This window comes from Acinetobacter sp. YH12255 (genome assembly GCF_013417355.1).
Classification (GTDB): domain Bacteria; phylum Pseudomonadota; class Gammaproteobacteria; order Pseudomonadales; family Moraxellaceae; genus Acinetobacter; species Acinetobacter pseudolwoffii.
Genome location: NZ_VPEC01000001.1, coordinates 56,781 through 114,451 on the forward strand (window position 1 = coordinate 56,781; position 57,671 = coordinate 114,451).

A 57,671-nucleotide genomic window follows, 5' to 3' on the forward strand; every position below is an offset into this window, starting at 1 on the left:
TGGATTTCGGTTTGGACGAAACACTTATTGCACTTCGTGATTCAGTGGCTGCATTTTGCGCCAAGGAAATTGCTCCAATTGCTCAACAAGTGGACCGTGACAATGAATTCCCTGCTCACCTTTGGAAAAAATTTGGCGAGATGGGCCTGCTCGGTCTGACGGTCAGTGAGGAATATGGCGGTTCAAATTTCGGTTATCTGGCACACATCATTGCCATGCAGGAAATTTCCCGCGCTTCAGCATCGATTGGTTTGTCCTATGGCGCACATTCTAACCTATGTGTAAACCAGATTAAGCGTAATGGCAGTGAAGAACAGAAACAGCGCTATCTGCCCAAACTGGTATCTGGTGATTATGTCGGTGCATTGGCCATGTCCGAACCCAATGCCGGATCCGATGTGGTCAGCATGAAACTCAAAGCTGAAGACAAAGGTGATCATTACCTGCTGAATGGTTCGAAAATGTGGATCACCAATGGCGGCGATGCCGATGTACTGGTGGTCTACGCAAAAACCGATTTACAAGCCGGTGCCAAAGGCATGACCGCTTTTCTGGTTGAAAAAAATATGCCGGGGTTTAGTCACGGTACGCACCTAGACAAACTCGGCATGCGTGGCTCAAACACTTATCCACTATTTTTTGACAATGTCGCAGTGCCAAAAGAAAACGTGCTCGGCGGTGTCGGCAATGGCACCAAAGTGCTGATGAGCGGTCTGGACTATGAACGTGCTGTTTTAAGTGCAGGCCCACTCGGCATTATGGATGCCTGTATGGATACCGTGATTCCGTATATTCATGATCGTAAACAGTTTGGTCAGGCGCTGGGTGAATTCCAGTTGATGCAGGGCAAAATTGCTGACATGTATTCCACCTGGCTGGCCTGTAAAGCCCTGGTCTATGCAGTTGGCGCAGAATGTGACAAGGCAGAGCATAGCCGTAGCCTGCGTAAAGATGCCGCCAGTGCGATTTTATATGCAGCTGAAAAAGCCACCTGGATGGCGGGCGAAACCATTCAAACCTTGGGTGGCAACGGTTATATCAACGAGTTTGCTGCGGGACGTCTATGGCGCGATGCCAAACTGTATGAAATTGGCGCAGGCACCTCAGAAATTCGCCGCATGCTGATTGGCCGCGAACTGTTTAATGAAACTGCCTAAAAAATAAATCACAAGAATAGACAAGGATGTTCGGCATGAATCAATTAAAGAGCAAAATTAATATTCGCAGCGACGAATTTAAAAACAACCAGACGGCGATGCAAAATCTGGTCGAAGACCTGAAACAGAAAGTCCAAAAAATTGCCTTGGGTGGGGGTGAAACTGCCCGTCAAAAACATTTGGATCGCGGTAAATTACTAGCCAGAGAACGTATTGATCATCTGATTGATCCTGGCACGGCATTTATTGAAATTGGACAACTGGCTGCCTATCAGGTCTATCAGGACGATGTGCCTGCTGCGGGCGTGGTCGCTGGCGTTGGTCAGGTCAATGGCGTGACCTGCATGATTATTGCCAATGATGCGACTGTTAAAGGTGGCACTTATTATCCATTGACCGTGAAAAAACATTTACGTGCTCAGGAAATTGCCGAGCAGAATCATTTGACCTGTATTTATCTGGTCGATTCTGGCGGTGCCTATTTGCCGCTACAAGATGAAGTCTTCCCGGATCGTGATCACTTCGGACGTATTTTCTATAATCAGGCGCGTATGTCGAGCCAAGGCATTGCCCAGATTGCTGTGGTGATGGGCAGTTGTACGGCGGGTGGTGCCTATGTGCCTGCCATGTCGGATGAAACTATTATTGTGCGCAATCAGGGAACCATTTTCCTCGGTGGCCCGCCACTGGTCAAAGCTGCAACCGGTGAAGTGGTTTCCAGTGAAGACCTTGGTGGTGGTGATGTGCATACCCGCCTCTCCGGTGTAGCCGATCATCTGGCTGAAAATGACCAGCATGCCCTGGAAATTGCCCGTAATATTGTGGCCAATTTAAATAAAAAACCAAATCCGTTGCCTGAGCAGGTGGAAGCACCTTTGTTTGATGCTTCAGAGTTGTACGGTATCGTGCCAACAGATTCGCGTAAACCTTTTGATGTCCGTGAAGTGATTGCCCGGATTGTCGATGGTTCGCGTTTTGATGAATTTAAGGCTCGATTTGGTACCACTCTGATTACCGGATTTGCCAGCCTATACGGTATGCCAGTCGGGATTATTGCCAATAACGGCATTCTGTTTTCCGAATCTGCACAAAAAGGTGCGCATTTTATTGAACTTTGCTGTCAGCGCAATATTCCGCTGCTGTTTATTCAGAATATCACTGGCTTTATGGTCGGTCGCCAGTATGAAAATGAAGGCATTGCCAAAAATGGCGCCAAACTGGTGATGGCTGTGGCCAATGCCAATGTGCCTAAACTGACCATGGTGATTGGCGGCTCATTTGGTGCCGGCAACTATGGTATGTGTGGCCGCGCGTATTCACCACGCTTTATGTGGACTTGGCCAAACTCACGTATTTCAGTGATGGGCGGTGAACAGGCCTCCAGCGTATTGTCGACCTTAAAACGTGATCAGATTGAAGCCAAAGGCGCTAACTGGTCTGCGGAAGAAGAAGACCAGTTTAAACAGCCAATTCGTGATCAGTACGAACGCCAAGGTCATCCTTATTATGCCTCTGCACGTTTATGGGATGACGGTGTCATTGACCCTGCCCAGTCTCGTGAAGTGTTAGGTCTTAGTTTAGCTGCGGCACTGAATGCGCCAATCCAGCCGACCAAGTTTGGCGTGTTCCGCATGTAAGAGGTGAAAAAAATGACATATCAATTTTTACAGCTCGAACAGCAAAATCAAGTGGCAACAGTCTGGATTAATCGCGCTGAACTGCACAATGCCTTTAATACTCAGGTCATTGAAGAATTGTATCGCTGCTTCCAGTCTTTAAATAGCCGTGATGATGTACGTGTGGTGATTCTGGCAGGGCGCGGCAAAAGCTTTTCGGCTGGTGCCGATCTGAACTGGATGAAGCAGGCCGGTCAGGCTTCTCAAGCAGACAACGAAGCAGATGCATTAAAACTGGCGAAAATGCTGCAAAGCCTAGCGACTTTAAAGCAGCCAACCATCGCCCGGGTGCATGGCATTGCTTTTGGCGGTGGTATGGGTCTGGCATCAGCTTGTGATATTTGCGTGGCCAGCACCGATGCCAAGTTTGCCACCTCTGAAGTACGCCTAGGTCTGGCACCTTCGACCATCAGCCCGTATGTGATTCGTGCGATTGGTGCGCGTCAGGCTTCACGTTATTTCCTGACCGCCGAGCGAATTTCTGCGGAACAGGCCAAAACCATTGGACTGGCGCATGAAGTCACTCCACCGGAACAGCTCGACAGCAAAATTGATGAAATTGTGGAAGCCCTGTTACTCGGTGGCCCTGCTGCACAAAATTCCTCAAAACAACTGATTCAACTGGTCGACCAACAGGTTTTGACCGAAGATTTACTTCTTAAAACAGCACAGCATATTGCCCATATTCGCCAGGGAGATGAGGCGAAAAATGGACTGAATGCATTTTTAAACAAACAAAGCCCGGCCTGGATCAAGACCACGGCATAACAACAAGAAGGATGCTACGATGTTTGAAAAGATTTTAATTGCCAACCGTGGTGAAATTGCCTGCCGTGTGATTCGTACAGCAAAAAAACTCGGTATTGCCACCGTTGCCGTATACTCCGATGCCGATGCACAGGCACAGCATGTCAAACTGGCGGATGAAGCGATCTATATTGGTGAATCGCCAGCAGCACAAAGCTATTTACAGATCGAACGTATTATTCAGGCGGCCAAAAACACCGGTGCGCAAGCAATTCACCCAGGTTATGGCTTTTTGTCGGAAAATGACCAGTTTGCCCTGGCCTGTCAGGACAATAATATTGTCTTTATTGGCCCGCCTGTCGATGCCATTTTGGCGATGGGTCTCAAAGCCACCTCTAAAGCGTTGATGGAAAAAGCTGGTGTGCCTTTAACCCCGGGCTATCACGGTAGCAATCAGGATGCCGACTTCCTGAAACAGCAGGCTGACAGCATCGGCTATCCGGTGCTAATCAAAGCCAGTGCTGGCGGTGGCGGTAAAGGCATGCGTCTGGTCGAGCGCAGTGAAGATTTTCTGAGTTCGCTGGCTTCATGTAAAAGCGAAGCGCGTTCCAGTTTTGGCAATGAAGATGTGCTAATTGAACGCTATGTGATTCAGCCACGTCATATTGAAGTACAGGTTTTTGGCGATACCCACGGCAATTATGTGCATTTATTTGAACGTGATTGCTCGGTACAACGTCGTCATCAAAAAGTCCTTGAAGAAGCGCCTGCACCAAAAATGCCAGAAGACAAACTTGAAGCGATGCGCCAGGCCGCGATTGATGCCGCACGTGCGGTCGATTATGTCGGTGCCGGTACGGTAGAGTTTATCGTCGAGCAAGATGGTACTGCCTATTTCATGGAAATGAATACCCGTTTGCAGGTTGAGCACCCGGTCACTGAAATGATTACCGGACAGGATCTGGTGGAATGGCAACTGCGCGTAGCTTTTGGTGAGCCTTTACCCAAACAGCAGCATGAATTACAGATCCACGGGCATGCACTGGAAGCACGTGTCTATGCCGAAGAACCAGAGAAAGGCTTTATTCCTGCGATTGGCCAGATCAGCTATTTACACTATCCAGAGCAAAATGACTGTGTACGTGTGGATAGTGGCATTGTCGAAGGTGATGAAATCAGCACCTATTATGATCCGATGATTGCCAAACTGATTGTCTGGGGCAAAAACCGCGAAGCTGCTTTAACGCAAATGCATCATGCCCTGGGCCATTTCCATGTGGATGGTTTGGGCAATAATATTGCATTCCTCGACCGTTTGGTGCTGTGTGATTCGTTTAAAAATGCCCATCTGGATACCGGCCTGATTCAACGTGAAGAAGAGTTCTTATTAAAACCTTCGACTGAGATCAATGCTGAACTGATCGTTAGTGCTGCATTCATCGAATTATTATCACGCCAAGCTCAAAACCCGGTTGCGAATAACTCAGTCTGGCAACAACACGCTTTCTGGCGCCTGAATCAGCAAAATGCATATACAGTGCAATTACAACGCAATGGCATTATGCTTAAAGTTCAGTTCAGTACGCAAGAGCAAGGTTTTATCGCCACTTATAATGGTCAGCAGATTCAGCTACAAGGTCAGTTGATTGATGCACATACTTTAGCTTTGCAACTGGCAGGTAAACAGCAAAAACTGGCCTTTAGCCAGACTGAACATGGCATTACCCTGTTCCAGAATGGTCAGACACATAAATTCGAGTCTATCCAGCCGGATTATGATCAGCATGATGATCAAGGGACAGAAAACAACCTCACTGCACCAATGCCAGGTGTGATCACGCAAGTACTGGTCGCTGCCAATGACAAGGTCAAAAAAGACGATGTCTTGATGACGCTGGAAGCGATGAAAATTGAATACTCGATTCGTGCACCACATGACGGCATCATCGCCAGTTCATATTTCCAGAAAGGTGATCAGGTCAAAGCCGGTGATGAACTGCTTGAGTTCCAGCCACTGACGGAGGATGTTGCATGACCGAATTTGTCAAAATTGTAGAAGTCGGGCCACGCGATGGCCTGCAAAATGAAAAAACGCCATTAACGCTGGATGATCGGAAAAATCTGATTCTGGATCTGATGAAAACCGGTTTACAGGCGATTGAAGTCGGTTCCTGTGTTTCAGCCAAATGGGTGCCACAAATGGCAGACAGCGATCAGCTGTTTGCCGGCTTGCCCAAAGACCCAAATATTCAGTTCAGTTTACTCACCCCAAACCTGAAGGGCTTTGAAGCAGCGCTGGCGGTGGGTTGCAAGGAAGTTGCGGTCTTTACCGCAGCGTCCGAAAGCTTTACCCGCAAAAATATCAATTGCTCGATTGATGAAAGCTTGGAGAAGTTTGCCGATGTGATGGCGGCCGCCAAAGCCAATGATATTCGGGTACGCGGTTATGTGTCCTGTATGGTGGACTGCCCTTATGAAGGTGCGATTGATCCGAAACAGGTGGTCAAAGTCACCCAACGTTTGCTGGATATGGGCTGCTATGAAGTGTCGTTGGGTGAAACCATTGGTACAGCCACACCGGATCGGGTGCAAAAAGTCTGGGATGCTTGCCTGGCTCAGATCGATACCAAGGTTTTGGCAGGTCATTTCCATAATACCTATGGCATGGCCATCGCCAATATTTACCAGTCGCTGTTACAAGGCATCCGGGTATTTGATTCATCCATTGCCGGTCTGGGTGGCTGTCCTTATGCCAAGGGTGCTTCAGGCAATGTTTCAACTGAAGACCTGTATTACCTGCTCTCGAATATGGGCTTTGAAACCGGTATTCAACTGGATGCCCTGATGCAGGCCAGCCGTAATATCAGTGAGGTGTTGCAGCGCAATAATCCCTCCAATTATGCCAATGCCTATTGGCAAAAAGCCTGTGCCTAACAATAGCAATACCCGGACACGATACAAGTCCTCAAGGATATACATCAGTAGTTTCCTGACCAAAAAGGAATCTGCAAGACAAGAATAAATCGAGGTAAAAAATGTCAAATAAAGTTTATGACAGTGCAGAGGCCGCTTTAGACGGCGTGGTTCAGAATGGACATACACTGGCAGTCGGAGGTTTTGGTTTATGCGGTATTCCGGAAGCATTGATTGCCGCATTGAAACAGACTGGTGCCAAAAATCTGACCTGTATTTCCAACAATGCCGGAGTCGATGGTTTTGGTTTGGGCGTTTTACTGGAAACCAAACAGATTCAAAAAATGATTTCATCTTATGTTGGTGAGAATAAAGAATTCGAACGTCAATACCTGAGTGGCGAACTGGAAGTCGAACTGACCCCACAAGGCACCTTGGCGGAGAAATTACGTGCTGGCGGTGCCGGTATTCCGGCTTTTTATACCGCCACCGGTGTCGGAACCGTGATTGCTGAAGGCAAGGATGTACGTGAGTTTAATGGCAAGTCTTATATTCTGGAAGAATCCTTGACTGCCGATATCGCCTTGGTCAAAGCCTATAAGGCCGATAAAGCAGGTAATCTGATTTTCCGTAAAACTGCACAAAACTTTAATCCGGTCTGCGCTATGGCTGGCAAAATCACCGTGGCTGAAGTAGAAGAAATTGTCGAAATTGGTGCGCTGGATCCCGATGACATTCATCTGCCCGGTATTTATGTGAATCGAATTGTCTTAAATACCCAACCGGAAAAACGTATTGAACAGATGACCTTAAAGGCGGAGGCTTGATCATGGCTTGGACACGTAATCAAATGGCGCAGCGCGCTGCACAAGAGCTGGAAGATGGTTTCTACGTTAACCTGGGGATTGGTTTACCAACGCTGGTTGCTAACTACATTCCAGAAAATATCAACGTCTGGCTGCAATCGGAAAATGGCTTGCTCGGTATTGGCGAATTTCCAACGGCTGAAACCGTCGATGCCGACCTGATTAATGCTGGTAAACAGACCGTGACTGCCCGTAAGGGCGCTTCTTTCTTTTCCAGTGCCGATTCCTTTGCCATGATCCGTGGCGGTCATGTCAATATCGCCATTTTAGGTGCCATGGAAGTGTCCGAAACTGGCGATCTGGCCAACTGGATGATTCCGGGCAAAAAAGTCAAAGGTATGGGCGGTGCCATGGATCTGGTCGCAGGGGTACAAAAAGTCGTGGTGTTGATGGAACACTGCGCCAAAGATGGCACGCCTAAAGTTGTTGCGCAATGTAGTCTGCCCCTTACCGGACAGGCTGTGGTCAACCGGATCATTACCGATTTAGGTGTGCTGGATGTCACTCCAGATGGTATTCAACTTGTTGAGCTGGCACCAGAGGTCAGTTTTGAGGAGATTCAGAAAGTCACGGGTGTGGCTTTACAAAAAATAGCAGCTTGATTTTCCCGACCCTTAAAATGAAAAATTTTAAGGGTTTCTTTTCGACCAAAGAAAACTCTAATTTTAAAAATGAATGCAGAATAAATGGATTTTAATCATGCAAACAGAACAAAATATCTTACAACGCTTCGCCCTGCGCGTCAGTGACTGGTCAGAAAAATGGTTTCCTGATTCTTATATTTTTGCCCTGCTCGGTGTCATCATTGTCGCAATTGCCGCTATCGGAATTGGCGCGCCGGCACAGGACGTTGCCATTTCCTTTGGTGACGGGTTCTGGAGCCTGATTCCCTTTACCTTGCAGATGTGCATGCTGATCGTGGTCGGTTATGTGGTTTCGGTTTCAAAACCAATGCAGCTTCTGATCCGAAAAATGGCACGTCTGCCCCATTCAGGGCGCGGTGCGATTGTATTGGTCGCGACAGTCAGCCTGCTCATTTCCCTGATTAACTGGGCCATGAGCACAGTTCTAACTGCATTACTCGTGATTGCACTGGCACAACGTAAAGAACTTAATATGGATTACCGCGCTGCAGCCGCAGCAGCGATTATCGGGATGGGAGCCACCTGGGCACTCGGCATCAGTTCCTCTGCTGCACAATTACAGGCCAATAAAAGCAGCCTGCCTGAACCGATTTACAATCTGACCGGTGTCATTCCATTTACCGAAACGATTTTCCTGCCGCAATCCATGATCATGACGGCGGTTCTAATCATTGCCTCGATTGCCATTGCCTACTGGTCAGCGCCGAAAGGCAGTCATATTAAAACCATTGAACATTTTCCGGTTCAGATTGAAGAAGGAAAACCGGAAGAATCTTCATCAAAACGTCCGGGCGACTGGCTGGAAAACTCACCTATTTTAAGTATTCTGATTGTAGTGCTAGGTGCTGTATGGATGTTTAACGAATTTTCCGAAAGCAATCCTATTCTGGCCATCTCCAGTTTAAATACCTATAACTTTATCTTCCTGATTTTGGGTGTCGCACTACATGGTACGCCACGGAATTTCCTCAATGCCGTTTCCAAGGCTGTGCCAGCAATTTCAGGTGTGCTGATCCAGTTTCCTTTATATGGCAGCATTGCCTTTATGATGACCAATGCGCTGAATTCTGCGGATCTGTCCCTATCACACTATATTGCCGAATTTTTCGTTTCGATTGCTTCACAGGAAACCTTTGCTATCGTGATGGGTCTCTATTCGGCAATCCTGGGTTTCTTCATTCCTTCCGGTGGAGGTAAATGGATTATTGAAGCCCCTTATGTAATGCAGGCTGCGCATGATCTGAAAGTGCATCTGGGCTGGTCAGTGCAGATTTATAATGCTGCCGAAGCCTTGCCTAATCTGATCAATCCTTTCTTTATGTTGCCGATGCTGGGCATCCTGAAGTTAAAGGCCAAAGATGTGATCGGTTTTACCGTGACCCAACTGGTTTTTCATATCCCGCTGGTGCTGTTTTTACTCTGGTTCCTCGGCCGAACTTTGACCTATAGTCCACCGGTCTTTTCTTAATTTAAGCCATATAAAAAGGACGAATCATTCGTCCTTTTTCATCTGGAAAATTATTTCAGCTGGCTTTCTTTTCTACAACACCCTCGCTATCCACTGCACGTATAGTACCTGTTTCAGTATTAACCACTTCAAAAGCTACGCGGCGGTTCTGAAACTGTCCGGCAGGTGTCGCATTCGGTTCAACAGGCTGGCCCTCTCCCACGCCTACAGCTTGCAATTGCGCAGGATCAACCCCCTTTTCAATCAGATAACCCACAATTGCTTGCGCGCGTTGCACAGACAGCACTTTATTCTCGGCCTCACTTCCTTGCGCATCGGTATGTCCTTTGACCTTGAGAATAACATGCGGTGCGCGCTGCAATAATGCGGCAGCCTGATCCAGTACCGATTTATTCACTTCCGGTACGGCAGTCGATGCAGTATCAAAATTAATAATCTGCAAATTCAGTGCAGTCGCAACATCTAAGGCCTGAACATGATCAGTTTCGATACTCGCCAATGCTTGTTCTGCATCGCTATTGGCAGCCTGAATCGCCTCACTCCTATTGACCGGCTGTTGAGTCACAACAGTGACATTTTTGGCCAGATTACGAATTTGTGTTGCCAGACGTTCTGCTTCTGCATTACTCGCTGCACGTATAGCAACCTGATTACCAATCCAGTCTAGTGAGACATTTGGCATGCCTTGAATCAGTTTCAAAACGGAAGGAATGCTATCCTGATCAATAAATTCCGAATGATAAACCTCACTGCTGAGCGCGCCACAACCAATATTATAATTAAAGATCTGTTTAATCTCGGTTTGCAAAATTTGCATATACTGGGGATTATTCAGCTGTAACTGACAACTGATAATTTCACCATTAGTGCCGGTACTCAACTGTAAAGAAGCGGGTTGGACTGCGGCAATTTCACGGGTCGTTTGGGGGTTTGCCGAATCCTCAGCATCATCCTGCATACAGCTACGAACAAAAAACAGGATTAAAGCTGCCAGAATCAGAAAAATAATAAACGGCCATAAAAAACCGGTTTTTTTCTGCTGCTGTACCACAACAGCATGTTCTGGTTCTAGTTCAGGCGCCTGATTCAAATGCTGCCCCGCCAATGGAGAAACACCTAATGCCGCTAAAATCGATCCGGCCCAAACAGGTAATGCACGCTGGATCGAGTCGGCGTGGGTTTCCAGCAAATGACTAATCGCTTCTGGACTTGAAGCACCGGCTTCGGTCTGTAAAAAATTGAGGGTCGGTACAATGGCCCGATTCAGGGTCTGCTCTATTTGATCTTGTGGCGCGCTCTGATCAAGTTGATCCAGAAACTGCTGCTTGAGTGCCGAATTTCCATTAAACAGTTCATGGATTTTTGGATTGAGTTGCTGGCTTAAACTTTCAATCCATGCAGGACGTGCACGCAATATACTTAAGAATATGGGATAGAACTGACTCAGTGCCTGATCTTTGGCAAATAGATGTTCGGTTTCACCTTGTAGCACAATCGCTGTAACATCGCTTTTTAAGCGTTCCATCAGATCTACATTCATATTGTCACCATTCTTTTGATTTTTCTAATGTTTAATATTCAATCAGTGTAACGATGCCAGTTTTTTGAAAATGTAAATAATTGTATGAATATCATAAAGTTTCACTGTTTTTGTTGAGTACTCATTTTACTGACACAGAATTCAAAAACAAAAAAAGCCAGCCGAAGCTGACTTTTATAAAAGCTGGATCTATTAAGCGAGGAACGTTTTTAAAACTTTAGCTCGCACTTTTTGATTGATCAGCGGTGTATTTTTACCTTGCGACACGATGCTTTCTTTGCTCAGCGTCCATTCCAGCTCTGGATCTACAAGTACCCAGCCCGCCTCGTCTGCCCAGCGATCTGCCATTTGTGCAACACGTGCCGGAGCCAAAGTCACTTTTTCTACCCATTCCAGTGGTGTAAACAAACCTTCATTGACCAGTTGAATTCCAAAAGGTACATAAGTATCAAAAGCGCTAAAGCCAGGCTGGGTTTCAGCAAATGGCGCCATTTTCGCAGAGCTGCTCAGCGGTTCATGATGGGTACAAATCGCATCAATCACCCCAGATTTTACTCCTTGGCGTAGCAATTCTTTGTCTTGTTCAGCACGCAATGGCGGACGTACATGTGCCAGCGAATTAAAACCGTCAATTAAGGCATCGGTCAGATGTAATTGGTGCATGGCCACATCACAGGTGACAGGCAAGCCTTTTTCTTTGGCAATCCGGATTAGCTCTACTGACGCACCACAAGATAATAAACCGAAATGCGCACGAACTTTGGTCACTTCAATCATTAACAGGTATTTGGCAATTGCCACGGTTTCAGCAAGTGCTGGAATCATCGGCAAGCCCTGACGTGAGGCAATAAAGCCTTCATGCACACAGCCATCTTTGGCAATTTGCGGCTCTTCTGCATAGAACACCACAGTCAGATCTAAACCTGCAGCATATTCCAGGGTACGTAATACCACGTCATCATTGGCAAAAGGCGCACTGGCATTGGACACCGCAGTACATCCGCCTTTTTTCAAGCCGGCCATATTGGCAGGTTGCTGGCCTTGCAAGCCTTGGGTTTGAGCACCAATCACTTCAAGATAGATACCACCGTCCAGCATGGCTTTTTCAACCAGACCATGAATCAGTGCGCCATTGTCCTGCACGATCGGCTTTGAATCTGGTGGCGTAAACACGTGCAAAATCCCATTTTCACGTGCTGCTTTACCTTCAGATTTTAAGGTGCCATGTTGCTGCTGACCCGGTTCACGTAAACGTGCACACAGATCGACCATGGTGGGCATCAACCATTTGCCCTGACCATCAATGGTTTCAGAGACAGCAGCCGTTTCCGCAACGAACTTACCATTTTCCAGATACACGGTCTGAACAGAATCAGTGTTTTGGATTGGATCGAGCACACGAACATTTTCAATTTTTACAATAGTCATGACTTATTCCTTAACCCGCAATCGCTGCAATCAAACCCTGTTCCTGAAGCTGGCCCTGCATTGACAAAGCCAATACCGCCATACGTACCGCAATACCATTGGTCACCTGATTCAGAATCACCGACTGCGGTCCATCGGCAATACTGGAGTCAATCTCCACCCCACGGTTCATTGGACCCGGATGCATCACGATACAATCCGGTTTGGCCATCGCTAAACGTTCTTTGTTCAGGCCATACATCTTGTAGAATTCAGCTTGCGATGCCAGTGCCGGAGAATCAATCCGCTCATTTTGAATACGCAAGGTAATGATCACGTCGCAATCTTTGATACCATCTTCCATGTTGTTAAATAGACGAATACCATCACCATATTCTTCAAAACCGTATGGCAGCAAGGTATTTGGTGCAATCACCCGAATATCTTCACAGCCTAAGGTTTGCAAAGCCGCCACATCTGAACGCGCGACACGTGAATGTTTGATATCGCCAATAATGGCAATCGACATCTCTTCAAATTTTTTATGGGTTTCCCGGCGAATGGTGAGCATGTCCAGCATCGCCTGGGTTGGATGCGCATGACGGCCATCACCGGCATTAATAATCGCCACTGTTGGGCAGACATCCTTGGCAATAAAATGCGCCGCACCTGAAGATGAATGACGCACCACGAAAATATCAGCGGCCATCGCTTCAAGGTTCCATAAGGTGTCACGCAGGGTTTCACCTTTAGAGGTACTCGAACGGGCAATATCGATATTCAGAACGTTGGCAGAAAGGCGCTTGGCAGCGGCTTCAAAAGTAGTGCGAGTACGGGTAGAGTTCTCGAAAAACAGGTTCATCACCGTTTTGCCTTCCAGCAAATTATTGGTGATGAGCTGATTTTGGTCATTAAAAAAGGACTGCGCAGTGTCCAATATTTTTGTCAGGGTTTCTTTGGAAAGACCTTCGATGGTCAAGAAGTGTTTTAGATTACCTTCTTTATTGAGTTGAATCTGGCTCGGTGTATGCAATGCCGCCAAGTGCATGAGAGATTCCTTATGCGTTAAGTCAACATATTATACAGAGATTGGCCAGTCTGAGTAGTTGGCAATGTGACTACTTGTACAAAAACCACCTCGATAATAAAAATAGAAATTGAAATTCCTATGTATTTTTTCAATAAGATAATTTAACCATTTTCCATCCTGCTGACTTTCAGTACAAAATTATGGGTGCTTCAGTCTGGCACATTCACACCCATCGTTTTATCGCAGCGCACCGATATAATGATGTGCTACCTGTGCACGGTAGATATCGTCCTGATCGGGTTCAACCGAGACCAATACCTCCTGCTGTGGCAGATGTGCAGATTTTTCAAACTGTTGCTGCCGAACCACAGGCAGATCCCAAACCTGTTTTAAACGCTCGATTAAACGCTGCAACTCTGGATCTTGGGTCTGTTCTACCAGCTCAATCACATGCCGCGCATAGTCCAGATTTTCTGCCAGATAAAGCGCATCCACGACCCGGCCTGACACGCGTCTCAAACGTGTATAAATTAAAGTGGCCACTGAAAAAACGTCATGGTTGCGTAACTGATTCTCTAACATTTTAACCCCCATTATAAAATTGAAAAATCAGGCAGCCATCGCTCTCCTCCGACTGACTGCCTGATTTGCTGTGTATAGAGCAAAATGCGTACCAGTTCATCAAATTATCATGTGAATATTATTTTTCACTCGTACACGGCAAGGCCTTTCAGAGAATTTAAAAAGCTTTCAATATAAAAATACGGTAAACTTGGCGCAGTTTTTTATTTATCTTTTTTGGTCTCTCTATTATATGAATACCTCTCCACGTTTAAGCAATTATTGGGTCACCTGTGCCGATGGTCTGGAAACCTTATTAGAAGAAGAACTACAAGGCTTAGGTGTTCAGAATATTGAGCGTTTTCCAGGCCGTTTAATCTTTAAAGGCAGTCTGGAAAATGCTTATCGGATTTGCATGTGGTCACGTCTGGCTTCACGTGTGCTCATGCCGATCCATACCCATGAAATTGAATTTTCTCACGATGCCCGTGATGTGGCAGAAGAGCTATATGAAGGTGCAATCAGCTTTGACTGGTCGCTCATTTTTGCACCACAAAGTACCTTTGCCATTCGCTTGCATGTCGAGCGTGACATCAAGGTCAATACCCAGTTCGCAACTTTGCGTGCCAAAGATGGTGTCGTAGATTCCTTCATGGAAGCTGTGGGTAAACGCCCAAGTATCGATACCAAACAGCCAGAAATTACCATGTATATTCTGGCTGGGAAGAAAGAACATACCTATTGTCTGGACTTGTCCGGCGACTCATTACATAAACGTGGTTATCGCCACTTTATGACCGATGCACCAATCAAGGAAAATCTGGCTGCTGCAATTTTGCAAAAAGGTCAGCTTAAACAGATTAATCCGGACATCATTGTCGATCCAATGTGTGGTTCAGGTACCTTTATCATTGAATCACTGATGATCCTGACCGACCGTGCGCCTGGTCTGGTCCGTCGTTTCGGTTTTAATGGCTGGAATGGCCATGACCATGAACTCTGGATGGGCATTAAAGCTGAAGCAGCTGAACGCCACCAAGCGGCAATGGAAAATCCATTACCGCAATTCTATGCCTTCGATGCAGACTGGGAAGCTGTAAAAGCGACACGTCAAAATATCATCGCGGCAGGTTTTGAAGCTGCTCTCGACAATATCATGATCGAAGAGCGTACTTTAAATGACTGGCCGGATTTTCAGGCTGAAGGCAAGAAAGTCTTCTTCGTAACCAACCCGCCTTATGGTGAGCGTCTCGGTGATAAAGCGCAGAACCGTTCTTTATATCTTGGTTTATCGGCTTTACTGCAAAAGAATTTCCCGAATCAAAAAGCGGCGGTGATTGCCTCTCAAGTCGAACAGGCTGACGTGCTGGCCTTTAATGATCCGCAAATCCTGCGTTTGATGAATGGTAAATTGCCGATCTATATCCGCTTTGGTACGGTTAAACCTGCGGCTGTGGTGCGTCCGTTTCTGGAAGGTTGGCAGCCGCAACAATTCGAACCAATCGAAGGTGCGATGGAGTTTGCCAACCGTCTGACCAAAAATATGCAAGCCCTGAAAAAATGGGCAGTCAAAGAAGGCGTACACTGTTTACGTCTGTATGATGCCGATTTACCAGACTTTAATGTCGCGGTGGATCTGTATGGTGAGCGCCTGCATGTGCAAGAATATGCTCCACCTAAAACGATTGACCCTGAAAAAGCCAAGAAACGCTTTAACCTGGCACTGCAAGCCATTCGCGCTGTGACCGGTCTGGGCCGTGATGCGATCTTTATCAAGACCCGCGCACGTCAGGAAGGTAAAAACCAGTACACCAAACAAAGTACCGCATCGAAGCGTTTTATCGTACAGGAAGGTAAGGCCAAGATTCTGGTTAACCTGACCGATTATCTGGATACCGGTCTGTTCCTGGATCATCGTCAAATGCGTTTGCGTATTGCCCGTGAGGCCAAAGGCAAACACTTCCTGAACCTCTACAGCTATACCTCTACGGCGAGCCTACATGCTGCCTTGGGTGGTGCTGCAAGTACCACCAGTGTCGATCTTTCCAATACCTATTTGAACTGGTCGAAGGAAAACTTCGTGCTGAACGGTTTAACCGTAGATCACGCCGATGAACAACATCAGTTCTTTGCATCTGACTGTTTTGAATGGCTCAAAGAAGGTCATGAGCAATATGAGCTGATCTTTATTGATCCACCCACTTTCTCAAACTCGAAAAAATTCTACGGGACGTTTGACGTACAGCGCGACCATCTATCCTTGCTTAAACGCGCCATGAACCGTTTAACCAGCGATGGTACCCTGTACTTCTCGAACAACTATCGTGGTTTCGAGATGGATGAAGAAATTCTGGCGTTCTATGATGTCGAAGAAATTACTCAAGAAACCATTGGGCCTGATTTCAAGCGTAACCAGAAGATTCACCGTGCCTGGAAAATCGGCCATCCTAAAGTGTAATCACTGGTATTAGATTGTGATAAAACAAAAGCCTGTTCAGTTGAACAGGCTTTTTCTTCTTAGATTCGCTGTTAAAAAGCGACTTACAACTTATTGTGCAGTTAAGAACTTCTTTTCACCATACAGATAATGCATGGATAGTTTAAACACATCACCATCTCGCTGAATTTGCTGATTAGCTTGCATCGCACTCAGCATTTGCTCCAGCTCTTGATCGGACATATTTTTACCTGCGGCACGCATATAATGATGAGTGAAGGTTTTTACTACCTGTTTATTGAAACTGATATTGGTTTGCACTTCTAACAGATTTGGGAACATTTTTGCCAAGCTTTCCAAGGTGGTTTGATGGCCTGGCATTACTTTTCCGACTAAATCTGCCTGAATACTGCCTGTGCCTAACTTTAACTGATTCTGCTTCGATTCAAACTTGAAGCCATCATTAATCACCGCCAGCATAGCTTGTATCGCATCTTTTTCAAAATTTCCTGCTTCCAGACAAGAGTTATTTTGCTTTTGCAGAATATCAAATAATATCTGCATTTTTTGACGCTGTAAGTCTTTGAGCTCCCAATTGAGTTCTAAGTCTTGCATCGCAGGGACATTATTTAAGCCCATTTCGGCAATTTTAAATTTTGATTGAACATCTACTGTACGCTCATGCAGTTGGGTATCCATACGCCAGCTCAGGTCTTTCAGTTGTCCTGAGCCTTCTGCCTTAGCATCCTGGCGCTGCATTTTGACAATATTGAACTCGAAATAACCCGGTTCTAAATACTGCGCATTCAGAGCCTGATTGGTTTTAAAATGCACACCCTTGAGTTGTGTATTTCCAGACTGATCACGAATAGACAATTCTGGCACATCAAAACTCATATTTAAAATTTTATGTTGTCCCTGACTCTGTTTTGCCTGAAACTTGATCTGTATAGGGTCAATTCTGGTATATAAACCTGCTTCTTTTTTTTCGATGACAGGGGTTTGTAATTGTGTGGTCGATACACCCAACCAGTTGACTTGCGTCGTCACTTTTAAAGGTTGCTGAAAAAATTCAGCATATGCGCCCTGTCCTTGTGCTAAATCGAGTTGAGAATGAATGGTATAGCCTTTCCAGGTACGCTGAATTTGGTCTTGACCATTAAATACTAATTTTTCTTTGGCATTACACGCGTCTGGCACAATGCTCATGCTCCACTTGGCCGTGCCTTGTAGAGCCCCCATAGCGTAGTCAGTATATTGCACACTAATGTTCGGCGCTGGTTTTAAATTTTGTTGATAATGCGCTTTCAAGCTCTTATCTGCATATAAATTACCCGTGCTCACAGCCCCCGCCAACACCACGACACCAATTCCACCCCATACTATTTTCGACATAGTTTTTGCTCAGAATTTATCTATTTTTATTGAACATAAATTATAGTTAATCTTAAAAAATAAAGATAATTGTTTTGCAAATAAATCACTTAAACATAATATTCATCACAAAATATTAAAAATAGCTGTCACTTTTAAGCAATTTTTTTACTGATATGACCTGAATTGTCAGCCATCAAAAAACCTAGCCGAAGCTAGGTTTTCTGAAAATTAAAAGGACAGGCAATATTAGCTAACTTTCATTTTCTCGAAGATTAAATCACCCGCTTCGGCCTGGACCAGAATCGTATCACCCGGCTGGAATTCCCCTGCAAGGATTTTTTGAGCCAGGCCATTTTCAATACGTTGCTGGATCGCACGTTTTAACGGACGCGCACCATACAGCGGATCGAAACCGGCATCAATTAACTGATCGAAAGCACTGTCATCTACCGACAGACGCATATCACGCTCTGCCAGGCGCTGACGCAAGCGATTCAACTGGATATCGGCAATACCGCGAATCTGGTCTTTTTCCAGCGCATGGAAGACCACCAGTTCATCAATACGGTTAATAAACTCCGGACGGAAATGTTCCGAGACCGCATTCATCACTACTGTACGAACTTCATCACGTGTTGCATTAACGCCTAGTTCACGCACATCCTGCGACCCCAGGTTTGAGGTCATAACGATTACAGAGTTCTTAAAGTCCACGACCCGGCCTTGCGAGTCAGTCAAACGGCCATCATCCAGCACTTGCAGCAAGATGTTAAACACATCCGGATGCGCTTTTTCGACTTCATCAAACAAGATCACGCTATACGGTTTACGACGTACCGCTTCAGTCAGTACCCCACCTTCTTCATAACCGACATAGCCCGGAGGCGCTCCGACCAAACGGCTGACCGAATGTTTTTCCATAAATTCCGACATATCAATACGAATCATGGCATCGTCACTATCAAACAAGAAGTTGGCTAATGCTTTGGTCAATTCTGTTTTACCCACACCCGTTGGACCCAGGAACAGGAACGAGCCACTTGGACGGTTCGGGTCTGACAGACCTGCACGTGAACGGCGTACCGCATTCGATACTGCCACCACGGCTTCTTCTTGCCCCACCACACGGTTATGCAGGAACTCTTCCATATGCAGCAGTTTGTCACGTTCACCTTGCAACATTTTCGCCACAGGAATACCGGTGGCCGCACTGACCACCTCGGCAATTTCATTGTCGGTGACTTTGTCACGCAGCAGTTTCGGTGCTTCACTTTCTTCAGCTGCTTCAATACGTTCCAGCTGTTTTTGTAACTCTGGAATGACGCCATATTGATACCGTGCTGCTTCAGCCAGATCACCTTCACGTTGCGCCTTGTCCAGTGCAATACGGGCCTGATCCAGTTTGACTTGAATGTCTTTATTACCAGCAACCAAGGCTTTGTCGGCACGCCAGATTTCTTCTAGGTCCTGATACTCTTTTTCAACCGTGGCGATCTGGTCAGACAGATATTGAATCTCAGCTTTGGCACCTGAGTCTTCATCTTTTTTCACCGCTTCCAGCTGCATTTTTAACTGAATCAGACGGCGCTCCAGTTTATCCAAAGCTTCTGGTTTGGAATCGAGTTCCATTTTAATGCGTGATGCTGCTTCATCAATCAGGTCGATGGCTTTATCCGGCAACTGGCGATCGGTGATATAACGATGTGACATTTTCGCTGCAGCAATAATCGCAGAGTCCAGAATCTGTACCCCGTGATGCGTTGCATAGCGGTCTTTCAGACCACGCAGAATCGCAATGGTGTCTTCCACACTCGGTTCATCCACCAAGACTTTCTGGAAACGACGCTCGAGCGCTGCATCTTTTTCAATATACTGACGATATTCATCCAGCGTAGTCGCACCGACACAGCGCAGCTCGCCACGTGCCAGCGCCGGTTTCAGCATGTTACCGGCGTCCATCGCACCATCACCCTTACCGGCACCCACCAAGGTATGCAGCTCATCGATGAATAAGATGATTTCGCCTTCGTGTTTGGCAATATCTTTCAGAACGGCTTTTAAGCGTTCTTCAAACTCACCACGGTATTTGGCACCGGCCAGTAAAGATCCCAGGTCCAGCGATAAAACACGTTTACCTTTCAGTCCTTCAGGTACTTCACCATTAATAATCCGCTGTGCCAGACCTTCGACGATTGCCGTTTTACCCACACCCGGCTCACCAATCAGTACCGGGTTATTTTTGGTGCGGCGTGACAGAACCTGAATGGTACGGCGGATTTCATCATCACGGCCAATCACAGGATCAAGCTTGCCTGCCAAAGCACGTTCAGTTAAATCAATGGTGTACTTATTCAGTGAATCACGCTGATCTTCATGATTATTGCTCATGACTTTTTCATCGCCTCGAAATTGATTAATGATCTGGCCTAAGGTTTCTGCCTTTAGGCCAACACTGTTTAATAAGGTTTTTGTGTTACCTGTTTCTGCCAGCGCCAACAGTACCCAATCTGTAGATAGAAACTCATCTCCGGCTTTTTGCGCGAAGCTGTCTGCCAAATGTAATACTTTTGCCGCTTCAGGGCTGAGATTGATATCCGCGGAGGGATTGCTCAGGGTTGCTGCATTACTTAGGGCCGTTTGCAGCTTGGTTTGCAATTCACGCAGATTGGCGCCGGCCTGCTGCAGCAAGCTGACATTGGATGCTTCATCCATCAAGGTGGCCAGAATATGAATCCCATCAATCGAGCTATGGTCTTTAGTCATGGCCAATGATTGTGCATCGGAAAGGGTTTGCTGCAGGCGATTGGTAAATTTCTCAAAACGCATTTTTGTTATTCCTCACAACAAATTTTCTACTTGATGGATATATGGGTGCGATTAATCAGATTTCAAATTATTTTTGTATATTTTTCAAAAACTTATTATCAAAAAATATACAGATTTCAATTATAATATTGGTGTAGTCAAATCATATTTCAAGTAAGCGAAAGAGAATTTTTAATGAGACCCCAAGACTAGCGCTAACTCATCATCTTGATTAAGCTATTTAGTTGTATCGGGATAATTTAAAACAAAATTGGCTTACATATGCTGTCCTAACCCTTCTACCAAATGAAGAACTTCAGAGAGTTTCTGTTCAGTTTGAATCAATACTCGAGGTGATTAATGGCCTTATCACTGATAAAGAAAAATTAGTTCAGCAACTTCCGTATGGCTTTCGCTCATACTTTTGTTTGGGACAAAGTAGTTTCATGATTCATTTTTATAAGAGCATCTTTTATGGATGATGTTTTAATTATGCGGATTTGACGATCCTTTCCCATACTCTTTTTCATTAAAATAAGCGTGTAATCAACAATAAAAAAACACCCTCAATCAAGGGTGCGTCTAAATAACGATAAAAATTATGGAGCCGGATTTGGCTGCTGACAGTGAATCGCTTCAATACCTTTCAGTACGTCTTCAGATAAATCGATTTCAAAGGCCTGAATATTTTCTTTTAACTGATCCAGATTGGTGGCCCCAATAATAGTACTGGTTACAAAGAACTGCTGTTTGATAAAGGCCAAAGCCAATTGCGTCAAAGTCAGACCATGCTGCTCGGCCAGTTGTGCATATTGTTCGGTCGCCCATTCACTTTCCGGATTGCTATAGCGGCTAAAGCGCGAATATAAAGTAACCCGAGCATTGGCAGGACGCGCACCATGGCGGAATTTACCGGTCAGATAACCGAATGCCAAAGGTGAATAAGCCAACAGGCCTACACCTTCGTATTTGGCAATTTCTGACATGCCCATTTCATAAGTACGATTCAATAAGCTATAGGGATTTTGCACACTGACAAACTTAGATAAACCAAGTTTTTCAGCCAGATGTAAAAATTTCATGGTGCCCCATGGGGTTTCATTGGACAGGCCGATATAACGAATGCGGCCTTTTTGAATCTCTTGATGTAAAGCGGTTAAGGTTTCTTCCAGATCTGTTACTGCACGATCTTCTGCCGCTTCTGCATTACCATAGCCCAGCTTGCCAAAGAAATTGGTTGGACGTTGCGGCCAGTGCAGCTGATATAAATCGATATAATCGGTTTGCAGACGTGCCAAGGACTGGTCAATCGCTGATGCAATTTCATCTGCAACGAAACGGGTTCTGCCATCCCGGATATGACTGCCGCCTTGTGAAGGACCGGCAATTTTTGAGGCCAGAAAAAGTTGGTCACGGCCACCGCGAGAGGCAATCCAGTTACCAATCATACGCTCGGTTGCACCCTGGGTTTCAGGTTTCGGCGGAACCGGATACATTTCCGCAGTATCCCAGAAATACATTCCCTGATCCAAAGCATAATCCAGTTGCTGAAAAGCCTCTTCCTGTGTGTTTTGCTCACCAAATGTCATGGTGCCCAAACAAATTTCCGGCAAAAGAATGCCTGTATCTGCCAATGGTCTGAACTGCATAAAAAAATATCCTTAAAATTTATCGGTCGTTTATTGCGATCACATGCGCTATAGCCTATCGGAATGATAAGGGGACTTAAATTATCTTTTCTAAAAAGCTTGTGCCAAATTGTTATGTTCAAATGAATTTGTGCTTTTAAAGTAGGGATAAAAAAAGCAAATCTTCTGATTTGCTTTTTTTATTTTTGACTTATTCGTCTTCGAGCTCACCGGCACTGACCGTTTCTGGCTCCTCCAGAGAAACATCGAAAATCAGAATGGCTTTACCATCGGTTTCAATCATCCCCTGTTCTTCAAGTGTCTTCAGTACACGGCCGACCATTTCGCGGGAACAACCGACAATACGGCCAATTTCCTGACGGGTAATACGAATCTGACGGCCATTTGGTAAAATCATCGCCTCAGGCTGAGAAGACAAGTCGATCAGGCAACGTGCAATACGGCCTGAAACATCAATGAATGCCAGATCAGTCACTTTACGTGTGGTATTTTTCAGACGGCGTACCAGCTGAGCAAATACCGCATAGCTCAGATCAGGATATTGCTTGCTGATTTCATGAAAATTTTCATAGGTGATTTCAGCAATTTCACACACATCACGTGTACGAACTTCTGCAGTACGTTGTGGATTTACCTCAAATAAACCCATTTCCCCAAAAAAGTCACCTGGATTTAAATATGCCACGACAATCTCACGATCATCATCTTCACGAAGAATGATGGATACAGACCCCTTCAAAATCAAATACAAAGATTTAGATTCTGATCCTGCATCAATGATCGTAGTACGTTTTGGATAACGATTAATATATGCACGTTTTAACAGTGCTTTCACGGATTCTGGTAATTGCCCCGGAGAAAGCGCATCTGTGCTCAATTGTGAAAAGTTTGAAGTCATGCTTACGGTTCCGAATATGGATAATGTATAGATCGCACAAGACCTAATGTGAACTTGTCACACAGTGGGATTGAAATTCCGTATCAACCCAATTTATGTTAGTGTACAGTTACTTGACAAATTTATAGCTTTTTTTAGGTAGTTGCAATGCAAACAAGCGTTCATTGGTTAGAGAATGTTGCTTTTGAAGCAAAAACTCAAAGTGGTCACACCATCATTATGGATGGTTCAGCGGAATATGGTGGTGAAAACCGTGGTCCCCGTCCAATGGAACTGCTTTTAACCGGTCTGGGTGGCTGTGCATCTTTTGATATTGTGACCATTTTGAAGAAAGCCCGTCAGGATATTAGCGATGTACGTTGTGAGTTAAAGGCTGAACGTGCGGATACAATTCCGGCAGTTTTCACGAAAATTCACTTACATTTTGTCGTGACAGGCAAAGCCATTAAAGAGAAACAGGTGGCAAAAGCCGTAGAACTTTCTGCAGAAAAGTATTGCTCTGCCAGCAAAATGCTTTCGGATGGCGGCGTTGAAATTACCCATGATTATGAAATTATCGAAGCAGAATAAACTTGCAATCTTCTAAAAATAGCAGCCTGAATGGCTGCTTTTTCATCCCAACAAATTGCCGGGAAAAATTTCTGAAGACTCTATCTGATTAAGTCCCTTGAACCAGGTAATGGGTGCCATCTTCAAAGATCAGAATATTGTCTGGAAATCTTAAAGCGCCAAGTCGATGTCTGAACGCGACGCCCTGCTGACGATCGAGATAGCGTTTGCCCACTGAATAGTCTACACAAAATACGTTTTGCTGTTGTCCATACCATTGCAGTGCATCGATCGATTTGAGTAAACCGGTTTTTTCTTCAGTGGGTTTAAAATTCCGCCAATAATGTCCGGTAATCACTGGAATTTGATCGGTATAACTGTCCCACCATGGCAACCGATCGATCATACGCCATCGGCCACCGGCGTAAATGGGTTGCACCGCGATCTGTTCTGCACCTGAAGTGATGACCCGAATTGGATTATGCATCTGCTCACGCAGCTCTTTTTCTGCGAGGTGTTGCAATAAAGGTAAAGTTGCAGCTGGGTCTTTGAACTGGTGTTGGTATTGTTGCTGTTCATTCTGTATTAATTCATTAATACCTAAGGCTTGCAAATCCAGCGCTGTATGCTCAACGAATTTAGCATAGGCTTCTCTGAGCGAATTGAAATGAGAATCACGTAATCGATCAATGGATTGCTGATGCCAGCAGGCATGTACCACACGCAGCTGCTCAGACTCGAGCGCCACCGGCAAGCGATTTAAAAAATCCAGAATCCACTTATGGTCTGTGGCTGAAGCCTGTATGGAATCAAAAGGTTTCAGATCATCCTGATGCGGTGAACCAAAAAACCAGCCATTGCCTTCCCGAAAAGTATCGGTCAACAGGTTCAATTCATGATTGCCAATGACACATTGTGCATAGCCTTCATCTACTAGCTGTTTGACCCGCTTGATCACCGCGACACTATCCTGCCCCCGATCACACAGATCACCAACAAAAATCAGTTTACGCTGTTCAGGATGACGACCGTGCCGGTCATAACCCAATACATGAATCAGTTGTTCCAGTGCTGCAATCTCGCCATGAATATCCCCAACGATATCCACGGGGCCAGTGAAAGCCTGTTGTATAAATGAATATTTCACTTATGCATCCTGAGTTAAAATGAAGCCAGATGAACATCCTTGGAGTATGCTTTAAATTTTTTTAGATCGGAATACAGAACACTAGATACTTTAAATAGTTCAGTTAAAATATGTCAGGTTTAAATAAAGATTTTTTATAAAATATATTTTATCTTGATTTTAAAATGACCTAAAAAATACCAGACATAATCCTTATATGCTTTAAGAGTTTAGTCCTGCTATTTTTTGTATTTTTGAGTGCAGGCTGGACTTTATGAAACAATTAAATTTATTACATTAAAATTAAGTCATAAAAAAGCCCATTCTTTGAATGGGCTTTTTTGAATCTTGGTAGGTATATCCAGACTCGAACTGGAGACCTCTACGATGTCAACGTAGCGCTCTAACCAACTGAGCTATACACCTAGAATGCATGGCATATTATAAATTTTTCTGACTGAAGACAAGTCTTTTCATTTGATTTTTAAACTATCAGCACAAGTTTTAAGCAAATACCTGAATTTTTTCAATTCTTGATCAGTAAGTTCTGCTCCTGAATAAAGATATTTTTCAAAAATCCGGATTGCCTCTATAAATGCAGACTGATTTTCGACCTTAACCTGTTGGGATAAACGCTGCATCCAGTGATGAAAAGTTTCAGCAGGCTGTTTTTTGAGATCGTCAGCTAAAGATTGATTCAACTGTTGGATAGCACGATCAAATGGGGATTGAGCCTGTCGGGCTTTTAGATAAATTCTGAGTCCATAGGCTAGAATCAGTAGTGCAATACTGCCGAGCAAAACGATAATACTCGAATAAGCCGAACTCAGACCTAATTTTGATAGCCAGTTCTGTTGCGATTCTGCATTATAACCCACCACCTTGCTTTGCCACTGGTAGCTGGCATAATCGCTCCAGACCCGCATCTTGGTCATCCACTGATTATTCTGCGATGTCCAGGTCGAATTATTTGACCAAACTCTTTCATCTTGAGACATCAGGTTTTGCATTCCGCCATCTATACGTTGTGGCGCAATCATGGCAGTCGGATCAAAGCGCTGCCATTTCTGATCTAACCAGACTTCTGTCCAGGCATGAGCATCCAGTTGCCGGACCTCCCAACTCTTACGATCCGGTGCCAGTTCTCCACCCTGATAACCAGTCACCACACGTGCAGGAATCCCGACATAACGCATCAGCATGACGAAACTCGATGCATAATGCTCACAAAACCCTTGCCGCGAATTAAATAGAAATTCATCAATCCGGTTTTGTCCCAACTGGCCCGGTTTCAGGGTATAAACAAAGTTATTCTGCTGATACCAGTTCAGAACGTTCTGCACATAACGGCGTGGATCTTCAGCACTTTGCGTATATAGGCGTTGTGCCAGCTGCTGCGCTCGAGGGTCGAATCTGCGCTGTACCTGGCTATTGATTCGCGCGAGATATTGACCTACAGCCTGAGGATCATATTGTGTCCCAATCCACTGCAGCGGAATCGGTTCAACGCGTTGCGTGAGTCGTCGCGGTACAATACTCCAGTCCTGACGGTTATAATAACGGCGCTCTACAGGTATCGATTTTTCCAGCCCCATGATCCAGAACACCGAAGGATCCGCAGCCAGATATTGATAGTTCCATCCAACCGGCACTGGCGAGCTATCCATGGGCTGTCGCATTAAAGGTTGCTGATTGACGAAGCTGCTGGTCCAGCGTTGACCATCATATTCATCCAGTACCAAGGCGCGCCAATACAGCTCTGAACGCGGTGGGAGTTTACTGACATCACCGATAATCCGGAAAGCCAATGCACTAGACTGCGATAATTCAGCAATATCACCGGGCGACATGCTGTCGCTAATACCGGTCACACCTTTATTTTCTGGGATGGGAATATGCCAAAGTGGTGGCAAACGCGGGAAGAAAATAAACAGCAAGATAAAAAATGGAACGGCGTACAGGATAAACTTGCCCACATGTTTGACATCCTGTTGCAACGCTGCACGCTGAGTGATCTGCTCCTGTTCAAACTCGCTGGTCTGAATCCGGTACAAGCCAATCAGACAGCTGATTAAACACAGCACAATCACGATCGCCATCCCAAAAGATTGGCTATATAGGAATGAACTGGCAGCGACAAACAGGGCAAAATTAAACAAAATAATTAAGTCACGCCTGTTTTTACTTTCCAGTGATTTGGCAAATAAAAATGTCGATAAAACTGCCACTCCAGCTTCAACACCAATAAAGCTCTGATAACTTAAATAAATACTGCCCAGTGCCAAAACTGTGAGCAAGAAGGTGCCAATTTTAGGAAATGGCTGCTGACGTTTCAGATAAATCCAGATACACAGAATACTGATGGCGAAAATAATGCTGAGTAAAACCGGAATAAATGCCATTTGGGCGATGAGAATCAGGCTCAAGGTCAGTACAATCGAAGTATGGATTTTTGCATTGATCATTGCTTTATCTGCCTTAGGCCTGTGCCAATAACTGTTTGGCTTTACGCAGTTGCGCTTCACCTGCACCCTGTGGCAATTCGGCTTGGGGCAAATGCAGTGCATAAGCACATTGTTGTTGCTCGCATTGCTCGATCAGTCCCATCATAAATTCAAGTTTTTCTTCATGTGATTGCGTCGGCATATGTTCATAATGAATCTCGATACTGTGTTCATCCTGATACTGCTCAAAAACCTTGACATATAAGCCCTGTCCTCGGGCAAACTGCTTCCAGGATACCGACTGCAAGGAATCGCCAGTCTGGTAATTTCGCAGTTCGCGAAATTCATCCATATCTGGTTCAAAGCGGTTCAGATGGTATCTATTTTCTGCGCTAAAAACTTCTGCTTTGGGCGCAACCCAGGCAGTATGCTGATGATAAAGATAAGTCCAGGCCCGAACCAATCCAAAAGGATAAACCGAATATATTTGAATGACGGGATAATCAAATTTACCGCGTTGCTCTGCATAAAATGGCAGGATAAACTGCTGCTTCTGTGCATTCAGATAAACTTTGTGTAGCTGATTTCCAGCTTTAATATACAAATAATGTGGTCGAACTTGCTGCTGCTGAAAATACATTTGCAGATTCAGACTGTGTCCGACCTGCCCCACTTCATCCGCGATTAATTCAATCTTCAAGCCATGCAGCTGCTTAAACGTCAGATAAAAACTGATACACAGCACAGCACTGATTAAAAAGCAGAAACCTAAAATCAGATTGTTGGCATAATTCACCCCTGCCACAAAGGTGATCAAGATCAACACCAGATACAGATAGCCCTGCTGATAAATAAATACCAAGACGTCTTTCTGCGAGAGCTGTTTCTGCTGTGAAAATTGAAAGCGTTTGGCCAGCCATTCTTGCCAGGTTTTATCCAAGAGAGGACTCCTTTAGCTGACCGCAACCTGTTGCATGACATTCAAAGTTTCAGCTTCACTCAAACCCAGACGATGTGAAGTCACCGCCACAAATACGGCCTGTACGTCATCCGCTGTGACAAAGGCACGTTGCTGAATCAGCGCATGCGCTTGTGCTGCACGCTTGAGTGCCAATAAACCACGGGTGGACAGGCCATGACGGTTCTTGCGGGTTTCTTCCGCCAGATCCAGCAGATATTCCTGAATCGCTTCACTCATAAAGACCTGATGCGCCAGACTTTGCAGATCCAGAATTTCATCTTCAGTAAAAATATGCGCCAGACTGGCAATCAGGGCAAAACGGGATTCCTGCTGTAATAACAGCTTCTCGGCATGACGCGATGGATAACCCAAAGACAAACGCATCAGAAAACGATCCAGCTGCGATTCCGGCAAGGCATAAGTGCCGCTTTGAAACAGCGGGTTCTGTGTGGCAATCACCCAGAACGGTTTTGGCAAGGCATAGCGTACGCCATCGATGGTGGCATAGCCCTCTTCCATGGCTTCAAGTAAGGCACTCTGGGTTTTGGGGCTACAACGGTTAATTTCATCTGCCAGTAAAATCTGGGTAAAAATAGGGCCCTGTTTAAACTCGAACTGATGCTCTTTCTGGTTAAACATGTTAATGCCGATGACATCGCTGGCCAGCATGTCATTGGTAAACTGTATCCGCTGGAACTTCAACCCTGCCAGATGTGCCAGACTACTCGCCAATGTGGTTTTCCCCAGACCCGGTAAATCCTCAAATAGAACATGACCACCTGCAATCAGACAGCACAGCGCCAACTTGGTCTGGGCCTGCTTGTCCAGTACGATGGCATTGACCTCTTCAAAAAAATGCTGGACCTTGGGCGCATAACTTGCAATCTTTTGTTCAAGCACAGTATTGAGATGTGCAGTATCGTTATTTTCCTTTTGTTTCATGCCCCAGATCACACTAATTTTCCTAATAAAACATGGTCTAGGATTAACATACACTGAAATTTTAATTTTCCCAAAAGATCAATTCTCTATCTGTGTAACTGAATGAGAATACCCGCGACAAAATGGCGAAAATTCAAATAAAAATAGGTGGGTTTTATCAAGTACGGAGAAAATGGCAACATAGAAAACAGGCAAAAAAACCGGTTCAAGAAGAAATCATTTTTTCTTCGAGTGCGAGTATTAATACCTCGTATACATTTTATTTATGATAGTTAAAACACCATACTTAAAAGGTATGCAGATTTATTTTTATCCTGGATTTGAATCAAGAACATTCTGAAACAACTGAGTGAATGAAATGAGAGGTCATTCGCTCGGCCATTTTTAAGACCGATATTTAGGCATAAAAAAGCGCCCCGAAAGGCGCTTGTTTTACTCAATGATTAACACGGACATTTCTTCATATCACCGCCCGCAGATGGATAACGGGAATCCACACAGTGGCGATAAAATGTTTTCGGGTCCATGGCTTCCAGATCGGGATGATGCTTACGCATATGCTCCACATAGGTCTGGTAATCAGGTACACCGACCATCAAGCGGAAACTTTGCTGCAAACGTTGCCACAAGGTCGCAATCCGCGACCAGTTTTTCGGATTCAGGATTAAATCCTTTTGTGACATCACAGTCATCTTGATGATTTTATAAATCATCGTTTTCCCGCTTTTGGCAAATTTCAGATTCATAATATTCCCCTTAATGACCTTTCGCTGGCTGAATCTCTTCAGGATCGCGATAAATCGCTTCTGCTTCATGCACCGATGGCTCAGGATTTGCCAATGCACGACGGATCACGCGAATTGCAGCAAACAACATGACAAAGGCTACAATCATGAAGAAAGCACAGAGCGCAGCATTGATCTGGTTTGACATGGCCACCGTCTGCATTTCTGCCACGGTTTTTGCTGGCGCTAAGATTTCATTATTAGCAATGGCCGTATTGAAACGGTCAGCTTGTGCAAGGAAACCAATCTTTGGATTTTCGTGGAAAATCTTCTGCCAGCCGGCAGTCATTGAAGTGATGAACAGGAACACTGTCGGAATAATGGTGACCCAGACATATTTCTGTTTTTTCATCTTGAACAGAATGACAGTACCAAGAATCAGCGCCATCGCAGCCAAAATCTGGTTACCAATACCAAACAGCGGCCATAAGCTGTTAATCCCACCGAGTGGATCGACGACGCCCTGATAGACGAAGAAGCCCCAGCCTGCCACTGCAACCGCAGTACCCAACAGGTTTCCGAAGAAATTATGCGACTGTTTCACCGCAGGAATCACGATACCCACGGTATCCTGAACCATGAAACGACAGGCACGTGTACCAGCATCAACAGCAGTCAGAATGAATAATGCTTCAAACAGAATCGCAAAGTGATACCAGAACGCCATCATTTCACGGCTATTGAAAATTTCCGTAATGATATGTGCCATACCAATTGCAAAAGTAGGCGCACCACCTGTACGTGACAAAATCGAGTTTTCACCGACTTCTTGTGCCAGCAAGGTCAAGGCTTCAGGCGTTACCACAAAACCAAGGGTTCGTACTGCTTCTGCTGCACTTTCGGCTGTAGTACCGAGTAACGCGGCTGGTGAGTTAATGGCAAAGTAAATTCCTGGATCCAGAATTGCAGCACAGATCAGAGCCATGATCGCCACAAAAGATTCCATCAACATACCGCCGTAACCGATCATGCGGATATCACGTTCATTGTTGACCAGTTTCGGTGTGGTCCCCGAAGATACCAAGGCATGGAAACCGGAAATCGCACCACAAGCAATGGTAATAAACAGGAATGGGAACATAGAACCTGCGAATACAGGACCAGTACCATCAACGAATTTGGTAATCGCTGGCAGTTTCATTTCAGGCATGGCAAACAGGATACCCACGGCCAAACCTGCAATCACGCCAATTTTCAGGAAGGTTGACAGATAATCACGTGGGGCAAGCAATAGCCAGACTGGCAATACCGAAGCAATAAAGCCATAAATGATCAATGCCCAGGTCAGCTCAGTGCCAGAAAGCGTGAAGAATGGACCCCAATATGGATGTTGTGCGATGTTTTCACCGTAGATAATACCTAGCATCATCAACACAAAACCGATAATCGAGACTTCAGCAATTTTACCCGGACGGATAAAACGCATGTAAATGCCCATAAAGATCGCAATCGGAATGGTGGCTGCAATACTGAATACACCCCATGGGCTGTTGGTCAGCGCTTTCACCACCACCAGTGCCAATACCGCCAGAATGATAATCATCACGCCCAAGGCACCGAGCATCACGATAATACCGGCAAAAGTACCCAGTTCCTGTTTTGCCATTTCCCCCAGTGAACGACCGTCACGACGGGTGGAAATAAACAGCACCAAGAAGTCTTGTACCGCACCTGCCAGTACCACACCGACCAGTAGCCAGATCGTCCCGGGTAAATAGCCCATTTGTGCTGCCAGGATCGGACCGACTAAAGGACCTGCACCGGCAATCGCTGCAAAGTGATGGCCAAACAGAACGCTTTTATTGGTCGGCACATAGTCCAGACCATCGGCCAGACGATGCGCAGGGGTTAAACGGCGTTCATTCAGCTCAAATACTTTGGTGGCGATAAACAGGCTATAGAAACGGTAAGCAATGCTATAGACACAGGCCGCGGCAAGTACCAGCCAGACTGCATTAACATGCTCACCCCGACTCAGTGCCAGAACTCCAAAAGAGACTGCACCCACAATGGCTACCAAAAGCCAAATCATTTTCGAAGTCAGCGTCGACTTCTTTTGTAAAGTTTCCATTCAATCCCTCATATTGTGATGCATACAAATCAGCGTGATTGTTGTTGTTCGAGGTACTGCTGTTTTCCCTTGCGACTTTACGCCTGTTCTTTTGCTTTTCCTCTAAGACTTTGGCATAAAAAAAGGGATGATTTAAATCATCCCTCTCGATAATAGTCTATTTTCAAACCATTATGCACGTTCTAAATAGTCACCAGTACGGGTATCTACACGAACGCTTTCTTCTTGCTGTACGAATAATGGAACACGTACCACAGCACCTGTTTCAAGTTTCGCCGGCTTACCGCCACCGCCAGAAGTATCACCACGAACGCCTGGATCAGTTTCAACGATTTTAAGTACCACGAAGTTCGGTGGAGTCACGTTTAACGGCACGCCATTGAACAGCATAATGGTACATTTTTCATTTGAATCGTCTTTTAACCATTTTGCAGCATCGCTCATCGCTGTTTTATCAGCTGCGATCTGTTCAAACGATACAGGATCCATAAAGTTCCACATTTCGCCATCGTTGTACAAGTATTCCATTTCTACTTCAACGATATCAGCCGCTTCTAGGTTCTCGCCTGATTTGAAAGTTTTTTCCAGAACTTTACCTGATTTAAGGTTACGTAATTTTACGCGGTTGAAGGCTTGGCCTTTACCTGGTTTTACGTATTCGTTTTCCATGATTGAACATGGGTTACCATCAAGCATAACCTTAAGGCCTGATTTGAAATCATTCGTAGAATAATAGGCCATGACTGGCGCACTCCAAACTTACTAACTTTAATCTATCGATGCTAAGGGCTGTTGCAATGTCATTTAGCAAGTCTGACACGAACATTAAGTTGCCACATGCACATTCATTTAATGTTACGTATTCTAAATGAGCAATGGCGCTCGCCGCAATGAAAAATTCCGCTTTCAGCCCTTCACACTGCCTAAGTTAGCATCAGGCATGAAAATCCTTTGTTTATTCATGTCTTGCTGGACGCTAAAATGCCATCCGGCTGTCATCATTTTTGACATATAGTCATGACGACAAATTTTATCGCACAGCAGATTATTCTGGTTCTCGACAAACTGTTAAACTGCAACCCTCTGGCCTTGCCCTCCCACTTCTACTGTTAATCTTCCAGCATGACGAATTATTTATATCAAGAACAAAACTGGCAATCACAGCTTAGCGACCTGATTACTGATCCGCACGAACTGCTTGAACTGCTGCAACTCGCACCGGCGCAGCTGCTCTCAGGTGCCATTTTGGCCAGTGAACAGTTCAAATTACGCGTGCCACGTGCTTTTGTCGGCAAAATACAGTCAGGCAATCCTTTAGACCCGCTACTGTTACAAGTCCTGCCGCATCATCTGGAGCTGGAAGATCATCCGGGATTTGTTACCGATCCCTTGGGCGAAGAGCAGGCCAATCAGCAGCCCGGCGTATTACATAAATATAAATCACGTTTCTTGCTGACGCTGACCGGTGCCTGTGCCGTGCATTGTCGTTACTGTTTCCGCCGGCATTTTCCTTATCAGGACAACCTGCCTAAAAATGAAGACTGGATCAATATCAAGCAATATCTGGAAAGCCAGCCTGATATTAATGAAGTGATTCTGAGCGGTGGTGATCCACTGACCTTATCCAACCGGAAATTGCAACTCTGGATCGAGCGGCTAGAATCTCTACCACAGCTCAAATTTTTAAGAATACATTCACGAGTTCCCATTGTGATCCCTAACCGGGTGGACGAAGAGCTACTTAGCATGTTAAAAAACAGTAGGCTACGTATTATTCTGGTGGTACACTCCAACCATGCATCGGAGCTGGATGACTTCACCTGCAAGCGTTTGAACCAGTTGGTTCAACAACAGATTACTGTGCTGAATCAGACAGTTTTATTAAAAGGTGTGAATGATTCTGCTCAGGTTTTGACAGATTTAAGCTATCGCTTGTTTGATGCCGGGGTGATGCCGTATTATTTACATGTACTTGATAAAGTAAAAGGTGCACATCATTTTGATTTACCACCTGATGACATTTATGAGATTTATACTGAAGTTTTAGCGAACCTTCCGGGGTATTTGGTTCCTAAACTGGTTCGAGAAATAGCGGGCGAGAACAATAAGACACCGCTTTTTGGGGTTTCAACATTTTTGAGTTAAATAATAAAGATGAGCAAGCATACGTCCGACATTTTTCAGACACCGACGGAACTCACACGGGATCAGCTGAGCTTTTGCCCGACGACTGCCAAAGCTTTGCAAGAGTGGGTTTCCGGTATTTCAATTTTGCAACTGGGAAATTCATCCAAATCCCTGTTTAATGCCTTATTAGAAATTTCTGAGCTGAAATGCACAGAAACCCTGCGCTTTGACCTGATTCAGGTCTTGCATCCGACCCTTGAAAATGTTCTGACCAGTCTGGAAAAGCATTTTGTCAATCAGGGGCTGATTACTTCGGATCGTAACGATCAAATCATTGAACTGGCCATGCTGCTGCGTAGCCATTTTGCCAAAATTTATATTGATATCGTCAAACGCTGTAATCATCAACTGACCCATCAAAAATTTTCCCTGTTTTCTCTGGGTAAAAAGAAAAGCATTCAAACCGCGCGTATGGTGTCGATTTATTATGCTTTGCAACAGCTCAGCCTGCTGTTATATCAACAGCATATGTTATACAGCACACCGGATATGGGGCAATGGTTGGCTGCACATCAACTGCTTGAATGTGCAATCGAAAATAATTTCTACCAAAGCAATATCAATCAGGTTTTAGGCACCCAGCACGAGATCCAGAATATTGCACATGCTTATGCTCAACTAATTTTACTGGATATTTTTAATACCCATCAGATTCGCCCTGCAGAAATTCAGGGGCTGTACCTATGCAGTTTTGACTGGGCCAAACTGGTGCAGATTCTACCGAAAGAAACCACACTGTCCCGCTATGTGGTGGATGCCAGCAAAGATCACCCCCCGATCTTTAATTCGCATCAGGGTGAAAATTTTCAGCCAAGCTTCTATATTTCCACCCAGAATCTGATGGAACATTTGACCCATACTCAAAGCAAAAATGCCCAGTATCTGTCGCGTAATGAAAAACTGTTCCTGACCCCTGCACTACATTTTCATATCTATAATCTGCTCTCGAATAATATCGAACGCCGTCACGAACGTTATGAATATTCAGCCCAGATCAATATCTGCTTTGGCTTGACGGTGGCACATTTTTATCTATCCAAAGGTAAAAACTTTAACGAGACCCTGGAACTTGAGGCCAATTATAATTTCCAGAGTGAAAGCAGTTTTGTCAGCTCAATGGAAAATGCCATTCCAAGTGGTTTTAGCAGCATCAAGGCCCTCGATCGCGAAACCAAACAGATTCATAGTGCTGAAGTTCTGGATATTAGTGTCAATGGTTACCGGATTAAATGGACTGGTATTACCCCTGCCAATCTGAAAACCGGTGAATTTATTCTGGTTCAGGAAAAATCACAGCGTCAGTGGCGTGGTGGTGTGATTCGCTGGATCAAGCAATCGACCGACAAGAGTCTGGAAATTGGTCTGGAAGTTCTGGCTCAGGAATTATTCCCTTGCGCGGCTTATAGCCGTACCGAACGCCATCATGTCAATTATCAGCCTGCACTGCTGGTAAAAATGACGCAACTGGATCAGGTCACGACCAGTGTGATTGTCTCTGGTTCACAGATGTTTAGGGAAAAACAAACCATTCATTTACGCCTCGGTCAGGAAGAACTCAAAATCTATCTAACCAAAGCACAATTGATTACGCAGAGTTTCATCCGTTTTGATTATGAATTATTGAATGATCAGGAAGAAGAGATGATCGAAAACTTTATCGATCAGCACATGAATGAAAGCAGAAATCACGATTTATGGGAAGCATTGAAGTGAGAAATCCATTATTGTCTAAAAAGTTAAAACGTACTGAAACACGTTTACTAATTATTGATGATAATCAAATTAGATATAACCAAATCCGTGATCTGCTGACCAGTCATGATTATCAGGTGGATGCTGTTCTGCTGGATGATCTACAATCTTTTGAAAAACAATTAAATTTCAACTGGGATCTGATTATTTTTGGACGTGCCTACGACCTGAAATATGAACAGGCCTTAAGTCTGGTACGCCTTTCGCAGCAGCCTAATCTGCCGATGATTTTGCTTAAACCGGATGATTACCAGGCTGAACAATATGCGCAATATATCCGTAAAGGGGTATATGACATTCTCAATTTTGACTACCTGGAACGCTTTTATGTGGGACTGGTTCGAGCATTGTCATTTAGCCGTTTGTCGCAGTCTCAGCAACATTTAATGACTGAGCTGGAAACAGCACAAAGTCAGACACAATCCTTAGTCGAAGATAGTAACCGTGCCATCGCAACCATTCAAGAAGGGATTCATATTCAGGCCAATGCAGACTATCTGAAACTGTTTGGCTTACAAAGTGAAGACGAGATTATTGGCCTGCCGCTGCTAGATCTATTACAACCTTCTGATCTAAACGACTTTAAAACACGTTTCAAAAAGATTTCTCAAGGCCAGGTCGATTTAGGCCGGGTTGAAATCCACTCTCTTAATCCGCGTGTCGCCGCATCTAAGCCATTAAAACTGGAATTCTTGCCATCCAGCGCTGAAGAAGATGCACTACAAATTACTATTGATACTCAGGCTCAAGCAGGCAATACCGAGAAGCCGGCCGGAAAACCGAGTACTTTCCAGCTCCTTAAACGTGAAATAACCAAACAGTCCGCACCTGTAAATGCCATAGTAACTTTCTCTTTAAGTTCCTATGAACCAGAAGTTCTACAGTCTGAGTGGACGACGTTTAGTGGATATTTCAAAGCTGTTAAAGAATTCCTCAAAGAACAAACCCATGTTCCATTATTCAAGCTGGAATATGACGTCCTTGTCGGTCTGTTCCAGGCAGATTCCAAAGCAATTCTTGAATCCAAACTGATCGGATTAAATGCACTCAGCAAGCCACAATTAGTGACAGTGGGACAAAATTCGTTCCCGCTCAATTTACGCATGGGTTATGTGGTTCTGGAACAGGGTTTAAATGATGAAGCGCACTGCAATGAACTGATTGCACGAGCCTTCTCTACGTCTTTACCTCAAGCAGAAGTAGCACCTGAATTTGTACTGGATATTCCTGCTTCACTGAGCAACCAGCCATCTCTAGAAATGCCGCAGATCGATTTTAGTGTGGCTGAAACACCAATCGAAAGCCCAACAGTTGCGGCGATCAGTCCAGCAGTCAGCTCTATTCCTGCGGCGACACCTCATATCCTGAAAGCTTTGAGTGAATGTCTGGATCGTGGTGAAATCCATTTAAAATATCAGCAGTTGTATGATAAAGAAGATACCCGCCTTTATACTTATGAAGTGACCAGCGGCTTCATTTATGAGAATAAATGGCAGGATATTTCTACACTCCTTGAACTGCATGAAGATGATGAGCTGTCGATTAAACTGGATCGCTGGATTCTGGTTGAAGCCAGTAAACAGTTGCACAACTTTATTACCCAGTATCCGGATGCGACCTTAATCGTGAATTTGAACCGTGCGGTACTCTTTAAAGACCGTAGCTTCCCGGAATTTATTTCCAAGCTGATTACGATTATTCGCAGCAAAGTCCGACATCCGCTGATCCTGCAATTCTCTGAAGAAGATATTCTGCTGAATCAACAGGATGCGCAGAAATATCTACGTGTTCTGCATGAACATGGCGCGCTGATTGCGCTGCGTGATTTTGGTCAATCGATGTATGGTCCGAATTTGCTGCGTGAGCTGGAAATAGATGGTGTCAGCTTGCATTCCAGCTTGACCCAGATGCTGAATAACGAGACTGGAGTCGAGCAGCTGCAGGAAAAAATCACCAGCTATAATGATATCAAACCGCTGAATATTCTGGTCCGCGAATTAAATGATATGACCCTGTTCGCCAATGCCTGGAATGTTGATGCCCGCTTTATTCAAGGGGATTATTTCCAGAAAAAACTCGATCACCTGATTGATGTACAAGAGCATTAAATAGTTATATGCCTGCCATGCGGTTATTTTCCAAATGGCAGGCACAAAAAAACGGGCTTGAGGCCCGTTTTTTCATTTTGGGTATTAACGTTTAACAGAACGTGACATACCAGCAAAACGTTGTTTGAACTTGTCGATACGACCGCCAGTGTCAACGTTCTTTTGCTTACCAGTGTAGAATGGGTGGCAAGCTGAACATACGTCTAGGTAAAGTGTTTCTTTACCAGCAGCTGAACGAGTTTCGATTACGTTACCACATGAACAAGTCGCAACTAAAGTTTCATATTTTGGGTGAATATCGGCGCGCATGGTCGATTACTCCATTAGATTCAAGAAGGTTTAGCTGTCATCGCTATTGATCACTCTCAAATGAGGAAGCAGGAACAAAGTTCATGCAGATCAACACCACAACAGACCATTCTTTTGGCCCACCGAGACGGATACCGTCAGAGCTAAGCACAACAAGTGGGCATTATTATACGTGAAACAAATTCAATATGCGAATTATTCTTCTGCTTCTGACTCAGCCTCTTTGGCCCACACATTGGCAATAATCCCGCAAACCATCAATTGAATCTGATGAAAAATCATGATCGGCAAAACAATCATGCCCAGTGGCTGGCCAATAAATAGAATTTGTGCCATCGGCACGCCACTGGCCAGGGTTTTTTTAGAACCGCAGAAAAATACCGTCTTCTGGTCAGCGCGACTAAAACCCAGCCAGCGTGGGATATACAGCGACAACAGCATCACCAGGGTCAAAAGCACCGAACAGGCTAGCAATAACAGCAATAATGTACTGAGACTGACTTCATTCCAAAGTCCCGCTACTACGGCGCTACTAAAAGCACCATAGACCACCAATAAAATTGAGCCTTGATCGAAGACCTTGACGATTTTTGGCATTTTCATCATTTTTGGATAAATCCAGGGACGTAAAATTTGCCCCAAGATAAAAGGTACCAATAACAACAGCGTAATCTGGATAATCGAAGCGGTTGGGTCAAACCCGTGCTCAGATTGACCTAAAATAAAAAATGCCACCAATACCGGGGTGATAAACATGCCGATAATATTAGAAAATGATGCACTACAGACAGCACCGGCCACATTCCCATGTGCGACGGAAGTAAAAGCAATCGAAGACTGAACGGTAGATGGCAGGAAGCACATAAATAGGAAGCCCCAGTACAGCTCCTGCCCGAGCATTGGCAATAAAATCGGCTTGGCCAGCAAACCTAGAATAGGAAACAAGGCAAAAGTCAGTGCAAAGACCAAAGTATGTAATTTCCAGTGCATGATCCCCTCCACCACCGCTTCGCGGGACAGCTTGGCACCGTGCAGGAAAAATAGAATGGCAATCGCGCCTGTCGTGATCCAGCCAAAAACTTCAGCGGCCTGTCCGGAGACAGGCACTACACTGGCCAACAGCACCATGACAAATAGCAATATCGTAAAGCGGTCCAATGCCAACAATTTAAGCATCTGCTGTTCTTCCCTTAAAGTTTTATTGTTCGATAAAAAAATGCCCGGCTATCTTAACAGATGCCGGGCCCATGCTATGCACTCAGGTTGATGTAATATTTTCATCTATACGTGAATACATTTCATCTATCACGCTACATCCCACTTAGTTATTACGTGCATCCTGATCTTGCTGGATCAGCTCGATTTTATAGCCATCTGGGTCTTCTACAAATGCAATGACAGTCACACCGCCTTTCATTGGACCAGCTTCACGCACGACATTACCACCACGTGCCTTGATCTCTTCACACGCCTTATAAGCATCATCGACTGCAATCGCGATATGACCATAGGCATTGCCCAGCTCATAGCTGTCTGTATCCCAGTTATGCGTCAATTCAAGTACGGTGTGATTTTCTTCATCGCCATAACCGACAAAAGCCAGGGTAAAACGGCCCTCTTCGTAATCACGTTTACGAAGCAAAGTCATGCCAAGTACTTCAGTATAGAACTTGAGCGATTGTTCTAAATTGCCTACACGTAACATGGTATGCAGCATGCGCATATTAATCATCCTTCTGTACAAATTGTTGTTGGTGTTCACCGAGCAGTTTTGCGACCCAAACCACCAGAATCAGGATCGGAATCCCAATTAACGTGGTCATGAGGAAGAATTTCGGATAACCAATATTGGTCACTATAGTACCCGAATATCCGCCTAAAATCTTGGGAGTCAGGGTCATGAGTGAGCTAAAAATCGCATATTGAACTGCGGTAAATGACACACTGGTCAGGCTCGACAAGAATGCAATAAATGCAGCACCCGCAAGTCCGGCAGCCAGATTATCGACAATAATGGCAAAATAAAGCCACTTGTCGCTATAAGGTTTGATGACCTTACCACTGACTTCGATCATGTCGGAACTACTGCCATCTATCACCGCCAAAGGCTGAATATCGACATCCAGATTCTGGCCAGGGATGAGCTGATCATTGACCTGATAAACATGTGTGGTTTGCTGAAGCGCCTGGCTATCTTGCATCAGGACTGCACTGACAATATGTGCGGGTGACTGAATCAGTTGCTGCGCAGGAATCGCGGCAGTAAATACGCCTTCACTTTCTAATTTTGCCTCAAGATTCTGATCATTGATTTGTAAAACAATCTTTTGATTCGGTTGCAGCGCTGCACCGACATATTGACCACGTACCACAATGGTCTTGTCCTGTTCAGCGACATTGAGGGTATTGTCACTGGTGATTGGCAGAATCTGTAACTGGGTGCTGCCCTGTTGTGCAGTCAAATACGGCATGCTGACCTGTACAGGCTGAGTAGCATGATCTGAATTTAGATAGCTGGCTGTCACTTGCAGTTGCTTACTCTGCGCTAAAACATCACTGGGTACATTCAGCTTCCAGTAACCGACTTCATCGGTATCGGCCTGATAAACCTGATTAGCGACCCTAACTTCGACAGCTGCCAGTTTTTCACCAGATTTGACCAGTCCAATAAAAATCAGGTTGGTGGAACAGGCCAGCACGGCACCGACAAACATCAGTTTCATGATGTTCATTTTCTGGGCCAGTAAACCACCGAGAAAACCACCAATTAAAGAGAAAATCACCCCATAGACTTTGACCGCTTCGGCAATCTGCTCTTTACTGAAATTCAGGTCTTGATAGAAGACGTTGGAAATGACCCCGGCGATGATATCGGAAACCCGATAAAAACCGATCAATAACAACAGCACCAATGCCAGTTTTAAGCCATAGCGCCTAAAGAAGTCTGCAACCGGATTAACCCAGGTTTCATAGGCCATCTGCTTGTTGACTGCACCCATTTTCACCAAGCTTGCACCAATGGCAAAGGCAATCGCACCAGAACCAATAAAGCGTAAGGCTTCAAAGCAGAACAAGGCAAAAGTATCTTGAATGGTGAACTGTTCGGTAATACTGGCGACCAGATTGCCTGAATAGATATAGCTCAGTACAAAGCTGATCACTGCGACAAAAAACACTGCGACTAAACGGAAATAATCACTGCGCAGATAATGTTTAGGCACACGGTCAACCTGCGGTTCCCGAATGCAAAGCGTGGTGACAATTCCGACCAGCATTACCGCGGCCATGGCCAGATAGGTCCATTTCCAGGCATCGTAGATATAGTTGCCTTTGGCTGTGCCCAAATAAGCGGCCAGAAACAAGGCGCCAGCACCCGCCACGATCATCCCGATCCGGTAACCGGCATTATAGGTCGCGGCCAAGACGGTCTGCATCTGGGTTTCCGCCAGTTCAATCCGGTAGGCATCAATCACAATATCCTGCGTTGCAGCAGAAAAGCCTAACAGGACTGCACCCAGCGCCATTTGCTGTAAATGAGTTACGCCCAAAGCCGGATCAGAAAAAGCCATAATGGAAATGGCGCAGACAATCAGAATCTGTGCAATCAGCAACCAGGCTCGACGGCGTCCCAGAGCCTTGGTCAGAAAAGGCACTGGCAGTTCATCAATGAGCGGCGCCCAGACGAATTTAAACGAGTAGCCCAATGCTGCCCAGCTAAAAAAAGTGACTGCACTTTTGCTGATTCCGGCCTCACCTAACCATAAAGACAGACTGGAAAAAATCAGAAGAATCGGGACACCGGCCGAAAATCCCAAGAACAGCATGATCAAGGCACGTCGATCTAAAAATGCTGTAAATGCGGATTTCCAACCCGTCGTTTGTGTTGTCATTGCTTTATTATTTTCCGCGGAAAAACCAATTGCTGCTATTCAATCCTGTAATAGCGCATCTTTCAACAAGATTTATATATTTATCACATTTCCGATTTTTTATTTTCTGGCAAAAGCCACATGTTCGCTTGAATTTTCCAAGCAAATCTGTATACCTTAACGCTTATCAACGTAATATTTCGTTTTGGATTTCAACAGTGACCCAGAGACTCGATCAAATTAATTCTTCTATCGCCAGCAACAATACGACAACACCAGAAAATATCCGCTCAGATTTACTTATCTCGGCATTTGAACAAAGCGAAATTCACAACACCCTTGAGCATACCCGCTTAAAATCCACCCAACTAACGCACATTCCAAACCTAGAAAAAATTCCGGCGTCGACCAAACGGATCAAGCCCCTGAATAATTTCTTGGGACAAGACCGCGCACGGGCTTCGGTCGAGGCAGGGATTGCCTTACCTTATTCAGGCTATAATATTTTTGCCGTGGGTACGGCTGGCTTGGGCAAACGCACCATGGTGAAGCGCCTGCTGCAACAGCATGCCAAAACCATGGAAACCCCAAACGACTGGGTCTACGTCAACAACTTTCAAAACCAGCGCCAGCCAATAGCATTGGAGTTTCCCGCAGGTCAAGGTCCAAAATTTCAGGCCATGCTAAATCAAAGCTGGCAAACCATTCTGAAACAGCTCGAACGCCGTTTTACTGCGGAAACCTATCACAACCGCATTGAAATGATTCGCCAGGAAACTGGCGATGAACAGCAACAGGCGCTGATTGAACTCACCAAAGAAGGTGCAGAACTCGATCTGAAACTGATCTCGCGACACGATGAACACTGCTTTGTTCCCATACATCTGATTGATGACAAATTACAGGAAATGACTCAGGAAGATCTGAATGCGCTGAGCAATCAGGATCGGGCCGAATTGGCGACCAATATGCGCTATATGGACAAAAAACTGGAGCGTCTGGGTTTGCATCTGGGTGATCTGGAAGATGATGCACGCGACCGTGTTCAGATTCTGAATCGTGATATTGCCAAACAGGTGGTGGTGCCACGTGTAGAACAGATTTTATCCAAGTTCAAACATGTGCAAGGCTTGGAACATTATCTAAAATATTATGCCGAAGATATTATCAATAATGTCGAAATCGTGCTGGAACAGGAAGAGGATGATTTCACCCCGGCACTATTCAGCCGCGTACCGGCACGTTATCAGGCCAACGTGATTATTACCCACAAGCCGAATAGCGGTGCGCCAGTCATCTTTGAAGATTTTCCAACACATTACAATTTACTTGGTCATGTGGAACAGCTAACCCAAAATGGCACGATCACCACGGACTTCACCCTGATTCGTCCGGGAACGTTGCATAAAGCCAATGGCGGCTTTCTGATGCTGGAAGCGGAACAATTACTGGAACAGCCTTATGCATGGCAAGGTTTGAAGCGTGCGCTTAAATCCGGGCATTTAAAACTGTCTTCACTTGAGCATATGATCACGCTAACCGGCAGTATTTCAATTGAACCGGCATCGATTCCATTGAACATTAAAGTGATCTTGCTGGCCGAGCCTGAAATTTATTATGAAATTCTAGAGCTTGAACCGGAGCTGGGCAGCATCTTTAAAATCCGTGCTGATTTTACCGATACATTACAACGTAATGACGACAACGAGCAGGCCTATATGCAGCTGATTGCCGACTATGTGCAATCGGATAAATTATTGCCTTTTGACCGTTCTGCTTTGGCTGCACTGCTCACAGATTCCAGCCGTCAGGCCGAAGACCAAAGTTCATTATCATTACATGCCCTGACCTTGGGTGACCTGATTCGTGAAGCGCATCATCATGCCTTTCAGGCCGGTGACAAGATGGTCTCGGAAAAACATATCAATACCGCACTCGATCATCGCAAATATCGCTTAGGCTATTTACGTGAGTTGTACTGGCAGGATCTGACCCGTGGTACACAGCTAATCGAAACCCGTGGCCATCGTCTGGGACAGATTAATGCTTTGTCGGTAATTCATTATGCCGATGTCGAATTTGGCCTTCCTTCACGTCTGACTGCTTCGGTGTATCAAGGGGGTGGTGACATTCTCGACATTGAGCGCAGTGTGGAACTCGGTGGCTCCTTGCATGCCAAAGGCGTGTTATTGATGTCGTCTTTCCTGAAAGCACATTTTGGTCGTGAACAGACCCTGCACTTCTCTGCTGCGCTGGCCTTTGAACAAAGCTATGGTCAGGTCGATGGTGACAGTGCCACAGTCGCAGAACTGTCTGCCCTGCTCTCTGCGATTAGCCAGTTACCGATTGATCAATCCTGGGCCATTACCGGCTCTATGAACCAGTTGGGACAAGTACAGCCAGTGGGCGGTGTCAATGCCAAAATTGAAGGTTTCTTTGATGCCTGCAAGCTGCAAGGTCTGACCGGCAAACAAGGCGTGATTATTCCACGTCAGAATATGCAGCATCTGATGCTGCGTAAAGATGTCACCATTGCTGTCGAAGAAGGTCAGTTCCATATTCATGCGATTGATACCATTGATCAGGCGCTGGAAATCCTGATGGCGCGTCCGGTCGGCACCTTGGATAAAAAAGGTCGCTATAGCAAAAATTCAATCTATGCCGCGGTGATGGCACAGCTGGATTACTGGCAAGCGATTGAAGATGGTGGTGAGCTGGTCGAATTACCGAAGAAAAAGAAAAAAAAGAAGAAGAAGAAAAAAGACAAGAAGCAAATTGTTGAGCCACACACTGAACTTGAAGCAGGTCATGCAATAGCCCAAAAGCCAAATGCAGCAACAGAAGATTAATCCGGTCGTTGCTCTATCTTTAAAATAGCAATAAAAAAGCGCTTCTCAATGAAGCGCTTTTTTAACATCTGGCTTGATTTAAATCTTAATTTAATTAAGCATCAGCTGCCGGGCTGTACTGTTCAACCAAAGGCTTTAATTCGCCTTTTTGGAACATGTCGAGCATGATATCGCTACCACCGATCAATTCACCATTGATCCAAAGCTGTGGAAATGTCGGCCAATTGGCGATTTGTGGTAACATCGCACGAATGTCCTGATTTTCCAGAATGTTTACATAAGCAAACGGACGACCAATCTGACTGAGTGCTTCTACTGCACGTGCAGAAAAACCACATTGTGGAAATTGCGGTGTGCCTTTCATATAAAGAAGTACTGCATGTTTAGCAATTTGGTCACGAATTAACGCTTCGGTATCGCGTGCTTGTTCAGTCATTGATAAATCCTCAACTCATCTGTCTGGCATTATACCCAAATCCAGACAAAACAGTATGTCTAAAGCAATAATTCCAATTTTATTTACAATTACCCTTTAAATCTGAGCGGGTTTTTGCTTATATAAGTTTTTCTTTCCACCTAACAGTTAAGAGTTAGTCATGAATAATATTACCCTCGCACCGGTACAAACTGATCAACCTTCTCACTTGATGCCTGTATTTGGCCGTCAACCGATCAGCTTTGTCCGAGGACGAGGTGCATATCTTTATACCGAAGATGGTACAGAGTATTTAGATGCATTAACCGGAATTGCAGTATGTGGTCTGGGTCATGCGCATCCAGTCATTGCCGAAGCAATTGCTGATCAGGCTGCGACCTTGATTCATACCAGCAACCTGTTTGAAGTGCCTTGGCAAACTGCTGCAGCACAAAAACTGGCCGAAGTCGCGGGTATGGAAGAAGTATTCTTCTCCAACAGTGGCGCAGAATCAAATGAAGGTGCAATCAAAATTGCACGTAAATTCGGTCATATGCAAGGCATTGCTTCACCCAAAATTATTGTGGCGGATCGTTCTTTCCATGGCCGTACCATGGCCACCCTTTCTGCAACAGGCAATAAAAAAGTTCAGGAAGGCTTTGGCCCGCTGGTCGAAGGTTTTATTCGTGTACCTTTTGGTGATCTCGAAGCGATTGAAGAGGCAGCGCTTCATCATCCGGATATTGTAGCCATTTTAGTTGAGCCCATTCAGGGTGAAGGTGGTGTAAATACCGCACCTCAAGGTTTCAGCTATCTTGAAGAGATTCGTCAAATCTGTAACCAGCACAACTGGTTGATGATGCTAGACGAAGTGCAAACCGGGAATGGCCGTACGGGCAAATATTTTGCTTATCAGCACACCAGCATTATTCCTGATGTACTGACCACAGCCAAAGGCTTGGGTAATGGTTTCCCGATTGGCGCCGTCATGACTCAAGGTCGTGGTGTAGGTGTACTAACTGCCGGTAATCATGGTTCGACTTATAGTGGTACAGCTTTGGGTTCACGTGTGGTCTACACCATTCTCGATATTATGCAAAAAGAAAATATCGTCGCCAATGCTGCGGAAAAAGGCGCTTATATCGTGGATCAGTTACGCAACAAACTGGCCGATCAAAATGTGAGCGTGCGTGGTTTCGGTCTGATGATCGGAATTGAATTACCGAAAGAATGTACTGAGCTGGTCGCAATTGCACGTGATGAATACAAAACCATCATCAATGTGACTGCCGGTAATGTGGTTCGCCTGTTGCCTACCCTGAACATTACTCAGGAACAGGCTGATCAGCTGATTGAGCGTTTAGTGAAAATGATCAACGCTTTTTTGGCCTAAACCCTGCGCTTAAAAACAAAAAAGCCGCTTGAAAGCGGCTTTTTTATATTCTGTATCTTATGATGCGGCTTGTAAAATACGCCCACCAGAAATCTGGTCAAAATATTGTTTCAATGTATCTAGGCAACGAAGAATTTTTGTCGGTTGTTGCTCACGTTTCGGCATGACTGCATATAGTGTAATCGGTGGAAGTCGCCATTCAGGCAAAACTTCAACCAAAGTGCCATTCAGTAAGTCTTTTTTCGCATCGAGATATAAAATCTTGGCAATCCCATTGCCCTGCAAGCACATCGATTTTGCCACCAGACCATTATTGGTACTGAAACGGGATTTCAATTCAAAATCGGCTTTTTCTGCAGTATTGACATTTTGAAACTGGAAATACTGATGATTTTTGATATGGGTCAAAGGCAGCACATCATGATTTTTAAGATCATCAGGACGTGAAATAATGGTGCTCTGATTAATATAACTCGGTGTCGCCACCAGAATTTGCTCAATCTGCATCAATGGCACCACCTGAAGATTGTGCTCATCATTTTTCTGTTCAAATCTTAAGGCGATATCGATACGCCCATCGAACAAATCAACCTCATGATTATTGGTTTCCAGATGTACTGCCAGGCCACGATGTGCGGACATCCAGTGAGAAAGTGCAGGAATCACATGATTCGCGCACAATTCTGGCAAAGCAACAATGCGCAGTTCACCCACAAGATCATCGCGTAATTCATTGATTCGGACTTTACCGCGCTCTGCAGCAGATAGCATTTCCTGGCAACTGTAGAAAAAAGCTTGTCCCGCTTCCGTCAAACTTAACTTTCTCGTTGAACGATTTAAAAGTACCACTTCCATATCATGTTCTAATGAGCGAATTTGTTGACTCACGGCGCTGGTCGTAATCCCTAATTCACGGGCAGCACCGCTAAACGAGTTTTTTTCTACAACACAAGCAAAAACACCCATTGCTCGAAGTTGATCTAACATAAATTTCCCTCTAAACTTATGAGATGCCTCATCATTTGATAAAAGCAACTTATTGTATTATACGGCGAAATTCACGTTTTGCATTATTTATTTAATTGTTTGGTAAAACTGTAGTTGGATTAATCGGTTTGCCGTCTAAGCGCACCTGAAATTCAAGCATGGTTCGCGTTGTACCAGTTGAACCCATTTCTGCAATTTTTTGCCCCGCTTTTACATTCTGTCCGCTTTTTACATCCAGTTTGCTGTTATGGGCATAAGCCGTAATATAGCCATTAATATGCTTCACCAACACCAGATTGCCATATTCTTTCAGGCCATCTGCAGCATAAACAACCTGCCCGTCTGCTGCTGCAAACACCGGATCACCGACATTGCCGCTATAGCGTGTGCCCTTGATATTAGATGCCAGATTATACTGCTGCAAAACTGGGCCATTAGACGGTTTTACCCAACCTAAACCCGCGGCAGTAGAGACGGGTGTCATTGGCGCCGGCGTGCTCACACGCGGTGTAGTCTGCACGGTGGTCGCTGGTGTAACTGGTGCCGGTGTTGGTACTGCAATCGTTTGACGCTGGATAGGGGCTGCCTGAGTCACTGCCTGCGTGCTGGTACTGCGACGTACGGTATTATTTTTCAGGCGGATCGACTGTCCCACATAAATCCGGTAAGGTGCAGCAATATCATTCATCTCGGCAACACTGATATAGTTCAGTCCATAACGTGCTGCGATCCCACTCAATGTATCTCCTGAACGTACCGTATAGAAATCAGGAGCTGTCGCATAACGCGTCGCATTATTTACTTGAGGTTTGGTTGCACAACCGGTGATTACTCCTGTAGAAATAACAACGGTTGATAAAACTAGGGTTTTAATCAGGGCTGCAGGCGAAGCAACAACACATTTCGGTAACACCAAGAACATTATCTTCCTCTCTAAGATCTATACGGTTGCAAAATCCCGTTAAGATTAGCAAAGTTTTACTGCAATATACTTGCAATCGCGAGTTTTTCACAAAGTTATAACACTGAGAACGCATTTTCTGCCAATTGTGTTTGAAGATTCCGCAAAACCTCATAGTTGGTGGCATCCATCTGAATCGGAGTAATGCTGACATAGCCATTGGCCACAGCAAAGAAGTCCGAGTCAATCTCGCTCAACCCTTGCTTGGGTTCTGCTACTGCTTCTCCAGACAGTCCAATCCAGTACACCTGACGACCACGTGGGTCAACATGACTGGTGATGGGCTTCGACTGACGGCGGCGGCCTTGATAAGTCACTTTTTCACCCTGTAATTCAGCCATATCCGGAATATTGATATTGAAAATATGACGCTCAGGAAGAACCGGCAAACCGCGTGCAATAAAATCATGCACCCAGTTGGCAGCCAGCTGATAATCCTGAGGGTGTTGATAGCTGCGTACATTCGGCCCACTCAATGACACCGCAATAGCAGGATGTTTACTTAAGCGACCTTCAAAGGCTGCCCCGACTGTACCGGAATACAAGACATCATCCCCCAGATTGGCACCACTATTAATACCGCTGACCACCAGATCAAATTCAAAGTCAAACAGGCCGTTCATAGCCAGATAAACACAATCTGCCGGAGTACCATTGACAGCCCAGACATCGGGAGAAATCTGAATCGGGCGTAAAGGTCGGTCCAGAGTCAAAGCACTGGAGTAACCACTGCGCTCACTTTCTGGCGCTACAATAACAATTCTCCCTAAAGGTTTTAGAGCCTGTGCCAATGCCTGAATACCCGGTGCAAACACACCATCATCATTTGAAACTAAAATATTCACTGAAAAATCTCGTCGCGCTAAAAAATGACTGGTTAGGACATTTAATTGTATTAGTGCTGGAATTATATATATTTACTGCTCGACATCCATCTTTAAAATATGTGGCTCAAGATGATTAAAAAATTCTCTTTATTTAGTGCTTTCGCTTTAAGCCTGGCAGTATCTGTCTCTCCTTCAGTTATGGCGAGCGAGCTGACTGTTGACGAAAACAATACCATTGTGAAAGAAGACATCGCATCGGCACAAGTCATGGCTGAGGTTTGCCCGGCTATGATTGGCCAAAATGCAAAATTAGACAGCATTATTCAGACTCTCATCCAGTCTTATCTTGCAGACTACTCAGATAAAGGCATGAGCTATCAAAAACTACAGGCAGATAGCGAATATAAATCTTTACTGGAAGAAGCCCGTCAGGGTGCCAAACAAACCAGTACTGACGAACAAAAAACCGTATGCGAAGAGATTCTGGATTACCAGGGCTAAGCTAGATAAATCTTCAAATAAGACGGTGTAAACATCGTCTTATTTTCTCTTACAGATTTCTTCATAATTCTACAGCTTCGCTACATTTTCCCACTTTTCAATTTCAAAAATAAGTTTAAGCTAGGCAAATTATTGTTCTAAATCTATTTTTTGAGTTTTTTAATGAAATATCCATTACTTCAAGCCATGACACTTTGTGCAGCTTCTGCCGCGACTCTTTTAGGCACCTCTGCATTTGCAGCCAATGAAAATATCAATGTCACACCAACCCAGCAAGTGACCAAGCAGGAACTGGCTGCGATTTATGTTCTTTCAGAAATCTGCCCGAGCATGGTTAAAGACAAGTCACAGTTCAATCAGGGCTATACCAAGCTGGTGACTGAATATATGCCAGGTCAGCGCAATCCGGTTGCAAGCTTAAACCAGATGGTTCAACAGAACGATTTCCGCAGTATTCTGGCTGAAGCACAATCTGATGCCAAGAAAGCTGGCAAGAAAAAAAATCAGGTGATTTGTAATGAATTAACCACCTATAACAATTAACCTGCTTTTCTGCCGATTACTTACAATACTTTTGAAATAAGACCGGGTTTCCCATAGAAGTCCGCCTAGCTTTATCCTAAAATGCTAGGCTCTTCGTGCTTACATCAAGATATAGGAACCCACTAGAAATGACCCAAAAAACTGCCCTTGCTGCATTATTATTAGTTCCTAGTTTTAGCTTTGCAGCAACTGTCCTATCTGCACCACCAGAATTGAATAATAAATCCTACGTGCTAATGGACTATGAGACAGGGCAACTTCTCGCTTCAAAAAATGAAAATGAAAAATTAGCCCCTGCTTCAATGACCAAGATGATGACCAGCTACATCATCGAACAAAAACTATTGAGCGGTGAACTCACTGAAGATGAACAGGTTCGCATGAATGAGTCAGCATGGTGTCGCGGTAGTAGCGCGGAATCATGTATGTATGTGCCTTTAAACGGTACGGCCACTGCACTTGAAATGCTGCGCGGAATTATTATTCAATCGGGTAATGATGCATCTAAGGCCATGGCTGAACATATTGCAGGGAACGAGGGTACCTTTGCACATATGATGAATCAGGAAGCCAAACGTATTGGCATGACCAATACCAGCTTTATCAATTCAACCGGTATGCCTGCTGAAGGTCATTATTCGACTGCCAAAGATATGGCAACGCTGGCACAGCACATCATTAAAGACAGTTCCAAGTATTATCCGATTTATGCTGAAAAAGAATTTACCTTTAATGGCATCAAGCAAGGTAACCGTAATGCCCTGCTGTATACCGACCCAAGTGTAGATGGCTTAAAAACAGGTCATACCAATGAAGCAGGGTATTGCTTGACCACGTCGTCTAAACGTGGCCCTACTCGCTTGATTTCAGTTATTTTTGGTGCACCTACCATGCAGGAACGTGCAACGCAGACACGTGAATTGCTGGCTTGGGGTTATGCGAACTTCGAAACCAAAAATGTTCAACCAGCTAAACAGGTACTTGCTAAAGCCAAAGTCTGGTTTGGTAAGGAAGATGAAGTTCAAATCGGACTTGCTGAAAACTTTAATGTGACCATGCCTAAAGGTCAGGCCAATGCGATTAAAACCCAGCTGGTGGTTCAACCGAAACTGACTGCACCATTACAACCGGGGCAAGTTGTCGGTAAATATGTTGCGACTCTGGATGGTAAAGTCATTTCAGAAAAACCTCTTGTGGCTTTGAATGCAGTGGAAGAAGCGGGTTTCTTCGCGCGTATGCTCGACCATATCAAACAGTTCTTTAGCAACTTGTTCTAAGTCTAAATAGACCATTTCAGTCTTGGACTAAGACCAAAGCACTCATTCAGATGGGTGCTTTTTATTTTATACTATGCACATGATCCTTCATCATTTATCGGACAGATCGTTATGAGCCAAAATATTCGTTCTTATTTAGATATGACCCCACAGATTGATGCTTCCTGTTATGTCGATCCGATGGGAATTGTGGTCGGCGATGTGGTTTTGGCTGAAAATGTTTCGGTATGGCCTTTTGCCGTAATTCGGGGTGATGTGAATCATATTCGGATTGGTAAAAACTCAAATGTACAAGATCACTCGATGTTGCATGTCAGCCATAAGAAAGCCGATAAGCCTGAAGGTTCGCCTTTAATTATTGGTGAAGATGTCACCATTGGCCATCATGTCAAACTACATGGTTGTACCATTGGCAATCGTGTTTTGGTCGGTATTGGTACGATTATTCTGGATGATGTGATTGTTGAAGATGATGTAATGATTGGTGCAGGTTCGCTTGTTCCACCGAATAAGGTTTTGGAAAGCGGTTATTTGTATGTGGGCAGCCCTGTGAAAAAAGTGCGTCCGCTGACAGATAAAGAAAAAGCATTTTTACCGTATTCAGCGCAGAATTATGTGAAGGTGTCGGGGAATTACAAGTAAAAAAATTATTTAAAGCAGATCCTCTAAAGCAAAATTTTCAGCATGATGATTCCAAGTTCATCATGCTTCTGATATGCTTAAAACATAATAAATTATCATTATAGCAATTTTAATAAAAATATATACTTACAACAAAAACCCAATATAAAAGTATGAATAATTCTTCTATAAAAGCGAGTTAATTTCTCATATTTTGAATATATCGTTGTTATTAAAAGTATCTTTATTCATGTTAACAATATACCAATAAGAATTTAAATTATGACACGTCCTTTCGGCATTCAAGTTTCCACGACTTCCCACGGTGGAATAGTTATGGCAAGCCAGTCCAAGATGACCCAAATGGGGATCTCCTTCTTAAGAGTTGGTGATGGTTTTGCTTGTCCCAAATGTAATATGTGGTCAACACTAATTAAAAGCCATGATCATGTCATTATGGATGGGAAAGCAGTGGCTTATGTAGGTGATCACTTTAGCTGTGGGGCAATCTTAATGCCAAAGCAAGTTCATGTGGTTGGAGCTCCTCAGCATACTGTACATGCCTTTCTGCAACAAAAAAGAAACCTATATTCAAGTACCCAAAATTTCGTAGAGAATCCTATTCCTGTAGAAGAACATGGACTAAAGTTCCAGCTCATAAATAAAAAATTCAATATACCTGTAAATGGATATTTTTATCTATTAACAACAAATGATGGGAAAGAAAAGAGCGGCTTTACAGATCATGATGGTTTTACTAAAATCTTGCATACAGGAATTAAATCCGAACAAGTCGATCTACATGTTTTTGACTTTTCCCAACCCATGAATAAATGGGAATAATGATGGAAACCACAAAATTAGCCTCTGCCTATAGTCGCATCATTTCTGGAAATTCTAATATTTGGGAAGCCTTTCCAGAGGAAAAAAAAGTCTGTGAATTTTCAGAACCATTATGCAACAGTGTTATTAAAGTACGAAATTACTATATTGCTCGTCCTTACAACTTTTTGATGAGCTTAGATCAATGGTCGAGTATCACAAATAAGATAGAGTTACTTACAGCTATCAGGTTTGGGATGGAATGGGATACTAATAATTTGCCTGAAGGGTATTTATCAGATCCTGCATTTCATACTCAAATGTATATAAAGTTTCATAACTATCTAATGAAAAATGTGATGCGCGAAGCTCCTAAAATTGTAGCTGAATTTCAAAAAGCTGTGTTTAAGGCTCGGTTTCTTACGACTTTTACCATTGATGAAGTAAAAGATATTCCTTATTTAAACACCCAAGATCAATTAAAGTCTGCTCTAATTAAAGCTAAGAAACTACAAAATCAGATTGATAAAATTAATATTGTTGATGCTACAAGAGATATGTTTTTAATCCAAAATAACAAAGGGCCGATTACAATTAATAAAAATATGTTTATTGATGTTTTTAAACAGGATTTTAATCCAAATATGATTCAAATATTAAAATCTCAAGGCCTATACTTAGGTGATCCAGTCAATGTCATGTATAAAAAAATTAATAACCCTTAGTTCATTATGTTTCATATTTTTGGCAAGTTGTTCACTCGCCTCTCAAACCGACATAAATAGTGAAGCACTAAAAAATGCCAATCGAGGAATAGTAGGTACATTGTTGTCCGATGCCAAAGTGTACCAAATTGCCTCCTCATCTGAATTATCTCCATTAACGCAACAGTTACTATTTTCGACACTGGAAAAAATCGCTGTGATTCGAGGCTATGAGCAAACGATTGGTAAGTCTTATCGTTTTGATGAAGACTTAAACATTGCTCAAATCAATCAAATCTGTTGGATGGGTGTTTTTCTGCAAAAATATAAGCAATATTTACCCACTAAAATTGACAAAAATGAGAGCTACATCTGGGTTGATGCTTATGTTAAGCATTGGCAACACGACTTGAATGAATCTTATCGTGATACATTGATTGAAAATGACTGCAGAAAATCAGATTAATTAAATGTATGACTCATAATCTGATTGAGCGGGATACTGATTATATTTGGTTTATTTCCCATTTCTCACATGTAAAGGAGATAACACCTTAAAGAAAAAACTGATCATCATAGCCACACACCCCAAAATTTTATACAATAGTGCATCATTTTCCATGGTGCTGTTCTATGACCGCTTGGACTGCTCACGTCACTGTCGCAACCGTCATCGAAAAAGACGGAAAATTCCTGTTTGTCGAAGAACATACAGAAGCTGTGACACACCCAGTATTTAATCAGCCAGCAGGTCATGTGGAATGCGGTGAAACCATTATCGAAGCCGCAATTCGTGAAACCATGGAAGAGACCGGACATACGGTTGAAGTGACCCATCTTTTAGGGATGTATACCTATACCCCGCCCATGTTTCCGGATCGTACTTATTTTCGTTTCTGCTTTTTAGCCAAATCCACTGACTACGACCCAAATGCCGCTTTAGATACGGATATTGTCGGCGCAGTCTGGATGACATTGGACGAACTGAAAGAATCGGCGCGTGCCCGTAGTCCCCTGGTGATTAAAGCCGTGCAAGATGCCCTGTCAGGTCAAAAATACCCTTTATCGCTCATTTACGAGCATCAAAACTCTCCCTTAATTTCAAATTTGGATGCCTAATCCTATGCAACAACGTGTCATCGTCGGTATGTCGGGTGGTGTAGATTCATCTGTTTCTGCTGCGCTTTTACTTCAACAGGGTTATCAGGTTGAAGGTCTTTTCATGAAGAACTGGGAAGAAGATGACGGCACAGAATATTGCACGGCGATGGATGACCTTGCCGATGCTCAGGCCGTCTGCGACAAAATCGGGATTAAACTGCATACCGCAAACTTTGCCATGGAATATTGGGATCGTGTATTCGAGCATTTTTTAGCAGAATATGCGGCTGGCCGTACCCCAAACCCAGACATTTTATGTAATAAAGAAATTAAATTCCGTGCCTTTCTAGATCATGCGGTGAACTTGGGTGCAGACTTTATTGCCACAGGTCATTACTGTCGTCGCGGTGCAACCATGACCAATTCGCGCGGTGAAGAATACGCACCACTCTTACGTGGTGTTGATCAGAATAAGGATCAAACCTATTTCCTGCATGCCGTACATGGTCGTGAAATTAACAAGACATTATTCCCTGTCGGTGAAATTGAAAAGCCGCAAGTCCGCAAAATCGCTGAAGAATTAGATCTTGCTACGGCGAAGAAAAAAGACTCGACCGGGATCTGCTTTATTGGTGAGCGCCGATTTAATGACTTCTTGAAGCAATATTTACCGGCACAACCCGGAAAAATCGTGCTGGAAGACGGTAAAGAGGTTGGTGATCATCACGGCTTAATGTACTATACGCTCGGTCAACGCGGCGGCATCGGTATTGGCGGAATGAAAGGCGTCGCGGAAGGTGCCTGGTTCGTATTACATAAAGATATCGAAGGCAATCGTCTGGTGGTGGGTCAAGGCCATGAGCACCCACTGATGCAAAGCACCATGCTTTGGAGTGAAGCGATTGACTGGGTGGCCGGCGAGCAGGATATTCCTGAAACAGGTTTCCGTTGCTCGGCCAAAACCCGTTACCGTCAGACTGATCAAGCCTGTACGGTGTACCAAGATTCAGAATCACCCAATGGTGTACGTGTGGAGTTTGATGAACCACAACGTGCAGTGACCCCAGGTCAAAGTGTGGTGTTTTATTCAGGTGAAGTTTGTTTAGGCGGTGGTGTGATTCATCATACCAATGCACCTAAACCTGATTTTATAAAAGGATGAATTCGGCATGACGGAGTTACCATTTCAACCAGCCACAACGTTGAATACTCGTCAAAATCGCGCTTTGGCGTTAGCGGGTGTGTTTCAGGCCACCCAGCTGACCCATATGACCGCATTGAGTGGTCAGCAAAGTATTGGTGAAAACGGTAACTTTTATTTTGAACAGTTGATTAAAGCCAGTCTCAATATTCGTCCCGGCAATAACGAAAATGCCCAGACCCTAGACTTTTTTAATCAACTGGCCGATATTTCCTTAGGCTTAAAAATATTAGAAAGCAGCATTATTCAACCCTTCAATACTTCACCAAAATCCAGAATTCCAAAACTTTCCAGTACAAAACTTCCAATGAGCTATGCCATGGCACTTCTTCAATTAGAAAAGAAGGTCTATAGCAATCCCCAATTTGTTGAAATTATTGAACAGTCCCAACAGAAAATTCTCAGACAGCTTTCCTTTTTCGATAACAATTACCTGCACCCCAGCATCATTGCCAATCTGGCTCAAACCTATGTCGATACTGCGGGATCAATCAATCCGCGCATCATGGTTCGTGGCAATGCCGAAGCCTTTAAAGATGCCGGACATACCAACCGCATCCGTGCTTCCCTCTTTACCGGTTTGCAAATGGCGCACCTGTGGCGTCAGCTTGGTGGCAGCTCCTGGGGCATGGTATTTGGCAAACGCAAGTTGCTAAAAGATATTCAGAATCTGGCGCGTTTACAGTTTCAGGTGGTTTAACTGATACTGCACGTGTTTCGTTTTACGTTTAATTCCAAAATCTAAGGAATCGATATGAACGCTTTAACTGCACTTTCTCCACTAGATGGACGTTACGCGAGCAAATGTGATGCTCTACGTCCCTTTCTTTCTGAGTTTGGTTTAATCCATGCTCGTGTGACTGTTGAAGTGCGTTGGTTACAGGCGCTTGCGAACCACCCGGAAATTACTGAAGTTCCGGCGTTTTCAGGCGAAACTAATGCAGCGCTTGATGCGATTGTAAGCAATTTCTCTGAAGATGATGCCAATCGCATCAAAGAGATCGAACGCACCACCAACCACGACGTTAAAGCGGTTGAATATTTCCTGAAAGAAAAAATTGCCAATATCGATGAATTGAAAAATGCCGGTGAATTCATTCACTTTGCATGTACTTCTGAAGATATTAACAACCTGTCACATGCCTTGATGCTGAAAAGCGGTCGTGATGTACTGGTTGCATCTATGCAGCA

General features: G+C 44.5%; 49 protein-coding genes and 1 tRNA gene (2 of these 50 cut by a window edge). 26 read left to right on the forward strand and 24 right to left on the reverse strand.

The genetic code is table 11. The features are described from left to right. The 8 genes from FTV30_RS00350 to FTV30_RS00385 all read left to right on the forward strand — a co-directional run. A protein-coding gene (locus FTV30_RS00350; RefSeq protein ID WP_005096545.1) for an isovaleryl-CoA dehydrogenase crosses the window boundary here: on the forward strand, positions 1–1,157 show its 3' portion. The gene continues 16 nt to the left of window position 1, outside the view; 1,157 of the gene's 1,173 nt are visible here — the last part of the coding sequence; the start codon falls outside the window, past its left edge; its stop codon occupies positions 1,155–1,157. 35 nt (positions 1,158–1,192) lie between these two features. Further along, a complete protein-coding gene (locus FTV30_RS00355; protein ID WP_100355089.1) occupies positions 1,193–2,794 on the forward strand; it encodes a carboxyl transferase domain-containing protein in 1,602 nt (533 codons plus the stop codon). Between the two features lie 12 nt (positions 2,795–2,806). Further along, positions 2,807–3,601 carry an enoyl-CoA hydratase/isomerase family protein gene (locus FTV30_RS00360; protein WP_074382975.1) on the forward strand — a complete coding sequence of 265 codons (795 nt, stop codon included), beginning with the start codon at positions 2,807–2,809 and terminating at the stop codon, positions 3,599–3,601. Positions 3,602–3,620: 19 nt separating this feature from the next. Further along, positions 3,621–5,615 (forward strand): acetyl/propionyl/methylcrotonyl-CoA carboxylase subunit alpha, encoded by a 1,995-nt coding sequence (locus FTV30_RS00365; protein ID WP_005096540.1) that lies wholly within the window; start codon positions 3,621–3,623, stop codon positions 5,613–5,615. Further along, entirely contained in the window at positions 5,612–6,514 is a 903-nt protein-coding gene (locus FTV30_RS00370) for a hydroxymethylglutaryl-CoA lyase (protein ID WP_005171595.1), read from the forward strand. Before FTV30_RS00365 ends, FTV30_RS00370 begins: the two co-directional genes overlap by 4 nt. A gap of 101 nt (positions 6,515–6,615) precedes the next feature. Beyond that, complete coding sequence (locus FTV30_RS00375) at positions 6,616–7,320, forward strand: CoA transferase subunit A (RefSeq protein WP_074382978.1); 705 nt, start codon at positions 6,616–6,618, stop codon at positions 7,318–7,320. A gap of 2 nt (positions 7,321–7,322) precedes the next feature. Beyond that, the gene (locus tag FTV30_RS00380) at positions 7,323–7,961 is read left to right on the forward strand and encodes a CoA transferase subunit B (protein ID WP_100358076.1); all 639 of its coding nucleotides are present in this window, start codon (positions 7,323–7,325) and stop codon (positions 7,959–7,961) included. A gap of 97 nt (positions 7,962–8,058) precedes the next feature. Continuing rightward, positions 8,059–9,471 (forward strand): short-chain fatty acid transporter, encoded by a 1,413-nt coding sequence (locus FTV30_RS00385; RefSeq protein ID WP_005171604.1) that lies wholly within the window; start codon positions 8,059–8,061, stop codon positions 9,469–9,471. Between the two features lie 55 nt (positions 9,472–9,526). Here FTV30_RS00385 and FTV30_RS00390 read toward each other — a convergent pair whose 3' ends face one another. The 4 genes from FTV30_RS00390 to FTV30_RS00405 all read right to left on the reverse strand — a co-directional run bounded on the left by FTV30_RS00390 (position 9,527) and on the right by FTV30_RS00405 (position 14,030). After that, complete coding sequence (locus tag FTV30_RS00390; protein WP_180000805.1) at positions 9,527–11,011, reverse strand: OmpA family protein; 1,485 nt, start codon at positions 11,009–11,011, stop codon at positions 9,527–9,529. Between the two features lie 192 nt (positions 11,012–11,203). Further along, positions 11,204–12,439: a dihydroorotase gene (locus FTV30_RS00395; RefSeq protein ID WP_180000806.1), complete on the reverse strand. Its 1,236-nt coding sequence runs from the start codon at positions 12,437–12,439 to the stop codon at positions 11,204–11,206. A gap of 10 nt (positions 12,440–12,449) precedes the next feature. Further along, positions 12,450–13,466: an aspartate carbamoyltransferase catalytic subunit gene (locus FTV30_RS00400; RefSeq protein ID WP_005171612.1), complete on the reverse strand. Its 1,017-nt coding sequence runs from the start codon at positions 13,464–13,466 to the stop codon at positions 12,450–12,452. 219 nt (positions 13,467–13,685) lie between these two features. Beyond that, a complete protein-coding gene (locus tag FTV30_RS00405) occupies positions 13,686–14,030 on the reverse strand; it encodes a hypothetical protein (protein WP_180000807.1) in 345 nt (114 codons plus the stop codon). Positions 14,031–14,262: 232 nt separating this feature from the next. Here FTV30_RS00405 and rlmKL point away from each other — a divergent pair, with 232 nt between their 5' ends. Then, positions 14,263–16,467: a bifunctional 23S rRNA (guanine(2069)-N(7))-methyltransferase RlmK/23S rRNA (guanine(2445)-N(2))-methyltransferase RlmL gene (gene rlmKL, locus FTV30_RS00410; protein WP_005096529.1), complete on the forward strand. Its 2,205-nt coding sequence runs from the start codon at positions 14,263–14,265 to the stop codon at positions 16,465–16,467. Positions 16,468–16,557: 90 nt separating this feature from the next. Here rlmKL and FTV30_RS00415 read toward each other — a convergent pair whose 3' ends face one another. The 4 genes from FTV30_RS00415 to crp form a co-directional block, all read right to left on the reverse strand. Then, positions 16,558–17,841 carry a DUF945 family protein gene (locus FTV30_RS00415; RefSeq protein WP_074382984.1) on the reverse strand — a complete coding sequence of 428 codons (1,284 nt, stop codon included), beginning with the start codon at positions 17,839–17,841 and terminating at the stop codon, positions 16,558–16,560. A gap of 228 nt (positions 17,842–18,069) precedes the next feature. Next, complete coding sequence (clpB, locus tag FTV30_RS00420; RefSeq protein ID WP_005096526.1) at positions 18,070–20,649, reverse strand: ATP-dependent chaperone ClpB; 2,580 nt, start codon at positions 20,647–20,649, stop codon at positions 18,070–18,072. 578 nt (positions 20,650–21,227) lie between these two features. Beyond that, entirely contained in the window at positions 21,228–22,277 is a 1,050-nt protein-coding gene (locus FTV30_RS00425) for an NADP(H)-dependent aldo-keto reductase (RefSeq protein WP_100355096.1), read from the reverse strand. A 190-nt stretch (positions 22,278–22,467) separates the two neighbouring features. Beyond that, entirely contained in the window at positions 22,468–23,175 is a 708-nt protein-coding gene (gene crp, locus FTV30_RS00430) for a cAMP-activated global transcriptional regulator CRP (RefSeq protein ID WP_005171629.1), read from the reverse strand. A 147-nt stretch (positions 23,176–23,322) separates the two neighbouring features. Between crp and FTV30_RS00435 the strand changes: the two genes are divergently transcribed. Then, positions 23,323–23,745 (forward strand): OsmC family protein, encoded by a 423-nt coding sequence (locus FTV30_RS00435; protein ID WP_005171632.1) that lies wholly within the window; start codon positions 23,323–23,325, stop codon positions 23,743–23,745. Positions 23,746–23,833: 88 nt separating this feature from the next. Here FTV30_RS00435 and FTV30_RS00440 read toward each other — a convergent pair whose 3' ends face one another. The 8 genes from FTV30_RS00440 to efp all read right to left on the reverse strand — a co-directional run bounded on the left by FTV30_RS00440 (position 23,834) and on the right by efp (position 32,794). Further along, positions 23,834–24,871: a metallophosphoesterase gene (locus FTV30_RS00440; protein WP_180000808.1), complete on the reverse strand. Its 1,038-nt coding sequence runs from the start codon at positions 24,869–24,871 to the stop codon at positions 23,834–23,836. A gap of 328 nt (positions 24,872–25,199) precedes the next feature. Continuing rightward, positions 25,200–25,276, reverse strand: a tRNA-Val gene (locus FTV30_RS00445). Between the two features lie 47 nt (positions 25,277–25,323). Next, complete coding sequence (locus tag FTV30_RS00450) at positions 25,324–27,315, reverse strand: DUF3488 and transglutaminase-like domain-containing protein (RefSeq protein ID WP_180000809.1); 1,992 nt, start codon at positions 27,313–27,315, stop codon at positions 25,324–25,326. Positions 27,316–27,328: 13 nt separating this feature from the next. Beyond that, entirely contained in the window at positions 27,329–28,234 is a 906-nt protein-coding gene (locus FTV30_RS00455; protein WP_005171639.1) for a DUF58 domain-containing protein, read from the reverse strand. A 12-nt stretch (positions 28,235–28,246) separates the two neighbouring features. Beyond that, positions 28,247–29,209, reverse strand: a complete 963-nt coding sequence (locus FTV30_RS00460; RefSeq protein WP_180000810.1) for an AAA family ATPase — start codon at positions 29,207–29,209, stop codon at positions 28,247–28,249. Between the two features lie 431 nt (positions 29,210–29,640). After that, complete coding sequence (locus FTV30_RS00465) at positions 29,641–29,946, reverse strand: YbdD/YjiX family protein (protein ID WP_171054308.1); 306 nt, start codon at positions 29,944–29,946, stop codon at positions 29,641–29,643. A 7-nt stretch (positions 29,947–29,953) separates the two neighbouring features. Then, entirely contained in the window at positions 29,954–32,053 is a 2,100-nt protein-coding gene (locus FTV30_RS00470; RefSeq protein ID WP_004730055.1) for a carbon starvation CstA family protein, read from the reverse strand. Between the two features lie 171 nt (positions 32,054–32,224). Then, positions 32,225–32,794 (reverse strand): elongation factor P, encoded by a 570-nt coding sequence (efp, locus tag FTV30_RS00475; RefSeq protein ID WP_005171644.1) that lies wholly within the window; start codon positions 32,792–32,794, stop codon positions 32,225–32,227. Positions 32,795–33,175: 381 nt separating this feature from the next. On the opposite strand from efp, the gene epmB reads away from it, so the two are divergent. The 3 genes from epmB to FTV30_RS00490 are packed head-to-tail and all read left to right on the forward strand — an operon-like array spanning position 33,176 to position 38,100. Continuing rightward, positions 33,176–34,198 carry an EF-P beta-lysylation protein EpmB gene (epmB, locus tag FTV30_RS00480; RefSeq protein ID WP_074382988.1) on the forward strand — a complete coding sequence of 341 codons (1,023 nt, stop codon included), beginning with the start codon at positions 33,176–33,178 and terminating at the stop codon, positions 34,196–34,198. 9 nt (positions 34,199–34,207) lie between these two features. Then, positions 34,208–35,953 carry a GTPase gene (locus tag FTV30_RS00485; RefSeq protein WP_180000811.1) on the forward strand — a complete coding sequence of 582 codons (1,746 nt, stop codon included), beginning with the start codon at positions 34,208–34,210 and terminating at the stop codon, positions 35,951–35,953. Continuing rightward, entirely contained in the window at positions 35,935–38,100 is a 2,166-nt protein-coding gene (locus FTV30_RS00490) for an EAL domain-containing protein (RefSeq protein WP_180000812.1), read from the forward strand. The genes FTV30_RS00485 and FTV30_RS00490 overlap by 19 nt, the downstream gene beginning before the upstream one ends. An 84-nt stretch (positions 38,101–38,184) precedes the next feature. Here the strand turns inward: FTV30_RS00490 and rpmE are convergent, their stop codons facing one another. From rpmE to FTV30_RS00510, 4 genes are all read right to left on the reverse strand, one after another. After that, a complete protein-coding gene (gene rpmE, locus FTV30_RS00495; RefSeq protein ID WP_005096496.1) occupies positions 38,185–38,409 on the reverse strand; it encodes a 50S ribosomal protein L31 in 225 nt (74 codons plus the stop codon). A 195-nt stretch (positions 38,410–38,604) separates the two neighbouring features. Next, positions 38,605–39,585, reverse strand: coding sequence for a bile acid:sodium symporter family protein (locus FTV30_RS00500; RefSeq protein ID WP_005171651.1), 981 nt, complete (start codon positions 39,583–39,585; stop codon positions 38,605–38,607). A 145-nt stretch (positions 39,586–39,730) separates the two neighbouring features. Further along, a complete protein-coding gene (gloA, locus tag FTV30_RS00505) occupies positions 39,731–40,132 on the reverse strand; it encodes a lactoylglutathione lyase (protein ID WP_005096493.1) in 402 nt (133 codons plus the stop codon). Position 40,133: 1 nt separating this feature from the next. Next, a complete protein-coding gene (locus FTV30_RS00510; RefSeq protein WP_180000813.1) occupies positions 40,134–42,299 on the reverse strand; it encodes an MFS transporter in 2,166 nt (721 codons plus the stop codon). Between the two features lie 197 nt (positions 42,300–42,496). On the opposite strand from FTV30_RS00510, the gene FTV30_RS00515 reads away from it, so the two are divergent. Then, positions 42,497–45,127, forward strand: a complete 2,631-nt coding sequence (locus tag FTV30_RS00515; RefSeq protein ID WP_180000814.1) for an ATP-binding protein — start codon at positions 42,497–42,499, stop codon at positions 45,125–45,127. Positions 45,128–45,221: 94 nt separating this feature from the next. On the opposite strand, the gene grxD is transcribed toward FTV30_RS00515, so the two are convergent. After that, on the reverse strand, positions 45,222–45,563 hold the full coding sequence (gene grxD, locus FTV30_RS00520) for a Grx4 family monothiol glutaredoxin (protein WP_004279738.1): 342 nt from the start codon (positions 45,561–45,563) through the stop codon (positions 45,222–45,224). A 160-nt stretch (positions 45,564–45,723) separates the two neighbouring features. Between grxD and FTV30_RS00525 the strand changes: the two genes are divergently transcribed. Further along, positions 45,724–46,935 carry an aspartate aminotransferase family protein gene (locus FTV30_RS00525; RefSeq protein WP_005171669.1) on the forward strand — a complete coding sequence of 404 codons (1,212 nt, stop codon included), beginning with the start codon at positions 45,724–45,726 and terminating at the stop codon, positions 46,933–46,935. A 57-nt stretch (positions 46,936–46,992) separates the two neighbouring features. Here FTV30_RS00525 and FTV30_RS00530 read toward each other — a convergent pair whose 3' ends face one another. The 3 genes from FTV30_RS00530 to surE all read right to left on the reverse strand — a co-directional run bounded on the left by FTV30_RS00530 (position 46,993) and on the right by surE (position 49,728). Beyond that, complete coding sequence (locus tag FTV30_RS00530; RefSeq protein ID WP_005096486.1) at positions 46,993–47,922, reverse strand: LysR family transcriptional regulator; 930 nt, start codon at positions 47,920–47,922, stop codon at positions 46,993–46,995. Positions 47,923–48,013: 91 nt separating this feature from the next. Then, the gene (locus tag FTV30_RS00535) at positions 48,014–48,844 is read right to left on the reverse strand and encodes a peptidoglycan DD-metalloendopeptidase family protein (RefSeq protein WP_005096485.1); all 831 of its coding nucleotides are present in this window, start codon (positions 48,842–48,844) and stop codon (positions 48,014–48,016) included. 95 nt (positions 48,845–48,939) lie between these two features. Further along, on the reverse strand, positions 48,940–49,728 hold the full coding sequence (gene surE / locus FTV30_RS00540) for a 5'/3'-nucleotidase SurE (RefSeq protein WP_005096484.1): 789 nt from the start codon (positions 49,726–49,728) through the stop codon (positions 48,940–48,942). A 111-nt stretch (positions 49,729–49,839) separates the two neighbouring features. On the opposite strand from surE, the gene FTV30_RS00545 reads away from it, so the two are divergent. The 11 genes from FTV30_RS00545 to purB all read left to right on the forward strand — a co-directional run. Then, the gene (locus FTV30_RS00545) at positions 49,840–50,211 is read left to right on the forward strand and encodes an MCR_0457 family protein (protein ID WP_005096482.1); all 372 of its coding nucleotides are present in this window, start codon (positions 49,840–49,842) and stop codon (positions 50,209–50,211) included. 162 nt (positions 50,212–50,373) lie between these two features. Continuing rightward, positions 50,374–50,754, forward strand: a complete 381-nt coding sequence (locus FTV30_RS00550) for an MCR_0457 family protein (protein ID WP_005096480.1) — start codon at positions 50,374–50,376, stop codon at positions 50,752–50,754. Positions 50,755–50,882: 128 nt separating this feature from the next. Then, the gene (gene dacC / locus FTV30_RS00555) at positions 50,883–52,031 is read left to right on the forward strand and encodes a D-alanyl-D-alanine carboxypeptidase PBP5/6 (RefSeq protein ID WP_005096478.1); all 1,149 of its coding nucleotides are present in this window, start codon (positions 50,883–50,885) and stop codon (positions 52,029–52,031) included. A gap of 111 nt (positions 52,032–52,142) precedes the next feature. Next, a complete protein-coding gene (locus tag FTV30_RS00560; protein ID WP_005096476.1) occupies positions 52,143–52,673 on the forward strand; it encodes a gamma carbonic anhydrase family protein in 531 nt (176 codons plus the stop codon). A 261-nt stretch (positions 52,674–52,934) separates the two neighbouring features. After that, complete coding sequence (locus FTV30_RS00565; protein ID WP_180000815.1) at positions 52,935–53,495, forward strand: PAAR domain-containing protein; 561 nt, start codon at positions 52,935–52,937, stop codon at positions 53,493–53,495. Between the two features lie 2 nt (positions 53,496–53,497). Further along, entirely contained in the window at positions 53,498–54,199 is a 702-nt protein-coding gene (locus FTV30_RS00570) for a hypothetical protein (protein ID WP_180000816.1), read from the forward strand. Positions 54,200–54,218: 19 nt separating this feature from the next. Next, positions 54,219–54,644: a hypothetical protein gene (locus FTV30_RS00575; protein ID WP_225552801.1), complete on the forward strand. Its 426-nt coding sequence runs from the start codon at positions 54,219–54,221 to the stop codon at positions 54,642–54,644. 167 nt (positions 54,645–54,811) lie between these two features. After that, complete coding sequence (locus FTV30_RS00580) at positions 54,812–55,297, forward strand: NUDIX hydrolase (protein WP_100328733.1); 486 nt, start codon at positions 54,812–54,814, stop codon at positions 55,295–55,297. Positions 55,298–55,301: 4 nt separating this feature from the next. Further along, positions 55,302–56,441, forward strand: a complete 1,140-nt coding sequence (mnmA, locus tag FTV30_RS00585) for a tRNA 2-thiouridine(34) synthase MnmA (RefSeq protein WP_005171681.1) — start codon at positions 55,302–55,304, stop codon at positions 56,439–56,441. Between the two features lie 7 nt (positions 56,442–56,448). Next, on the forward strand, positions 56,449–57,180 hold the full coding sequence (hflD, locus tag FTV30_RS00590; protein ID WP_180000817.1) for a high frequency lysogenization protein HflD: 732 nt from the start codon (positions 56,449–56,451) through the stop codon (positions 57,178–57,180). Positions 57,181–57,234: 54 nt separating this feature from the next. Beyond that, positions 57,235–57,671, forward strand: partial view of an adenylosuccinate lyase gene (gene purB / locus FTV30_RS00595; protein ID WP_004730090.1) — the 5' portion only. 952 nt of this gene lie beyond the right edge of the window; 437 of the gene's 1,389 nt are visible here — the first part of the coding sequence; the start codon lies at positions 57,235–57,237; its stop codon lies beyond the right edge, outside the window.

Coding starts and splice junctions, on each gene's coding strand:
- FTV30_RS00355 (WP_100355089.1), top strand. CDS start 1,193: ATGAATCAATTAAAGAGCAAAATTAATATTCGCAGCGACGAATTTAAA.
- FTV30_RS00360 (WP_074382975.1), top strand. CDS start 2,807: ATGACATATCAATTTTTACAGCTCGAACAGCAAAATCAAGTGGCAACA.
- FTV30_RS00365 (WP_005096540.1), top strand. CDS start 3,621: ATGTTTGAAAAGATTTTAATTGCCAACCGTGGTGAAATTGCCTGCCGT.
- FTV30_RS00370 (WP_005171595.1), top strand. CDS start 5,612: ATGACCGAATTTGTCAAAATTGTAGAAGTCGGGCCACGCGATGGCCTG.
- FTV30_RS00375 (WP_074382978.1), top strand. CDS start 6,616: ATGTCAAATAAAGTTTATGACAGTGCAGAGGCCGCTTTAGACGGCGTG.
- FTV30_RS00380 (WP_100358076.1), top strand. CDS start 7,323: ATGGCTTGGACACGTAATCAAATGGCGCAGCGCGCTGCACAAGAGCTG.
- FTV30_RS00385 (WP_005171604.1), top strand. CDS start 8,059: ATGCAAACAGAACAAAATATCTTACAACGCTTCGCCCTGCGCGTCAGT.
- FTV30_RS00390 (WP_180000805.1), bottom strand. CDS start 11,011: ATGAATGTAGATCTGATGGAACGCTTAAAAAGCGATGTTACAGCGATT.
- FTV30_RS00395 (WP_180000806.1), bottom strand. CDS start 12,439: ATGACTATTGTAAAAATTGAAAATGTTCGTGTGCTCGATCCAATCCAA.
- FTV30_RS00400 (WP_005171612.1), bottom strand. CDS start 13,466: ATGCACTTGGCGGCATTGCATACACCGAGCCAGATTCAACTCAATAAA.
- FTV30_RS00405 (WP_180000807.1), bottom strand. CDS start 14,030: ATGTTAGAGAATCAGTTACGCAACCATGACGTTTTTTCAGTGGCCACT.
- rlmKL (WP_005096529.1), top strand. CDS start 14,263: ATGAATACCTCTCCACGTTTAAGCAATTATTGGGTCACCTGTGCCGAT.
- FTV30_RS00415 (WP_074382984.1), bottom strand. CDS start 17,841: ATGTCGAAAATAGTATGGGGTGGAATTGGTGTCGTGGTGTTGGCGGGG.
- clpB (WP_005096526.1), bottom strand. CDS start 20,649: ATGCGTTTTGAGAAATTTACCAATCGCCTGCAGCAAACCCTTTCCGAT.
- FTV30_RS00425 (WP_100355096.1), bottom strand. CDS start 22,277: ATGCAGTTCAGACCATTGGCAGATACAGGCATTCTTTTGCCGGAAATT.
- crp (WP_005171629.1), bottom strand. CDS start 23,175: ATGACTTCAAACTTTTCACAATTGAGCACAGATGCGCTTTCTCCGGGG.
- FTV30_RS00435 (WP_005171632.1), top strand. CDS start 23,323: ATGCAAACAAGCGTTCATTGGTTAGAGAATGTTGCTTTTGAAGCAAAA.
- FTV30_RS00450 (WP_180000809.1), bottom strand. CDS start 27,315: ATGATCAATGCAAAAATCCATACTTCGATTGTACTGACCTTGAGCCTG.
- FTV30_RS00470 (WP_004730055.1), bottom strand. CDS start 32,053: ATGGAAACTTTACAAAAGAAGTCGACGCTGACTTCGAAAATGATTTGG.
- efp (WP_005171644.1), bottom strand. CDS start 32,794: ATGGCCTATTATTCTACGAATGATTTCAAATCAGGCCTTAAGGTTATG.
- epmB (WP_074382988.1), top strand. CDS start 33,176: ATGACGAATTATTTATATCAAGAACAAAACTGGCAATCACAGCTTAGC.
- FTV30_RS00485 (WP_180000811.1), top strand. CDS start 34,208: ATGAGCAAGCATACGTCCGACATTTTTCAGACACCGACGGAACTCACA.
- FTV30_RS00490 (WP_180000812.1), top strand. CDS start 35,935: ATGGGAAGCATTGAAGTGAGAAATCCATTATTGTCTAAAAAGTTAAAA.
- rpmE (WP_005096496.1), bottom strand. CDS start 38,409: ATGCGCGCCGATATTCACCCAAAATATGAAACTTTAGTTGCGACTTGT.
- FTV30_RS00500 (WP_005171651.1), bottom strand. CDS start 39,585: ATGCTTAAATTGTTGGCATTGGACCGCTTTACGATATTGCTATTTGTC.
- gloA (WP_005096493.1), bottom strand. CDS start 40,132: ATGCGCATGCTGCATACCATGTTACGTGTAGGCAATTTAGAACAATCG.
- FTV30_RS00510 (WP_180000813.1), bottom strand. CDS start 42,299: ATGACAACACAAACGACGGGTTGGAAATCCGCATTTACAGCATTTTTA.
- grxD (WP_004279738.1), bottom strand. CDS start 45,563: ATGACTGAACAAGCACGCGATACCGAAGCGTTAATTCGTGACCAAATT.
- FTV30_RS00525 (WP_005171669.1), top strand. CDS start 45,724: ATGAATAATATTACCCTCGCACCGGTACAAACTGATCAACCTTCTCAC.
- FTV30_RS00530 (WP_005096486.1), bottom strand. CDS start 47,922: ATGTTAGATCAACTTCGAGCAATGGGTGTTTTTGCTTGTGTTGTAGAA.
- FTV30_RS00535 (WP_005096485.1), bottom strand. CDS start 48,844: ATGTTCTTGGTGTTACCGAAATGTGTTGTTGCTTCGCCTGCAGCCCTG.
- FTV30_RS00545 (WP_005096482.1), top strand. CDS start 49,840: ATGATTAAAAAATTCTCTTTATTTAGTGCTTTCGCTTTAAGCCTGGCA.
- FTV30_RS00550 (WP_005096480.1), top strand. CDS start 50,374: ATGAAATATCCATTACTTCAAGCCATGACACTTTGTGCAGCTTCTGCC.
- dacC (WP_005096478.1), top strand. CDS start 50,883: ATGACCCAAAAAACTGCCCTTGCTGCATTATTATTAGTTCCTAGTTTT.
- FTV30_RS00560 (WP_005096476.1), top strand. CDS start 52,143: ATGAGCCAAAATATTCGTTCTTATTTAGATATGACCCCACAGATTGAT.
- FTV30_RS00565 (WP_180000815.1), top strand. CDS start 52,935: ATGACACGTCCTTTCGGCATTCAAGTTTCCACGACTTCCCACGGTGGA.
- FTV30_RS00570 (WP_180000816.1), top strand. CDS start 53,498: ATGGAAACCACAAAATTAGCCTCTGCCTATAGTCGCATCATTTCTGGA.
- FTV30_RS00580 (WP_100328733.1), top strand. CDS start 54,812: ATGACCGCTTGGACTGCTCACGTCACTGTCGCAACCGTCATCGAAAAA.
- mnmA (WP_005171681.1), top strand. CDS start 55,302: ATGCAACAACGTGTCATCGTCGGTATGTCGGGTGGTGTAGATTCATCT.
- hflD (WP_180000817.1), top strand. CDS start 56,449: ATGACGGAGTTACCATTTCAACCAGCCACAACGTTGAATACTCGTCAA.